Raw genomic sequence first — 56862 nt, 5'->3', positions numbered from 1 at the left:
GGCTGCGACACGGTGCTCGTGACGGTGGTCGACGCAGGGGCGCAGCACTGGGTCGCCCTCCCCGGCGCGCGAGCCGTCGCGAACGACTGAACCCCCCGGCCGACCGGCCGAGGGGTTCACGTGTCCTGCTGTTCCGAGCGGATGACGAGATTCGAACTCGCGACCCTCACCTTGGCAAGGTGATGCGCTACCACTGCGCCACATCCGCACGCTGCCCACCGGGGTGGCCAACGTCGACAACTGTACCCGACCGGCGGGGTGATCCGGGCCTCCCGTCCGCGTGTCGGGCGTGCCGGACCTCGGAACGGCCGGTCGGGCTAGGGTCGGACGGGTGACGACGACGTTCCGACGCAGTTCCCCGTCCGCCCTCGGCATCGACGCCGCGGGCATCGACCAGCTCGTCTCCGCGCTCGAGGCCGCGCCCGGAGTGGAGCCGCACAGCCTGATGGTCCTGCGGCACGGCGAGCTCGCCGCCGGAGGGTGGTGGGCCCCCTTCGCGCCGGACCGGGTGCACCTGCTGTACTCGCTCAGCAAGAGCTTCACCGCGGCCGCCGTCGGGATCGCCGTCCGCGCCGGACTGGTCGACCTCGACGCGCCCGTGGTCGGTCACTTCCCGGAGCTCGACGCCGAGGTCACCGACGAACGGACCCGGCGGATGCGCGTGCGGCACCTGCTCGCGATGGCGAGCGGCCACCGGAGCGAGACGATCGACCGCGCCGAGGCGATCGACCCGACGAACACCGTCCGTGGGTTCCTGCTCCTGCCGCCCGACGAGGAACCCGGCAGCGTCTTCGCCTACAACCAGCCGTGCACGTACACGCTCGCCGAGATCGTCCGGCGGGCCAGTGGGACGTCCCTGCTCGAGTACCTGCGGCCGCGGCTCTTCGCCCCCCTCGGCATCGACGACTTCTCGTGGCGCCGCGACGACACCGGCGCGGAACTCGGTTACAGCGGCGGCTACACGACGACGGACGCGATCGCCGCACTCGGTCAGCTGTACCTGCAGCGCGGCGTGTGGGACGGCGAACGCATCCTCGACGAGGACTGGATCGAGCAGGCCACGAGCGTGCAGGTGGTGAACCCGGACGAGGCGGACCCGGACTGGTCGCAGGGGTACGGCTTCCAGTTCTGGATGGCCCGGCACGGCTTCCGCGGTGACGGTGCCTACGGCCAGTTCTGCGTCGTGCTCCCCGAGTCGGACGTGGTCGTCGCGATGACCGGTCAGAGCACCGACATGCAGGCCGTCCTGGACGCGGTGTGGGAGCACCTTCTGCCCGCGGTCGACCGCGCGGGTGCAGTGGACTCGGACGACCGCCTGCGCGCCCGACTCGCCGGGCTCGCGCTGCCGCCGCTCGTCGGCGAGCCGCTCGGCACCCTGCCCGCCACCCCGCCGTCCTCGCCGGCACCGGTGGACGGCGACTCCGGACTGGAGGCCGTGCACCTGTCCCAGGACCCGTCCGGCCACTGGGTGCTCACCCTGGTCGACCCGTCCGGCGAGGTGACGGCTCCTGTCGGCGACGGCGAGTGGCTGGTCGCGGGTGCGACCGCCACGAGCGGGGCACGTTCCGGGGACGTCGTGTCGGTGGACGTGCGGTTCGTCGAGACACCGCACCTGCTGCACGTCCGCGTCGACCTGGCCGACGGGGCCGTCACGGCTGCGTGGGAGACACAGCCGTTGCACGACGGCGTCGCGACGCTGCGTCGGCCGGACTGACCGGCTCCCCGACTAGCTCGTTGCCCCGCGGACGAAGGCACGGGCGAAGGTCCACGGTGCGTCGGTCACGCCCGAGCACATGTACGTGGGGATCGACGGGGTGCACGGCTGGTCGCGCGTGACCTCCCACCAGGCGAGCACCTCGATCCCGTGCGCGACGGACCAGCGGGCGAGGTCCTCGGCGTCCGTCCGTGTGAACACCTCCCCGGTGTCGTTGCGGCCGATCATCGGGGTGATGCCGATCGCCGACAGCCGCTCCTGGGCCGTCCACCCCGCGTACGCGGGCACCGTGGCGAGCTGCGCGGCGGTCGACGTCGCAGCGTCCTGCGCCGCCGTCGCCATGCGCTGCGGACCGGTGCCGTAGTCCATCGCCATGACGTTCACCGCCGCGATCCGGACCCCCGCAGCCGACAGCCCGGCGACCGCGGCGAGGCCCTCGCGGGTGAGTCCGGTCGGCATCACGGGGAGGGTCAGCGACACCTCGAGACTGCGGCCCTTCGCCGCCTGGGCCCGGACGACACCGGCGACCGCCACGGCGCGACGCTCGTTCGCAGCCGTGTCGGACAGCGCAGCGCCCTCGATGTCCAGGTCGATGCGGTCGACGCCGAACCGGTCGACCACCTGCTGGTAGGCCGCCTGCAGCTCCGCCGGGTCCGTGCACCGCAGCGCGAGCTCCTCGTTGACCGCGCCGCCGAACGACACGACCACCCGACCGCCGGTCTGCTGGAACGCGGCGATGTTCCCCGCGAAGTCCTGCGGGCCGCCGATCCGGTAGGCGTCGAAGCCGGCCCATGCGGGTGTGCAGTGGCTGCCGCCGTTGTCCGAGACGATGAAGGCGAGCGTGAACGCGCGGACGCCGGTCGCGGCCGCGGAGCTCCGGAGATCGGCGGTCGGCCAGAGGCCCATGTCGACGTACGGTGCGACCAGCGTGTCACCGACGTGCGGCGCGGGGAGCGGCACGGGAGCCGGCGCCACCGGGGTCGGGACCGGGACCTCCGTCGGGGATGGTGCCGGTGCGGTCGGGCTCGGTGTCGGTGTCGGTGTCAGGGTCGGGGTCGGGGTCGGCGCGGACCCGAGCCCTGCCGTCGGGTCGGACTCGCTCTCGACCGTGCAGGCGACGTCCCGGCCCGCGGGGAGTCCCACGATGCTGCAGCCCGTCGGCACCCGGCCCCCGCCGGGGGTCGAGACCGAGGTCAACCCGAAGGACGTCGCGGCGCTCGGGTCGAGGCCCCTGGCCCAGGCCGGAGCGGTCGCGGTGAAGCCGTCGCTCGTGGTCGTCGCGGTGGCGTCCCAGATCTCGGCGACGCGCGCGGTGTACACGAACCGCACCTGCCAGGGGTCGAGGCGGACGGACGACCGGTTCGTGACGGTCACCGAGGACTGGGAGCCGGACGGCCACGCGTTGACGGTGCGCCAGCCGACGACGACGGAGCCGTCCTTGTCCGCGACGGGCGGTCCCGCGGTCGGCGTCGGAGTCGTCGAGGGTGTCGGGACCGGTGCCGCCGTCGGCACCGGGGTCGGGCCTCCCGTGCCGGGTGTCGCGGGACCGCCGTTCACCGAGCAGGGCACCGACGCCCCGACGACGGTGCACGCCGTGGGGACGCGCTTCGCACCGGACACCTTGCGCGAGTCGACCCGGAACGTCGCCCGACCACCCGCGGCGAGGTCAACGCGTCGGGTGGGACCGGCGACGGTGAACGACCGGCTCGTGCTCGCGACCTTGCGGGCGTCGCGGATCACCACGGCCTTCGACTCGTACGACAGCAGGACACGCCACCCGCGCAGCTTCGTGGAGCCGCCGTTCGCGACCGTGACCGCGGAGCGGAAGCCGGTGCGCCAGCTCGACGTGTTCTCCCACGTGACGTCGACCCGGGCGGCGGTGCCGGCGGCAGCCGCCGTCACGCCGGGCACGGCGACGATCGCCGTGCTCACCACCGCGAGGAGGAGCGCTGCGGGCAGCACCTTCCGGAACCCTGAGCGCAGACGCATCGCGGTCGCCTTCCGTCGGAGCGTGTCGGTCCCCCTGCGGGCCGACGTCCTCACCCGGGGGTATCGGCGGCTCGTCGCGGCTCGTCAGTGTCGGGGACGGTCCTCCACCGGAACCGGGGTGTCAGAGCGACTCGAGCACGTCGAGCGCCCGCTGCACCCCGTGCTCCCGCCGCATGATCCGGCCCACGTCGGTCGCCCGCTCCCGGCGGGACGAGGCGTCGCGCATCGCCCGCACGAGGGTGCTCGCGGACAGGCGGCGCAGTGGGATCGGAGCGGCGGCCAGCCCCTGTCGATGCAGCTGGGCAGCCCAGAACGGCTGGTCGGCGGTGACGGGGACGACGACGGCGGGGACGCCAGCTCGGGCGACGGCGTGTGAGGTGCCCGCTCCGCCGTGGTGCACGGCGAGCGACGCGCCCGGCAGCACGGCGTCGAACGGTGCCGACCGCACCGCCAGCACATCCGGGCCGTGGCACTCGGGAGGCAGCGCCAGTCCACCCCACCCGGTGACGAGCAGCACCCGCAGCCCGTGGGCGCGGGCCGCCGAGACGACCGCGCCTCCCCGAGCAGCCGCGTCCCCCCTCGCCATCGAGCCGAACGAGGCGACGACGTAGGGACCGCCCGTCAGGAAGGCGCTGACGACGCGGTCCGGGCTCGCGGTCCCGGCCTCGTCGTACCAGGCCCCCGTCTGGTGCACCCGTTCCGGCCAGTCGTCGGGCCGCGGCAGCAACTCCGGGCTCACGGCCATGAGGGTCGCACGTGACGGCGACCGTCGGGCGGGACGACGACCGTCCGGCAGCTCGGCAGCGGCGCGCGCCACGTCGGCGTCGAAGAACCGTGCGACGGTGCGCGGTACGGCGTAGGTGGACCGGTTGTGAGCGCCGAGGTCGCGCGTGGCCGTCGGGCCACCGGCGGCGGGGAAGCGCTCACTCGGGGTGGCCACCGGCGCGAACTCCACCAGCACGCGGGGCACGGCGAGCGAGTCCGCCACCATCGGCGCGCTGAGGACGAGCGGGTGGTGCACCACCACGTCGGGGCCGAAGGCGACCGTCTCCCGCACCGCGGCCGCGAACATCCGACGCATCGCGGGCCGCACCTCCGCACGCAGGTGGTGCGCGAGAGCCCACGGCGTCCGACCAGCCGGGCGGAGCACCCGCTGGACGTCCAGACCGAGGGCCACGGTCTCCACCCCCTCGGGCGCGGGCGCGTCGTCGGGCAGGGCGAGCCGGACCTCGTGACCGCGGGACGCGGCGAGTCGTGCCAGGGCTGCGAACGGCTCCACGTCGCCCCGGGTGCCGGCGGTCAGCAGCATCATGCGCATCCACCCAGTCTGGCCGGGACGCCGCTGACCGAGGTCGAGGCGGGCCGGGTACGCTCGGTCGCGTGACTGACGGCAGTGAGCGGGTGTCGCGCACAGCACCGTCGGGGATCGGCGTGGCCGTGCGCCGACTGGTCCACATCTCGCGCCCCGTGCTCTGGATCAACACCATCGGCTCCGGGCTCGTCGCCGTGTGGCTCACCGGCGCGCTGTTCGACGTGCGGGCACTGCCGGTCATCCTGTGGCTCACCCTGCCGTTCAACCTGCTCATCTACGGCGTCAACGACATCTACGACCAGGACACGGACGCGGCCAACCCCCGCAAGGGCTCCATCGAGGGTGCCAGGATCCGACAGTCCGAGGTGCGACTCATCGCTTGGGCGGTCGCGGTCGTCAACGTCCCGTTCCTCGTCGGCTTCCTCCTGACGCTGCCGCTCCTCGCGAACGCGGCGATCCTGCTCTACGTCGGCGTGTTCGTCTTCTACTCGGCGCCGCCGCTGCGCTTCAAGGCGCGGCCGTTCCTCGACTCGCTGAGCAACGCCGCCTACGCACTGCCACTGGTCATCGTGCCCGCGGCCCTCGCGGTGACGCCGGTCTGGCCCGCGGCCATCGGTCTGATGGCCTGGAGCGTGGCGAAGCACGCCTTCGATGCGGTCCAGGACATCGTCGAGGACCGTGACGCGGGCATCGCCACCACCGCAGTGCGGCTCGGTGCGCGCGGGACGGCTCTCTGGAGCGGGGCCTGGTGGATCGTCTCGACGGCGCTGTTCGCCGTGGTGAGCGTGCCGGTGGCCGCCGTCAACCTCCTGATCGCCGGCATCCTCGTGGTGCGCCTGTTCCGGGACCCGACGCCGGAGACCGGTCACCGCCTCTACCGTCTGTCGGTCGCCTTCCCGTACATCGCCGGGTCGTTCGCCGGCGTACTGCTCATGGTCTGGATCGTGCTGGGAGGTGCCTCGTGAGCCGCATGGTCGTCGTCGGCGGCGGGATCGGCGGCCTCACCGCCGCCGCGCTGCTCGCGCACGCCGGCCACCGCGTCACCCTGCTCGAGGCCTCCACCGAGCTCGGCGGCAAGAGCCGACGCATCCAGCTGGGCGAAGACCGCATCGACACCGGACCGTCGTTGATGACGTTCCCGGCGGTGTGGGACGAGCTACTGCGACGGCTCGGCGACGGCGGGCCCGCCGCCGACCGCGCCCGCGACGACGGCCACCTCGACCTGGTGCGGATGCCGGAGGTGGGCCGCTACTTCTACAACGACGATGAGACCTCCCTGCCGGTGGCCCCCGGTCACCCCTGGTACGCCGCCTGGCGACGGTTCTCCGACCTGCACGCACCCCTCGCGGACGACGTGACCGAGTTGCTGCTCGCCGACCCCCTCGACCGAGCCGCCCTCCCCGCTCTCCGGAGACTGTTGGCCGTCTACGGCTCCCGCCTCACCACGCGCGCGTACCTCGACGGCCTCCCCTGGCTGCCCGACGGGCTGCGCGAGGTGATCGCGATCCACACCCTCAACGCTGGCGTGTCGCCCGCACGCACGCCGGCCCTCTACGCGAGCATGCCGGCGATCATGGCGGAGACCGGGGCATGGGTGCCGCGCGGTGGCGTCTACGAGATCGTGCTCGCGCTGGGTCGGCTGGCCGAGGCGGCCGGGGTCGACGTCCGCACCGGCGAGGCCGTCACCCGCATCGAGCGTGGATCGGTCACGACCGATGTGGGTCGTCACCCCGCCGACCTCGTCGTCAGCGCCCTGGACGCCGATCGGCTCACCACGCTGATGGGTCCGTCGCGGGTCCCCACGCTCCCCCGTCTGCGCCCCCGCGCCCTCTCCTGCTCGGCCATCGCCCTGTACGGCGTGCTGCGGGAGGAACTGCCGGCGGACCTCGCCACGCACAGCGTGGTGCTGCCGACGAAGCCCGCCGCGCTCCACCGCAGCCTCGAGGCGGGTGACGAGCCAGCGGACACCATGGTGTTCGTCAACCAGTACCGCGCGGGCGAGGTCTACCCGAACCCGCGCAGCACCGTCGGCATCCTGCTCACCGCCCCCGCCGACGGCGGTCACTACACGGCCGAGCACCCGTTCGTGCGGCGCGAGGTCGACCGCGTCTCACGTGCGATGGGGCTCGACCGGCCGATCACCGACCAGATCGACGAGCAGACGGTGCTCGATCCGCAGTACTACGGCGGCGGCGGCGAACCACACGGCGCGCTCTACGGCGCGGCGCGTCCGCCGTGGCTCAGCGGGCCGTTCCACCGTCCCTCGTACAACGACCCCTGGCGCCCGTGGCTGTGGCGCGTCGGCGCGTCGGTGCACCCTGGCGGCGGTGTCCCCGCCGTGGTGGGCGGCGCGATGATCGCGGTGAACCGGCTGCTGAAGTCGACCCCGGTCTGACACGGGGGCGCCAGACGGGCCCTACGGCTCCACGCCGACGACCGCCTGCGTGATCGCGAGCGGCATGCGCGGTCCGAGGTACCGCTTCGCCGTCGCGACGCTCGGGTGCACGCCGTCGCCCTTCCCGGTGCCGGCGACCCAGCCGTTGTCGATGCGGCGCACGGACGCAAACGGGTCCACCCATCCCCGTCCACGACCAGGCGTTCGACGCCTGTGTGACGCTGTCGTCGGCGAACGTGTACGACACCGGAGCGGCGGCACGGGCGGCTGCGGGCGTGGCGTCGGGTGCGGTCCCGTTCGGCAGGACCGCCACCGTCGCGACCGTGGCGCTGACGAGGACGGCGGAGAGGAGCCCGAGGAGACGGGGCGGAACCGATCGGGGCACGGTGGAGAACCCAGCGGATGCCGCGATGGCACCGGTCTGGGACGATCAGAGCATGCCCACCGACGGACGACCCCTCGCACGCCTCGGCTTCCTGACCATCGGGACCTTCGACCCGGCCCGCCCCGCGGCCGGCCACGAGGACACGCTCCGCGTCATCGAACGCGCCGAGGCGCTCGGCCTCGACAGCGCGTGGCTCCGGCATCGGCACCTGCAGCACGGCGTCTCCTCCCCCGTCGCGGTGATGGCGGCCGCGTCGCAGCGCACCAGCCGCATCGCGCTCGGGACGGCCGTCACCCCGATCGGCGCGGAGAACCCGTTCCGTCTCGCCGAGGACCTCGCCACCGTGGACGTGCTCCTCGGCGGACGACTCAACCCGGGCTTTTCCGTCGGGACCCCGATGAACTTCGACCTCTACCGCGAGGCGATCTACCCGGACTCCGCCGAGCACGAGGACCTCGGCAACGCCCGGCTCCTGCGCTTCCGGGACCTCGTGCGCGGCGACGCGGTCGTCCCCGTCGCCGAGCGGCGCGGGTTCGAGGAGTTCGCCACCGGAGTCCAGCCGCACAGTCCGGGGCTCGTCGACCGGCTCTGGTACGGCACGGGCAGCACGGCGTCCGCGGTCTGGGCGGCCCGCAACAGGTTCCACCTGCTCACCTCGAGCGTCACGCGGAGTGAGATCGGGACCGACTTCGCCGCGAACCAGCGCGCCCAGGTCGACGCCTACCTCGACGCACACCCCGACCCGAGCACCGCGCGCGTCTCCCAGGGCCTCGTGGTGATCCCGACGGACACGGCCACCCGGGAGCAGGAGGCGCGGTACCGGGCCTACGCCGAACGCCGCGCCGGCCGTGTCGGTGTCCCGACGGGTCCGGCGGGACTGTTGTTCGCCGCGGACCTCGTCGGCTCGTCGGTCGAGATCGCGGACCGGCTGCGCGCCGACGCGGGGTACCAGGTCGCCACCGAGGTCGCGTTCGCACTGCCGTTCTCGTTCGAACCCGACGAGTACGCGCAGATCGTCTCGGACATCGCCGAGCGACTCGGGCCGGAACTCGGGTGGGCGCCGCACGACAGGGAGTCCAGCCAGTCCTGAGAACGACGAAGAGTCCCGTTTCCTGGGGACTCGTTGACGGCCTCGACCAGTGCTTTCTCTGACGTCAGCCCACGGTCGGCATGCGTTCCGGTTCGACGGATTCCACCCGCTCATCTGTCCAGTACGACGACGACGGGTCACCAGTCGGCCCAACAGACGTCAGCGGCGCCGGAGTCACCGTCTGTCCTCCACTGTCACCAGCGGACGTGCCGTTGCCGCACCCGCTGAGCAAGACAGCAGCAGCGGAAACCACTCCCACCGTGAGCAGCCGTCGCAGCATCATCAGCCGATCTCGTTGTCCATGCTCGGCACGTCGTTTCCGTCCGGAGTCATGTTCGGAGCCGACGTCCCACTCACAGTACGCCTCGACGTCATCCCGGCGGGGCGAGCAGGCCGGAATCGAACTCCAGGGTTCTGCTTGACTGGGCAGCATCGAGCGGGATTCCGGACGTCGTGCCGCATCTGCCGCCCGACGAGCACGCCACGAAGCACAGGGGGACCACCGATGGCCACACTCACCACCCGGGAACGAGACCGCCGCGCCAACCGGTACCTCCTCGGGACCATCGCCGTCGTCGCAGTCATCACCTCGGCCGTCCTGCACCGGCCGGTGCTGAGCAGCGATCCAGTGGCGTTCTGGTTGCCGACGGCGGCCGGGCTCGCGTACGGATCCGGGTTGTGGTTCCTCGGCGCGCGGCGAGACTCCAAGTGGCTGTCGAACCTGACCTGGGCCGGATGGCTCGTCGTCTTCTGGGTCCTGCTCTGGACGAAGGTCGTCTCCGGCCCGGCGTGGTTCCTGGCCGTCATTGCCGGCGGCCTCGCGGTGACGGCTGCGTTCCCCCGGAAGACCAAGCCGTCGAAGGTGGACAAGGTGCCGCTGGCGGCAGCGAAGCCGTGGTCAGGGTCCGATGTCACCGCAGAGCCAACCATCCACACGTTCGGACGCCGCACCGTGCCCGCAGTCACCATCACCACCCGGGACGGCGCCACCCGCTTCCGTGTCTCCGAACTCGCGGGTTTCTTCGACAAGGAGACGGACACGGTGGAGTCCATCCCGGGAGAGCGGCTGACGTTCCTCACCCGGGTCGGCGTCGCAGCGCCCGATTCCGTCATCGGCGAGGCGACAGCTGGTCTGCCAGATGACACCCTCGTGCTCATCGACGAGAAGGACGATTCCCGCCCGGCCGCAGTGATCGTCGACGAGGACGCCGTGACGTTCGAACACTGGGTCCGCACGCTGCCGGAGGACTGACCGATGGCGCGCGGCGGTCGGTGCGCTTCGGTACGGTCGACTCGTGACGGGGGAAGCAACGAGTGTGGTGCGGGGTGAGCGCCCGGTGACGGTCCGCGGGAGCATGATCACGCCGATCGCGTGGACGGCCCTCTCTGCAGGCGTGTTCGCGATGGGGCTCTGGCTGGCGTGGAGCCGCGACGTGTTCGGGGCAGCTGTGTCCACCCGTGTGTGGACGAGCGGGATGCTGCTCCTCGTCGGCACGTTGGCGCTCGTGTTGTCTGTCAGCGCGCTGTTCGCCGGGGTGCGGGTGTTCCCGGACCGGCTCGAGGTGACCCGTGGGATCTTCCGGACGCAGGTGATCAGGCCCGGTGAGCTCGTCCACTTCCGCGCCTCGGGGAAGGGCAACACCGTCATCAGTGGTGTGACCGCTCGCGGGCGCGGATTCACGACGGACCGGTACCACCGTCACCACGACGTGCTCGTCGGATGGTTGGAACAGAACGCGGCCGAGCCGTGGGCGGAGTTCTCCGACTTCTTCAGCAAGCTCACCGTCCAGACACGACCTCGGCCGGTGTACCGCCTGTTCACGATGGTGCTCATCGTCGGCTTCTTCATCGTCTCGCTGCTGATGTTCCCCGGCTTGTGGGTCGCTGTCGCCTACGACGACGCACACAAACAGCAGGTGACGTGCACCATCACCGCGGCTGAAGCCGTGACGGTGTCGAACCGCTCGACGAGAGGCATCGGCTCGTCCCACCCGGCTGTCGCAATCGACACGTCCGAATGCGGTCCGCTGACACTGTCCCGCGGCGTCGACTCCGAGAATCAGGACGCCGTCGCCCGCACGCTGAACCGGACGGAGGGCCCGCACGTCTTCACGGTCGGCGGCGGCTCGTTCTGGTTCCGAACGCACACCCCGTGGCTCCGCTTCGTGCCGGCACCGACGATCTACAGCGTCGACGGGGTCGGCTGAGTTCGGGGAGCGTGACCGTCCTGCACCTGCACCTGCTCCGAAGCCGGCTCGGACGACGTCCGCAGGAGCGGATGGCGGGCCATCATCACCAGCCCCGTGCGTGCTCCGTGCCGAGCACCGAGCATGCGCCGGCTGCCGAGAACGACGAAAGCCCCCGGTCTCCCGGGGGCTTTCGTTCTGGTGGGCGATACTGGGATCGAACCAGTGACCTCTTCCGTGTCAGGGAAGCGCGCTACCGCTGCGCCAATCGCCCAGATGAGTTCCGCCGGAGCGGACTGGAGGTGGGGACGGGATTCGAACCCGCGTGGACGGCTTTGCAGGCCGCTGCCTCGCCTCTCGGCCACCCCACCATCAAGGTCCACGTCTGGCGTAGTACCCGATCGGTGGGATACCTCTTCTGGAGAGTTGCTGTCTTCCGGAGAAGACAGGCACCTCGAGCGGATGACGAGATTCGAACTCGCGACCCTCACCTTGGCAAGGTGATGCGCTACCACTGCGCCACATCCGCATGGTCTGACCTGAGTCACACCGGTGTTGTCCGACCCGCTCTCGCGGCGACTCGTAAACTGTACCCAGATCACGCTGTTTCTCCAAACCGGTTCCGTCCACCGGGCGTGTCCCCCGGAGCGGTGCGGATCGGCGGGGTCTCCACGGGCCTCCCGGCCGGTCTGGCCGTGAGCGACGCGCGCGACCGGCGACGCGTGTTCGGAGCACGGCCCGACATCCGCTACTATCGATCCGCACGCAAGTGCAGGGGGCGATTGGCGCAGTTGGTAGCGCGCTTCGTTCACACCGAAGAGGTCATCAGTTCGAGTCTGGTATCGCCCACGTGCCCGTCCAGGGCCGGAAGAACACCCCGAAGAGCCCGACGCAACCGCGTCGGGCTCTTCGCATCCCACGACCTCTTCGCATCCCGCGACCCGTCCGACCACCAGGGGCACCATGACCGACGTCGACCTCGAGTTCGCAAGGGTCAGACAGGTGCTCGACCGGCCGACGCTCCGACTGATGTCGCGTCCGACGAGCGCGGCCGTGGTCTCGGTCTTCCGCACGGTGTTCGACCGTGACGTTCAGTACGTCCCTGCCGAGCGGATGCACCTGCAGGTCGAGGAGCACGTCGCGCGCCTGCAGGCGACCGGTGCGCGGGTGCCGGCGAGCGACTCCCCCGAGGGCGAGGTGTCCCGGCCCAACGGTCGGTCCCTCTGCCGCGAGTGGGTGGCCGCACAGTGGCTGGTGCGCTCGAACTCCTCGGACGGCGACGAGCAGTACAGCCTGACGAGCCACGCCCTCGAGGCGCTCAGCCTGATCGACGCCCTGTCCGCCGAGCGGGCCCTCATCAGCGAGAGCCGTCTCGCGATGATCGTCGACGCCGTGCACCGCTGGGCGGACCGGGCCGAACCGGACCGGGACGCCCAGGTGCGACGCCTGGACGCGCAGATCGCCGAACTCCAGGCCGAGCGTGACCGTCTCGCCCGCGGCGACGAGGTCGTCACGGTCGACGAGGACCGGATGCGTGACGGCTACGCGAACATCACCGACCTCATCCGGCAGCTGCCGAGCGACTTCAAGCGGGTCGAGGAGGCGGTGGCGACCATGCACCGCGAGATCGTCGAGGACTTCCGGCAGGAGGTCCGCCCGATCGGCGAGATCCTCGACGACTACCTCGCGCGCACGGACAACCTGATGGAGTCGACGCCGGAGGGCCGGGCGTTCCAGGGCGCGTTCGAGCTCCTCCGCGACGACGCCCTGCTCCTGCGGCTCCGCGACGACATCACCACGATCCTCGAGCACCCGTTCGCCGCCTCGCTCAGTCCGACCGAGCGCCGGACCTTCCGCGGCACGGTCGGCATCCTCCGGCAGGGCATCGAGGACGTCCTCGCCCAGCGTCGGATGCTCACCGCGACGCTCCGTGACCAGATCGTCGCCCACGACGTGGTGCGGGACCGCGAGCTCGACGCGGTGCTCCGTTCGGTGAACCGCGGCCTGGCGGCGTGGATGGACGTCAGCTCCGCCCGGGACCGCGTCCCGCTCGGCCTGCTGCCCCCGTCCGCCGCCGTCGGCACGCTGCGCGAGAAGTTCTACGACCCGGACGCCGAGTCGGTGCCGCCGCCGATCGAGGAGCCGGACGACGACGTCTTCGAGGAGATCGACGTCGAGTCGCTGCGCCGCCACGGCGGCCCACTCCTCGCCGAACTCCGGTCGGTCCTCGACGCCTCCACCGCCGGATCGAGCGTCGAGGCGTTCCACGAGCTGCCCCCCGACCAGCGTCGTCCCGTCGAGCTCTTCGGGCTCGCGCACCTGCTCACCGGACACGACGACTTCGAGGCCGGCACCGAGACCGCACCGCACCGCACGGTCCGGCCGGACGGCGGACCGGTCACCTTCCACATGCCGACCGCCGCGCTGCCCCACCAGGGCCGGACGGCACACCCCGACGACGAACCCGGCCAGGAGGCACGGTGACCGACACGACACCAGCACCCGTCGACGACGAGGTCGCGTTCGAGGACGCCTCCGGCGTGTTCGTCGACGAGCTCGCCGAGCGCGACGAGAGCACGTTCGCCCTCTTCGAGGGTGACGAGGGCCGACTCGACGAACCGCAGCGTCGGGCCCTGGTCGCGCTGCTCCGGCACCCGTACGTGAGCGCCCGGACGCACGTCGACGAGTGGCGTGCGGTCCTCGACGCGGAGCACCAGCTCCGCTCCCGCCTCAACGACCTGTTCCTCGAACTCCACGTCGACCGTGACCGCGAGGTGGCCTTCAAGCGGCAGGCCCGATCGGAGAGCACCCGTCGTGGCTTCCCGACCCTGCTCCGCGACGCCCCGTACACGCGCGAGGAGACGATCGTCCTCGTCTACCTGCGGATGCGTCTGCGCGCCGACGCCCGTCCTGGGCCCGACCAGGTCGTCGTCGACCGGTCCGAGATCCTCGGGCACGTGTCCGGCTTCCGCCCGGCGACCGCGACCGACCGCACCCGTGACGAGGCCCGCGTCGCCAAGGCCATCGAGCGCCTGGTCACGGCTCGGGTGTTGTTGAAGACCACCGACCCGGACCGCTTCCGGGTCGCGAGCGTCGTCGAGGTGTTGCTCCCGCTGGAGCGTCTCGTCGAGCTCGACACCTGGCTGCGGACCGCGGCCACCGGCAGCGGTGAGCCGACCGACGGGGCCGGGACGAGCCTCCCGGCCGGTCCGACGGGGGCGGACGTCACCGGCGACGGCGACGTCGAGACCGACGCCGGCACGGACGCCGACGACAACGAGGAGGACCGCGCGTGAGCACCGTCGACGTCGACACCACCGGGATCCCCGCGCTGTTCGACACCGTCGCCCAGTGGCGGGCCGAGTCCATGCAGGTCGTCAACTGGGGCGGCTTCCAGGGCCACCGTCACGTCGAACTGTCCGGCACGGCGACGCTCATCTCCGGCGCGTCCGGGACCGGCAAGTCGACGCTCATGGACGCGTACCTGGCGGTGATGATGCCGTCCGACGTGCCGTTCAACGGCGCCTCGAACGACGCGACGACGGGACGCGCCCGCAGCGCCGACCAGCGCAACCTGCTGACGTACCTGCGCGGGAAGGTCGACACCCGCCGCGACCCGGAGACGGGTGCGCTGCAGGACGTCACCCTGCGCGGCGAGGAGCAGACCACGTGGGGCGCGGTCGCGGTCACGTTCCGGAACGACGACGAGCGCCGCTTCACGGTCATGCGCGCGTACATCGTGCCGCGTCGTGCCCGGGGCGTCGCGGACATCCAGATGACCATGGCGACGGTCGACGACGTGTTCGACCTGCGGCGGCTCGAGGACTTCGTGCCCTCCCGGTTCGCGCACCTGGAACTCACCGGGCGGATCCCGGGGCTCGTCATCCGCGACACGTACCAGGAGCTCGCGTACACGCTGCAGACGCGCCTGGGCATCGGTGACTCCGGTGGCGGCAACCGGGCGATGCGCCTCCTCGCCCGGATCCAGGCCGGGCAGCACATGCCGACCGTCGACGCGCTCTACAAGTCCCTGGTGCTCGAGACGCCCGGCACCTACGAGGCAGCCGACCGTGCCCTCGCCCACTTCGCGGCGCTCGACGAGGCCTACGAGGCGATGGACACCGAGGAGCGCAAGGTCCGCATCCTCTCCCCCATCACCGACCTGCACGACGAGATCGAGCGGTCCCGGGCCGCGGCCGCAGCGCTCGACGGCATCGCCACCGGCGCCGACGTCTCGCCGTTCGCGCACTGGACGGCGTCGCGGAAGCGCGAACTGCTCGACCTCGAGGTCGAGCGGAACGCCCGCGAGCGCACCGCCACACGCGCCGAGGTCGAGGCGGCGTCCGCCCGGCACGCCGCCGTGGAGGTCGAGCTCCGCGACGCCGAGGCGCGGCTCCGGGACTCCGGCGGCAACGCACTCGCACAGCTCGAGGACCGCATCGACCGCGGGACCCGCGAGCGTGCCGCCGTCGCCCGCTCCCGTGAGGTGTTCGACGAGCGCACCGCACCCCTCGACGAACCGGTCACCACCGAGTCGGCGTTCACCGAGGCGCAGCGGGCGAGCCACGAGTTCCTCGGCACCTACGCCGCACGACGTGACGAGCTCGACGCCCGGCGTGACGCCCTGACCCGTGAGGAGTACCCGCTCCTCGACCGCGAACGGACCCTGCGCCAGGAGCGCCGGTCGCTCGAGCACCGCCAGGGCGCCATGCCGCTGCCGATGCACGAGGCGCGGGTCGCGATGGCCCGGGCCGCCGGACTCGACCCGGCGGACGTACCGTTCGTCGCCGAGCTCCTCGACGTGCTGCCGGCCGAGGAGCAGTGGCGCACCGCCATCGAGTCCGTGCTCGCCCCGGTCGCCCGGACCCTGCTCGTCGACGAGGACCGTCTGGACGACTTCAGCGCCGCCATCGACGGCCTCCGTCTGCCCGTGCGTGTGCAGTTCGAGGGCGTGCCGCTCGGCCCGCACCTGGACCTGCCCGGCGACCGCGCCATGGTGTCCGGGAAGCTCGCGATCAAGGCCTCGCCGTTCAGCACCTGGGTGCGGGAGCGCATCGAGTCCGACCGGATCGACGCCCGCTGCGTCGCCGACGCCGCCGAGCTCGGCGGCGGCGGCCGTCGGGTGACCGTGTCCGGCCAGCTCCGCGACGGCCGTCGCGGTGCGCACGGCGACCGACGCCAGGCGAACGTCATCGGGTTCACGAACGAGTCGCGGGTCCGGGCCGTGGAGACCGAGCTCGCCGAGATCGCGGCGGACCTGACCGCCCTGGAGGCCCGGCGCACCGACGTCGCGCAGGACCTCGCCGCACTCGACGTGCTCCGGGCAGCGCACCAGCACCGCGTCGACGTCACGTGGGACGCCGTCGACGTCGCCGGTGCCGACGCCGCGCTCGCCCGCCTCGAGGAGGAGCGCCACGCGCTGCTCGCCGCCGACGACGGCCTGCGGACGCTCCGCGAGTCCGTCGCCCGCCTGCGCGCCGCGCTCGACGAGGCAGCCGACCGACGGTCCGCCGCGCGGCTCGGCGTCAAGCGCCTGGAGGAACGGCACGCCGTGCTCGTGGACGGTCAGGACGCGGCCGCCGAGATCCTCGAACGGTTCGCCGACGCACCGGACCGGCTGCCGGACGAACAGCAGGAACGCCTGCTCGCCGAGGCGTTCGACGAGGTCGGCGCCCCCGACGGGGTGGACGGGTTCGACGACGCGACCAGACGTCTCCGCCGTCGCCTCGAGGAGCGACTCGCACAGGCGCTCGACGGCGCCGCGACGGCGTCGGTGGCGCTCACCACGACGTTCGAGCGGTACCAGGACGCCTGGCCGGACCCGAACCTGGGGACCGGGGTCACCTCGTACCCGGACTACCGCGCGATCCTCGACCAGATCGTCGCCACGGGCCTCCACGCCCGGCGGAGCGAGTGGCGCCGTCGGCTGTCACAGTGGAGCGGCGAGGACCTCGTCCCGCTCTCCGGCGCGTTCGACCGCGCCGTCGTGGAGATCGAGGAGCGGCTCGAACCCGTGAACGAGATCCTCCGCGACCTGCCGTTCGGGGCGAACCGCGACCGGCTGAAGATCGTCATCCGCCGCGTCACCCGCGAGGACGTGACGCAGTTCCGCAAGGAGCTCCGCGCGCTGTCGGCCTCGGTCGACGCCGAACTGACCGACGACGTGCTCGAGACCCGCTTCCGGCGACTGCGGCGGTTCATGGGCGTCATCCGCCGCGACCCGGAAGCACCCCGGGGCCGGACGACGCAACGCGACGCCGTGCTCGACGTCCGGCGGCACATGGAGATCACCGCGGTGCGGTACGACGTCGACGGCAACGACCTGGGCGTGTACTCGTCCCTCGGTGACAAGTCCGGCGGTGAGACGCAGGAGCTCGTCGCGTTCATCGTCGGCGCCGCCCTGCGCTACCAGCTCGGCGACGAGACGCGGCCCCGGCCCCGGTTCGCGCCGGTGTTCCTCGACGAGGCGTTCATCAAGGCGGACTCGGAGTTCGCCGGTCGTGCGGTGACGGCATGGCTCCGGCTCGGCTTCCAGCTCGTCGTCAGCGCGCCGCTCGACAAGGTCACGGCGCTCGAGCCGTCCATGGAGCGCCTGCTCTCGATGCGGAAGCACCCGGACACCGGGTACTCGTCCGTGACCGAGATCCGGCGGGCCTGACCGAGGTCCGGCGGGGTCGGCGCAGGTCCGGCGGGCTCCTCCGGGGCACGCGGCGGTAGGGTCGTCGCGTGTTCGGACGTCGTGACCCCCGCCCCGCTGCCCCTGACGCGTCCGGCGTGCCGGACCTGCCCGTGCTCGGCATCGGAGCCGTCGTGCGGATCGTGCCGTCTGACCGGGGCGAGCAGTGGGCGGACGAGCCGATCGGGCTCATCGTCGCGCCGGGCGGCGCCCAGCTCGCCGGGTACGCGGGCGCAGGGGTCCGGGTGGCGTGGGTCGTCGAGTTCGACGAGCCCGCGTACACGACGGACGGCCGCGGCCCCTTCGAGCGCGCGACCGTCCAGAGTCGTCAGTTGGTCCCGGTCCCGATGGACCCGGTGACCGAGCCGGTGGACGCCGGAGCGTCCTGACCGGTCAGCAGGATCAGTACTCCTCGGAGCCGGCCTTCATCATCGCGGCGGCCGCCATGCAGGTGCCCACACCACCGATGACGCCGATGCCGATGATGATGCCTGCGATGAGCTCGAGCATGGGGTGACTCCTCGTGGTCCGGGGCCGGTGTGGCTGCGTCAAGGCTACCGGACGCCGGACGCCGGGCGTTGGAGGGTTCCCACCATCGGGACGAGGCGACGCCGGGTGGTGTTTGTGGGGCGGCACGGCGGCCATGTCATGCGCAACACGGGTGCCTACGCTGGTGGGGTCGGACCGCCGTGGCAGTGGCGCGGTCCGGAACCGCGCAGTCCAGGAGGCACCCGATGGTCGACACCGCACCGAGCCGCACCAGCAGCACCACCGCCGGCAGCACGATCCGCACCAGCACCGGTGGGGTCAGCGCGCCGAAGGCCGACGCGACCGGGGACACCGCAGCCGGGACGCCCACGGGCGGCACCGACACCGACGTCCGCATCGACGTCGACCTGCTCGCCGAGCACCTGCTGGGCCGCTGGGCCGAGGACCGCCGCATCTCCCGCCGTCTCGTCCGCGACCCCGCGCTGCACAAGATCGAGGGGCAGCCCCTCGCCGAGCACCGTGCGCGCACGCTCGAGCAGCTGCGGATCCTCGTCGACGCCGGCGCGATCCAGCGTCCGTACCCGCCGGAGTTCGGCGGCCAGGACAACCACGGCGGGAACCTGGCGGCGTTCGAGGAGCTCACCGTCGCGGACCCGTCGCTGCAGATCAAGGCCGGGGTGCAGTGGGGTCTGTTCGGCTCCGCGGTGCACCACCTCGGCACCGAGCGCAACCACCGCGAGTTCCTGCCCGGCATCATCGAGTTCGACGTGCCCGGGTGCTTCGCGATGACCGAGACCGGCCACGGTTCGGACGTCCAGAACATCGCCACGAGCGCGACCTACGACCCGGAGACGCAGGAGTTCGTCGTGCACACGCCGTTCCGCGGTGCATGGAAGGACTACATCGGCAACGCCGCCCTGCACGGCAAGGCCGCCGTCGTGTTCGCCAAGCTCGTCACCCAGGGCGTCGACCACGGCGTGCACGCCTTCTACGTCCCCCTGCGCGACGACGAGGGTGCCTTCCTGCCCGGCGTCGGCGGCGAGGACGACGGCGTCAAGGGCGGCCTGAACGGGATCGACAACGGCCGGCTCTGGTTCGACCACGTCCGGGTCCCGCGCACGAACCTGCTCAACCGCTACGGCGACGTCGCCGAGGACGGCACGTACTCCTCCCCGATCGACTCCCCCGGGCGCCGCTTCTTCACGATGCTCGGCACCCTGGTGCAGGGACGTGTCTCCCTCGACGGCGCCGCGGTCGTGGCGCAGAAGATCGGGCTGCAGATCGCCCTGACCTACGCCATGGAGCGCCGTCAGTTCCCGACCGGCGACGGCCAGGAGGGGGTCCTGCTCGACTACGGCCGCCACCAGCGCCGGCTCATCCCCCGCCTGGCGACGGTGTTCGCCCAGTCGTTCGCCCACGAGAAGCTGCTGCAGACGTTCGACGACGTCTTCAGCGGCCGGCAGGACACCCCGGAGCGCCGGGAGGACCTCGAGACGCAGGCTGCGGCCTTCAAGGCCATGTCGACCTGGTCCGCCCTCGACACGCTGCAGGAGTGCCGGGAGGCGACCGGCGGTGCGGGCTTCCTCGCCGAGAACCGGATCACGGGCCTCCGTGCCGACCTCGACGTCTACGTGACGTTCGAGGGCGACAACACGGTGCTCCTCCAGCTCGTCGGCAAGCGTCTGCTCACCGACTTCCGCAAGGCCGCGCCGCGCGACGCGGCGTCGACGGCGAAGTTCGTCGCCGCGCAGGTCGGGTCGAAGCTGGCGGACGCGACCGGTCTGCGCCGACTCGGGCAGACGGTGTCCGACCGAGGGTCCCTCGCGGCCTCGGTCGCGGACCTGCAGGACCCGGAGACCCAGCGCGCCCTGCTCGTCGGTCGGGTCGAGACGATGGTCACCGAGATCGGCATGCGGCTCCGCACCGCCGGCAAGGACCGCGCCCGCGCCGCCGTGCTGCTGAACCGCTCGCAGCACGAGTTGATCGAGGCGTCGAAGGCGCACGCGGAACTCATGCAGTGGGAGGCGTTCACCGAGGCGATCGACGACGTCCCGCCGGGTGACACCCGCACGGTGCTCGTCTGGCTCCGCGACCTGTTCGCGCTCGGGCTCGTCGAGCAGCACCTGGACTGGCACCTGCTGCACGGGCGGATCTCGGCGCAGCGGGCCCGGGCCGTGTCGGCGTACGTGGACCGGCTGGTCGCTCGACTCCGTCCGGTGGTGCCGCAGCTCATCGCGTCCTTCGGGTACGAGCCGTCGCACGTGCGCTCCCCCATCGCGAGCGGTGCGGAGCAGGCACGACAGGACGAGGCCCGCGCGTGGTACGAGGCCGAGCGCGCCGCCGGACGACTGCCGGAGCAGGAGAAGAAGCCCCGCCCCTGATCGGCGGACCCGGCCGGAGGTCGCGGATCAAGCCGCTCGGCTCGATGCCGAGCAGGTCGAGCCGCTGGGCTTGATCCGGAGGGTCTGACCGACCCCGTCGCCCGTCAGCCGGCGGGCGGACGGGGGGCGCCGAGCGCTGCGCGCAGCCGCGCCTCGGCGTCGTCGTCGGCTCCGGCAGCGGCGGCGACGTTCGCCTCGGCCACGGCACGGACGACCTCTTCGCGCTGGATCTTCACACCGCGGGGCGCGTCGATGCCGATGCGGACGCCGTCGCCGCGGGAGTCGAGCACCGTGATGACGATGTCGTCACCGATGAGGATCCGCTCGCCGACCTTGCGCGTGAGTACCAGCACCCGGCAAGCCTAGCGACTCCGCGTCGCCGCCCCCGTCCGGGACACGGCCCGGTGCCGTCGGCGGCCCGAGGACGGGCGGTCAGAGCGTCCGGACGGGCAGACCGAGCAGGTACACGCTGTCCGGCGTCGCGGTCTCCTCGGTGCCGATCGCGAGCACACCGGCGAGCGGCACCGGAGCGTCCGCCACCGCGGCGATCATCGCGAGGGCGTCCTCGTGCTTGCGCCCGGCGTCGACCACGACCCAGACCTGGTCGGGTGCGAGCGAGGTGGTCGTCGCCACGTCGGTCCACGCCGCGACCGCGAGCAGCGCCACGCCGTCCCGCACCGCGTCGGCGCGCGCGAGGATCCCGCTGCGTCGGTCAGACGCCGGTGTCGCCCGCAGACCGTGCCTGCTGGCGAAGACCCCGGCGGCGGCGTCGACGTCGGCCGCCCGACCGACGAGGAGCACGAGGTCGCCGTCGGCCGAGCAGACCGCGGGTGCGGGGGTCCGGACGGGCGCGGGAGCCGCGGGGGCGGGCAGCTCGGCACGCAGGTCGGCCCACGGGTCCGCGGCCCTCGGGTCCGCGTCCGGGCCTCCCGTCACGGCGGACGCGACCGAGGTGGTCGACGCACCGGGCGCGGCGGACGCCGCCCCGGACGGGACGCCCTGGAGGCCCGGCTCGGCCGGCACGGGACCGGCGACGGCCCGGCGCGGCGGGGCCAGTCCGTCGGCCGCGAAGCCGTCGAGCACCGAGGCGAAGGCGTCGGCCCGGGTGGTGGAGGTCCCGTCGGCGTCCGCGATCCGGGCCTCGGCCGCCTCCGCGTCGGCGAGGAGCGCTGCGATGCCGATCCGCCTGGCGGGTGACGCGGCGATCGTGACGCGGGCCGTCGGCGGGTCGAGGGGGTCCGGGAACTCGACCGTCGCCTCGACGTGCGCCCGGCGGAACAGTCCGGCGACCCCACCGGTCGTCACCCGCTCGGCGGCGACGATGCGGGCCGCGGGTCCGAACTCGGCGAGGACCGCGGCACGGACCTCGTCGAGCGTGGCGCCGCTACGCTGCGATCGGATCGGCGGCACGGACCACTCCCACGGTCTCGATGGTGGACCCCGCTGCCGTGGCCTCCTGGTACGAGAGCACGGGCAGGCCGTTCGCCTGCGCGGACACCATGCGGTGCACGGCCGGGCGGAGTTGCGGGGCACAGACCAGGACGGCGGAGAGCCCCTGCTCCTCGACGGCGCGGACCGAGTCCCGCACGGAACCGAGCACCTGCTCGATCCGGTGCGCGTCGAGGAGGATCTGGGTCCCCTGCTCGGAGGGACGGAGCCCCTCGAGCATCGCCTGTTCGAGCACCGGGTCGATCATGATCACACGGAGCACGGCGCCGTCCAGGTGGCGGGCGGCGAGGGCCGGACCGAGCGCGGCCCGCGCGGACTCGACGAGACCCTCCGGGTCGGTGGAGACCTTCGCACGGAGGGTCAGCGCCTCGCAGATGCGCCCGAGGTCGTTGATCGGCACGCGCTCGGCGAGCAGGCCCTGCAGCACGCGCTGGAGTTCGGCCATCGAGAGCATGCCGGGGACGAGTTCCTCGACCGCAGCGGGGTTCACCTGTTTGACGCCCTCCGCGAGCACCTTGACGTCCTCGCGGGTGAGCAGACGAGCGGCGTTGTCGCCGATCACGGCCTGCAGGTGCGTGACGAGCACGGAGACCCGGTCGATCACGGTCGCGCCGGTCATCTCGGCGGCGTGCCGGAGTTCCGCGGGCACCCACTTGCCGGCCAGTCCGAACACCGGCTCGACGGTGGGGTCGCCCGGCAGGCCGTCGAGCTGCTCGCCGAGGGCCAGCACGCTCCGCGCGGGGGCGGTGCCGCGGCCGGCCTCGACGCCGGCGATGCGGATCGCGTAGGTCGACGGCGGCAGGTCGATGCTGTCCCGGGTGCGGACCGGCGGCACGACGATGCCCATGTCGACGGCGATCTTCCGTCGGAGTGCCCGGACCCGGCCGAGCAGGTCGTCGGACGCGCCGGAGACCATGTCGACGAGGTCCGGCGCCAGGAGGATCTCGAGTGCGTGCACGCGCATCTGCTCGAGCAGGTCCTCGGGGGTGTCGCTCGGGGGTGCTGCGGCCGCGATGGCCTGCTGCTCGGCTGCCGTCGCTGCGGCACGCTTGGCGTTCTGGCCGATCCGCCACCCGGTGAAGAGGAGGGCCGCGCCGATCAGCAGGAAGGGCAGGATCGGCATGCCGGGGATGAACCCCATCGCGATCGCCGCCGCACCGGCGATCATCAGCGCGGTGCGGGACTGCGAGAGCTGGTCGGACGCCGACGTGCCGATGTCGGACTCGGCGCCCGAGCGGGTGACGATCATGCCGGTCGACACGGCCATGAGGAGCGCCGGGATCTGGGACACGAGGCCGTCGCCGATGGTGAGGATGCCGTAGTGCGACAGCGCGTCGGTGATCGACATGCCGTTCTGCAGCATGCCGATGGCGATCCCGCCGACCAGGTTGATGACGAGGATCAGGATGCCGGCGATCGCGTCGCCCTTGACGAACTTCGACGCACCGTCCATCGCGCCGTAGAAGTCGGCCTCGGCGGACACCGCCGCGCGGCGCTCCTTCGCCTGGACGTCCGTGATGAGCCCGGCGTTGAGGTCCGCGTCGATCGCCATCTGCTTGCCCGGCATGGCGTCGAGGGTGAAGCGGGCGCCGACCTCGGCGACGCGCTCGGCGCCCTTCGTGACGACGACGAACTGGATCACCACGAGGATGAGGAAGATCACCGCGCCGATGATGACCGAGCCGGCGACGGCGACGTGCCCGAAGGCCTGGATGACGTCGCCCGCGAACCCCTGGGCGAGCACGAGGCGGGTCGAGGCGACGTTGAGCCCGAGCCGGAACAGCGTCGCGACGAGCAGCAGCGACGGGAACACCGAGAAGTCGAGCGGCTTCTTCACGAAGAGCGTCGTGAGCAGGATCACCAGCGCCAGCAGGATGTTGCAGATGATGAGGACGTCCAGCAGGAACGGCGGCACCGGCAGGATCAGCAGCAGGATGATGCCGACGATGAGCACCGGGACGGCGAACTTCGGCAGGTCGGCGCGCTTCATGCGGGGAGGGCCTCTCCGGGAGTGTGGTCGGTGGCGGGACGCGGTGTCCGGAGCTTGCGGGGTCGGACGTCGCCGCTGAGCGTGGTCGGGTCGAGCACGGTGGCGACCTCCTCTGGGGTGGTGGGGCGGGGCGGGGTGTGCGTGCCGCTCGCGGCGCCGTGCGTGGCGAGCGTCATGACGAAGGACAGGACGCGGGCGACCGGGGTGTAGAGGTCGACCGGGATCTCCTGGCCGAGCTCGCACGCCGCGTGCAGCGCACGGGTGAGCGGGACGTCCCGCACCATCGGCACGCGCTCCTCCTCGGCCTTCTGCCGGATGGCGTCGGCGACCGGGCCGGCCCCCTTCGCGACGACCTTGGGTGCCGACTTGCCGGCCTCGTACTTGATCGCCACGGCGTAGTGCGTGGGGTTCGTCATCACGACGTCGGCGGTGCCGATGGCCGCGATCATCCGGTTGCGGCTGGCGGCGAGCTGTCGGGACCGGCGCTGCGACTTCACGAGCGGGTCGCCCTCGGCCTGCTTGTTCTCGTCCTTGACCTCGCGCTTCGTCATCATCGTGCGCTTGCGGTTCCGGCGGATGACGACGAACACGTCGAGGGCGGCGAGCACGAGTCCGGCGGCGACGGCGGCCTGCAGGAGGGTGCCCGCGCCGGCACCGGCCGCCTCGAGGACACTGGTCAGCGGCAGGGACCCGCTCGACATGAGGACGGGCACGAGTCCCTGCACCGCGAACCAGAGCACGAGGCCGACCACCGCGGTCTTCAGCAGTGCCTTGACGCCGTTCCACAGCGCCTGCGTCCCGAACACCCGCTTGAGGCCGGCGACGGGGTCGAAGTGGTCGGGCTCCGGCGTGAGCTTCTTGACGTGCACCCCGCCCTGCGCGACCGAGGTGGCGAGCACGGCGACCGCGACGACCCCGAGCATCGGACCGAGCGTCGCGCCGATCGAGCCGAGGGCCTCGTCGAACACGTGCCGCATGGTGCCGACGGTGGGGTCGGCGATGACGAGCGCGACGGCGCGCATCTGCTGCTGTCCGGCGGCCGACGCGTGCCCGATGAGCGAGGGGAACATCAGCGCGGCGGCGGCGATGCCGATCCAGGCGCTGAGGTCCTGCGACCGGCCGAGCTGCCCCTTCCGGCGCACCTCGCGCATCCGCTTCGCGGTCGCCTGTTCGGAGCGTTCTCCGCTGTCCGACATGCCGTCACCCCCTGCCCGTGATGGCCTGCACGGCGTCGCCGGTGAGGGACGACACGACACTCGGCAGCGCCATGAACAGCGCGCCGGCGAACAGGACGGTGAGCCCGATCTTGATCGGGAAGCCCATCTGGAACGCGTTGAGCGCGGGGGCGACACGCGTGAGCAGCCCGAGGCCGACGTCGGCCAGGAAGAGCACGACCACGAGCGGCCCGGCGATCTGCAGCGCGGCGAGGAACATCTGCCCGAAGGCCGCGACGAGCATCGGGGCGACGCCGTCGATCGGGAACCGTCCGTCCACGAGCGGGACCCCGTCGAACGAACGGACGAGTCCCCCGATGATGAGCTGGTACCCGCCGGAGGCGAACAGCAGTGCGAGGGACGCCATCTGGAACAGGCGGGTGAACTGCGCGCCGTTCACCTGTGACTGCGGGTCGAACGCCTGCGCCAGCGTGAAGCCGCCGAACAGGTCGATGAGCGCTCCGGCGGACTGCACCGCGGCGAAGACGAGGTACACCATGAAACCGAGGACGAGGCCGACGAGCAGCTGCGTCACGAGCGCGACGAGGAAGGTCGCGGTGTCGAGCTGCTCGTAGCCGGCGGTCACCTTCGGAGCGAAGCCGATCGCGAGCCCCAGGCCGAGGATGACCTTCACCACGCCGGGGAACGCACGGTAGGAGAACGGCGGGGCCACGACGAAGAACGCGACGAGCCGGACGCCGGCGAGCATCGTGCCCTCGAGCCGGGCCGCGTCGAACAGCAGCTCCATCAGCCGCTCCCGAGCAGCTTCGGGATCATGTCGAACGCCACGTGCGTGAACGCGACCATCTCGGAGATCATCCAGTTGCCGCAGACGACGAGCGCGACGGCGACGGCGAGGGCCTTCGGCACGAACGAGAGCGTGACCTCCTGGATCTGCGTCACGGACTGGAACAGCGAGATCGCGAACCCGACCACGAGCGAGGTGACGAGGACGGGCGCGGCGAGCTTCCCCGCGACGAGGAGCGCCTGGAGGGTGAGGTCGATGACCGCCTGCTGGTTCACGGGTGCCTCCCGGGCCGGACCGCGCTAGACAACGTGGTAGCTCTCGATGAGCGACGTGATGATGAGACCCCATCCGTCGACGAGGACGAACAGCAGGATCTTGAACGGCAGCGAGATCATCACCGGCGGGAGCATCATCATGCCCATCGACATGAGGGCCGCGGAGACGACGAGGTCGATGACGAGGAACGGGATGAAGATGACGAACCCGATGATGAACGCGCTGCGCAGCTCGGAGATGACGAACGCCGGGATGACCGTGGTCATCGGCACGTCGGCCATCCGCGCGGGGTTGTCCCGACCGGCCGCGCGGGTGATGAGGGCGACGTCCTCGTCCCGGGTCTGGTGCAGCATGAAGGTGCGCAGCGGTGCGGTCCCGGCGTCGACGGCCTGCTGGAAGTCGATCTTCCCGGCGAGGTAGGGCTGCAGGGCGTCGTCGTTCACGTGGCCGATCACCGGTGCCATCACGAAGAGGGACAGGAACAGCGCGAGTCCGGCGATCACCTGGTTCGGCGGGATCGACTGCAGGCCGAGGGCGTTCCGGGTCATCGCGAGGACGACGAAGATCTTCGTGAACGACGTCATCATGAGCAGCAGCGCCGGGGCGACGCTGAGCAACGTGATCCCGATGAGCGTGACGACGGCGGACGACGGGGTGCCGTCCGGCCCGTTCACGTCGACGCTGAAGCCACCCGTCGACGGGGTCGCGGGCGCGGACGGCGCCGCGGGGGCGGTGGGCTCGACGACGCCGGCGGCGTGCGCTCCGGTGGTCGTGAGCATGAGGAAGCCGGCGACCACCGTCAGCCCGAGGAGGACGAACAGCAGGAGCCTGCCCGTGCGGGCGGCGCTCACCCGGTCCACCGCGAGCGGAGGACCGACGCCGCCTGGCGCCAGGTGTCCGCCGAGAGGATCGACCCCTGCAGCTGCGCCGCGGTCGGGACGACCCGCGTGTCCGCCGCACGGACCGTCCGGTGGGCACGGCGCCCGCGCGGCCGGAGCGGCAGTGGGTCGGTGACGCGTCCCTCAGCGTCGGCCGGGGCGGTCGCGACGGCCGGGAGGCCCGGTGCGGCCTGGTCCTGCCGGTCGAGTTCCGCGCCGAACGCGTCGGCCGTCGGCAGCGCGACCGGACCCGTCACGATCGTCAGCTCCGGTGCGGGCGCCTGCCCGCTCGTGAGGAGCGTCACGCCCTGCTCGGCGACGCCGAGGACGAGCCGCTCACCGTCGACGTCGACCACGACGACGCTCGCCTTGCCGCCGATCGCCTGACGACCGACGACCTCGACCGAGGCCGATCGACGCCCGCGCGCGCGGGCGGCGCCGAACTGCCCCTTCTGCATGCGTCGGTGCAGCACCCACATGAGGGCGAGCACGACGCCGAGGGAGAGCGCGACGCGGAGCGCGATGACGAGCGTGTCCACCGGGGTCAGACCGTCTCGGCGACGTCGAGGATCTTGGTGATGCGGACCGCGTAGTCCTGGTCGACGACGACGACCTCGCCGTGGGCGATGAGGCGGCCGTTGAGCAGGACGTCGGCGGGCGCCCCGGCCGAGCGGTCGAGTTCGACGACCGCGCCGGGCTCCATGCCGAGCACGTCGCGGACGGACATCCGGGTGCGACCGATCTCGACGGTCAGGGTCATCTCGACGCTGTTGATGCGGCCCAGGTTGCCCGCGGGCAGGGTCGGCGCCGCGCTGACGGTCTCGGCGACGGTGCCGTTCTCGCGGATCCGGACGGCGACCCAGCCGGCCGGGGCCCCGGCACCGCTGAGGGCGAAGACGACGGTCTCCGGGTCGGCGACGAGCGCGGCGGCGGACTCGCGGCGGCCCTCGCCGAGCACGCCGGCGCCGAGCGGTGCGACCGCGGCCTCGAGCGACGGGCGGAGCACGTCGGCCACCGAGACGAGCCCGGAGTCGACGCCGCCGGCGGCGGTGATGCCGCCCAGGTCGAGCAGGACCACCGCGAGGTCCGCGGACACGCCGCCGACGAACGAGGCGACCACGGCGTCGACCGCGCGCGCCTGCAGGTCGGGGGTGGGGCCTCCCGGCTGGACGGTCGCGACGAGCGGGACGGGGGTGGGCAACGCGCTCGCGAGCGCCTCGGCGGCGGTCGTGTGCAGCGTGGAGGTGACGACGGTCATGCGGACGGCTCCGATGCGGTGGTGGTGACGACGACGCCCGCGAGCCGCGAGCCGTTCGCGCCGACGGCGGCGGTGCCGACGGGTTCACCGTCGACGGAGATGGTGAGCGGGCGGTGCTGCGGGTGCGGCAGGGGCAGGACGTCGCCGACGGCGAGGCCGAGCACCTGGGCCGGCAGCACGGTCGCGGGGGCGAAGCGCAGGGCGACGCCCACCGGCACGGCGGCGAGCTGGGCGTCGATGAGGGCCTTCGCGTCGGCCGTCGAGACGTCGGCGGGCCGGTCGACGAGCTGCGGGAGGACGGCCTCGGCCGGGAGGGCGAGGGTGCCGTCGGCGATGCGGTCGCCGACGCGGATCTCGAAGGACGCGACGATCATCAGGTCGGACTTCTGCGCGGCCTGGGCGAACTGGCTGTTGAACTGGAAGGCGCCGGCGGACACCGGGCGCTCGAGCAGCCCACCGAGCGAGTAGCGGAGGTCGTCCAGCGCGTCCTCGACGAGGCGGCGGACGAGTGCCTGTTCGATCGGTGTGAAGGTGCGTTCCGGCGTCGGCAGCGGCTTCGAGGCACCGAGCGAGTGCGACACCCAGGTCAGGGCGGCGTCGAGCGGCACCTGCAGGACGCCCTTCGCGGCGACGTCCTCGATCGGCAGCAGCACCATGCCGGTGAGCGCGGGGAGCGACGCGGCGTACTCGTCGTAGGTCATCATCGCGACCTGCTCGCACGTGACCTGGCTGAGGACGCGCACCTTCGCGGTCAGCTGCGTGCCCCACTGGCGGGCGAAGGTCTCGAAGGCGAGCTCGAGGACCCGGGCGTGCTCACGCGCGAGCGTCGACGGGCGCGCGAAGTCGTACACCTCGGGCGCGGTCAGGGTCTCGGTCACGAAGCGCACTCTCGGCCACCGGCGGGCGGCCGTCAGCTCTGGCCCCTCTTCTGGGGCGCCGTGGCGCTACCCGGTGCGGGCCCCGTCCTGCGCAGAGGCGAGCGCCGGCATGAGGGCGCTGACGTCCTGGTCGGCGTTCGACAGGACGACGATGTCGACGCGGCGGTTCAGGGCGAGGTCCTGCTCCCGGGTCCCCTTGGCCAGGGGGCGGCTCGACCCGAAGCCGACGGACTGGATGCGCTCGGCCGGCATCTGACCGCGTTCGACGAGGTCCCGCAGCACCCCGGTCGCGCGGGCCGAGCTGAGCTCCCAGTTCGTGGCGTACGGGGCGGTGGAGTTCCGGCTGTCGGCGTGCCCCTCGACGCTGACGTCGTGGTCGGCACCGCGCAACACCGGCGCGATGGCGTCCATGATCTGCTTCGCCTGGTCGGAGAGGTCGGCGCTGTTCGTGCCGAAGTACGTGTCGCTGCCGACGAGCCGGACGGTGAGGCCGCGGGAGTCGAGGCGGAACTGGACGTTGGCGTCCTGCCCGGCCTTCTCGAGGTTCCCCGAGATGGCCCGCTCGATGGCCTGCAGGTCGTCGAGCTCCTCCTTCGCCGCCGCGAGGTCGGCCTTCGTCGCCGATGCCGGCACGACGGCGGCCGCTGGGTCGGCGTTCGTGTCCTCGGCACCGGACGCCGCCGTGGAGTGGTCGGCCTGTGCTTTGTCCACCGAGTAGCCCGTGCCGTCCTCGACCTCGTCCTTCGTGACGATGGTCCCCGAGGCGGTGTCGATCTTCTGCGACTCGACCTCGCCGAACCCGGTAGCGAGCGACTCCTTGAGGGCCATGTACTTGTCCTGGTCCACGGAGGACATCGCGAACAGCACGAGGAACATGCACATGAGCACCGTGATCATGTCCATGTACGAGGCCATCCAGCGCTCGTCGGGGTGCTCGGCCTCGTCGTGGCCGCCGTTCTTCCGACCTCGTCCGCGACCGCGGGGGTTCGCGCTCACGGTCAGGCCGCCAGCTGCTGGTCGTCGGCGCCGGACTTGTTCTTCCCGCCCTTGCCCGATGCGCCACGGGCGCTCGGCGGCACCATCGCGGTGAGGCGCTCCCCGAGGAGCCGAGGCTGGCTGCCGGCCTGCACGGCGAGGAGGCCCTCCATGAGGAGCGTCTGCCGGTCGGACTCGAGCTGCGCGAGCTTGCGGAGCTTGCCGCCGAAGGGCAGCCAGAGGAAGTTCGCGGTGAGCAGGCCCCAGAGCGTGGCGACGAACGCACTCGCGATGAGCGGCCCGAGCTCGTCCGGCTTGCCGAGGTTCGCGAGGACGTGGGTGAGCGAGACGACGGTGCCGATGATGCCGACCGTCGGGGCGAAGCCGCCGAGGCCCATGAAGAACGCGCTCGCGCTCCGCATCGGCGCCGCGTTCGACTCGATCTCGTCCTCGAGCAGGATCCGGAGCTCGTCGCCGTCCGTGCCGTCGGCGATGTTCTGCAGGGCCTTCTTCATGAACGGGTCGTCGTGCTTGTCGGCCTCCTGCTCGAGGGCGAGCAGGCCGTTCGCGCGGGCCGTCTCGGCGAGCCCGACGACGTCGTCGATGACGGTCTGCGGCGGCGTCACCTTGCCCGTGAACGCCTTGGGCACGGTCTTGAAGGCGGCGAGGGCGTCCTTGAGGGTCGTGCTCGCGACGCCGCAGCCGATGGTGGCGACGAACACGAGGAGCATCGGTGCGGGCAGGAAGAGCCCCGCCATCTCGACGTGCTCCATCTGCGCCATGCCGAACAGGGCGCCGAAGGCCAGGAGGATCCCGATGATGGTCGCGATGTCCATCTCAGCGCCCCCCGTCCTGCGAGCGGAGGGTCGCCACGGGGGCGAGCGTGGGCTGCGGCCCGGTGGTGGTCAGGTCCCGCGCCGACGGCAGGTCCGTCCCGTAGGCCATGCTGACGATCCGGGCGCGGTACGCGGCGATCCGCTCGATGACCTCGGCCAGGGACTCGCGGACGATGTACTTCGCCCCGTCGACCATGATGAGCGTCGTGTCCGGCGTCTCCTGGATGCGCTCCACGAGATCGGGGTTGACAGCGAATCCGCTGCCGTTGAGTCGTGTGACGACGATCATGGCCCGTCCTGGTTCTCGATCGACCCGCCGCCGTCCGTGGGGCAGGTGTTCGACCGCCCGTCCGTGGGTGGTCAGTTCGCACTATCGGCTCCCGGCGCGTCCCCGTAAGTGCGGACGGAGCCGAGGCGCGTTCGCCCGGGGCGACCGGACGACGGACGGGAGGCTCGTCACCGGCTGGTGGCGAGCCTCCCGTCCGTCGGGTCGCGGCGGACCGGTCAGACGACCGCGATCTCGTTCGGGACGCCCGGCAGGCGGTCGCTGGTGGCGATGACGTCACCGCTGGTGAGGTCGACCGCCGTGACGGTGCGCTCGGCCGGGTCGGTGACGTACGCGACGTCGTCGAGGACCTTCAGCGCCGGGTGGGCGTCCTGCCACTCGGCGGGGCCCTCCCACTCGTCGATGACGGGGAAGCTGTCGAGCTCCTCGCCGGTCTCCTCGTCGAACACGTGCAGGGCGCCGTCGCTGCCGAGCGCCACCGCGGAGTCCTCCGGCCCGCGAGCCAGGTCACGGAAGGTGAAGCCGACGCCGTCCGGCATGTCGGCGACACGGTAGTCGCCCGTCGCGGCGTCGATCAGGGCGATCTGGTCGAGGAGGTAGCCCTCGGAGTCGGGGTCGTCGTTGAAGTCGCCGACCGCGATGCTCGACGACTCGGTCGTGAACAGGTTCCCGCTGCGGCCGTACTCGGTCGGGGCGTCGACCTTCTCGAACACGCCGTCCCGGTACACGAGCGCGCCGTCGGAGCACCCGAAGACGGCGACCTCGTCGGCCACCGTGCCCTCGCCGTGCACGTCGGGGCACTCCTCGGAGCGGGCGGTCTCCTGACCGTCGGCGTCGAGGGCACGGACGCCGGAGCGCGACTCCTCGGTGCCGATGGTGGTGAGGAGGGTGCCGTCCTCGAGCTCGATCGCGACGCCGTGGTGTGCGGCCTCCGACTCGGTCGTGTCGACCTCCGGCAGTCCGCCGCCCTCGACGGCGCTCGCCAGGTCGGCGGTGTCGAACGTCGTGACGTCGCCGGAACCGTCCGCGAAGAGCGCGGTGCGGTCGCCGTGGACGACGACGTGCCCACCGGTGTCGGCGGGGAACGTGACGTCGGTCAGGGCGGAGTCCGCGCTGGTGCCGGCCGCGGTGTCGAGCACGCGGAAGCCGTCGGGGACGGTCACCATCACGTGGCGGTCGTCGCCGGCCGGGTTGACGCGGGTGAAGCCGTCGACGGTGTGGTCACCGACGACCTGCAGGTCGCGGTCGAGGACGAGCAGGCCGCCGTCGTAGGTGAGGGCGATGCGGTGGCCGGTGTCGGCGCCCGCTGCGTCCGGACCGGGCGACGCGCTGTCGCTGGCGGCGGGGGTCCCGGAGCCGGCGCACCCGGTCAGGAGGAGGGCGGACGCGCCGAGCAGCACGGCCGGGGCGAGGAGGGTCTTCTTCGTCATGACCAACACTGTATTGATTCTCATTCTCATCCGCCAACCGACAGGCCGTCGACGATGGCGTCGGTGTTCGAGCGCATCATCTCCAGGTACGACGCCGCGCCCTCACCCTCGGCGGTGAGGGACTCGGTGGCGAGGGACCGGATCGCGACGTGCACGTCCACCTCGTCCGCGAGCACCTCGGCGAGACGGGCGGGCTGGGACGCGTCGACGAAGATCGTCGGCACGTCGGCGTCCTCGATCGCCGCGGCGAGGTCGCGGAGATCCGCGGCGCTCGGCGAGGCGAGGCTGGTGCCGCTCGGGATCACGGCCCCGACCACGCGGAAGCCGAACCGGTCGGCGAGGTACCCGAACACGTGGTGGTTCGTCACGAGGGCACGGCGGTCCTCCGGCAGCGCGGCGAACGCGGCGGTCATGTCCCCGTCGAGCGCCTCGAGGTCGTCCCGGTAGCCCTCGAGTGCCCTGTCGAGCGCGCCGTCGTCCAGCCCGGGGACCTCGTGGAGCTCCTCGCCGAGCGCGTCCACGACGGCGGTCATGCGGGCCGGGTCGGTCCAGAAGTGCGGATCGGGGCCGCTGGCGTCCTCGCTCGTCCACTCGAGCACGTCGACCGCCTCCCCCGCGGTGAACACCCGGACCCCGTCGGACGCGGCTGCCGCGACGTGGCGTGCGACGCCCTCCTCGAGCCCGAGGCCGTTCTCCACGACCAGGTCCGCGGTCCGCAGCCGGGCGGCCTCCTGCGCCGAGACCTCGAACGAGTGCGGGTCGGCACCGCGTGGCATGAGCACCATGACGTCGGCACTGTCCCCGACCACACGCTCGACGACGTCGCCGAGGATGTTCGTCGTGACCGCGACGAGTGGTCGGTCGTCACGCACCGCCGCGGAGCACCCGGTCGTGCCGAGCGCAACGACCGCGACGGCCGCCACGACCGCGAGCCGCCGGACGCCGGTCACCGGCCGACCTCGGCGAGCACGTCGGGCCGGACCGGCACGTCGATGGAGCGGGCAACCCGGGCGTCGTCGGCGAAGTCCACCTCGTGCACGACGGACTCCTCCGGGTCGGAGAGGTAGGCGCGCTGCGCGTCGAGCTGCAGGGTCGCACCGGCAGCGGACGACACGAGGGGCTCGGTCGTCACGGGAGCGGAGTCCCCCTCGGACCACACGAGGACCCGTCCGTCGGCATCGAGCGCGACGACGTGCTGGTCGGTGTCGTCGACCGCGACGACTTGGCGCAGGGGGCGGTCGGTCGGGACGTGCTGCCAGGAGCGCTCCCGGGTGTCGAGCAACCAGTAGCCGGCGTCCCCGGCGAGGGCGGCCACGGTCGGCCGACCGGTGCGGTTGGCGAAGTCGGTCGCGCGCGGCAGCGTCGACCCGGCAGGGACGCCGACCGTCTCGACGACCGGGTCGCCGCCGTCCGGGTCCTCGGTGACGAGCACCGCGCCGTCCGCGCACCCGACGACCGCGCCGACACGGGTGACGATGCCGCCGGCCGGGTCGACGCAGGCGGCGTCGACGCCGGTCGGCTCCCCCTCGGCGTCGAGCACCCGGACGCGGTCCCCGGCGGCGTCACCGGAGACGAGGAGCGCCCCGAGCGGCAGGAGCACGCCGGCGTCGTCGACCGTCGCGGTCTCCCGCACCTCGCCCTGGCCGAGGGCGTCGCGGTCGAGGGCGACCGCCCGGCCGGATGCCGACCAGGCGAGGGTCGTGGTCGACTCCGAGGAGGCGATCGCGACCGGCCCTGCGCCGTCGACGCTGCCGACGACCCGGGCAGCGGCGTCGTAGTAGTGCGTGTGGTCGCCGTGGTCGACGGTCCAGGCGCCGCCGTCGACGATCGTCGTCCGCTCCCCGTCGCTCGTGGCGAGGAACCGGCCGTCCGTCGCCGCGTGCTCGGGCGCCGGGACGTCGTCGAGCGACTCGGTCTCGGCGGCGAGCAGGTCGTGGACGGCGACGCTCCCGTCGGCGTCGGCGAGCAGCAGCCGGAGCTGGGGCTCGGACGCCTCGGACGCGCCCTCGACGAACCCGTGCGGCTTCGCCGAGGCGGACGACGGTCCACCGGAGGCGCCGGGCGGGTCGGCGTCCGGCGCGGAGCAGGAGGTCAGGAGGAGCGCGGCAGCGATACCGAGCGCTGCCGGGACGGCGACCGGGGCTGGTCGGGTGCGGAGGTGGTGCATGGTTCCTTCCGGGGACGGTGGACGAGGAGACGGGTCGCACGGCGGAGACCGTGCGAGACGACGACGGCGACGATCGCGACGAGGGCGATGCTCGCGCCGGCGGCGGTGCCGGCGTGCCAGGAGACGAGGAGGCCGATCGCGACCGCGGCCACCCCGAGCACCGCGCCGAGCGCCATGGTCGGGCCGGTGCCGCGGGTCCACGCACGGGCGGCCGCGGCGGGGGCCAGGAGCAGCCCGACGACGAGCAGCGTCCCGACGGCCCGGTAGGAGGCGACGACGGCGAGGGTCACGAGCGCCACGAGGACGACCTCGGCCAGGCGCGGCCGCAAGCCGAGCGTCGCGGCCTTGCGCGGGTCGAACGCCGCGGCCGTGAAGGGTCGGTGGAACACCGCGGCGACGGCGAGGGCGGCACCGGCTGCGACCGCGAGCGTGCCGAGGTCGGCGGTGGTGACCGCGAGCACGTCGCCGAACAGGATCGCGGTGACGTCGGTGGCGAAGGACCGGGACCCGGAGACGATGATGACCCCGAGCGCGAGCATGCCGACGAAGAGCAGACCGATCGCCGTGTCGTACGACAGGCCGCCACGGCGACGGAGCGCCTGCACGCCGACGACCATCACGCTGGCACTCACGGCGGCGCCGAGCACGGCCGGGACGCCGGTCAGGGTGGCGACCGCGACGCCGGGCAGCATGCCGTGCGCGAGCGCCTCGCCGAGGAACGCCATCCCCCGGACGAGCACCCAGGTCCCGACGACGGCACAGAGCACCGCGGCCGTGGCTCCGGCGACGAGGGCACGGAGCATGAAGTCGACGGAGAACGGGTCGGTCAGCCAGGTCACGGGCAACCACGCTACATGGGAATGATTCTCCTTACTGCTAATCTGCTCAGGTGTCGCCCCGATCCGTCCAACTCCGTTCCGTGACCGTCCGACGAGGTGAGCGGGCGGTCCTGCACCGAGCCGACGCGGTCTTCGAGCCCGGTGCCGTGACGGTCGTCGCCGGCGCGAACGGCTCCGGCAAGTCCACCCTGCTCGAGACGGTCGCCGGGGTCTCCCGCGCGGCCGAGGGCACGGTCAGCGGCGTGTCGCCGCGCTCGGTCGCGCACGTCGCGCAGTCGGTGTCGACCCCGGGCCCGCCGCTCACCGTGCGTGCCGCCGTGGCGATGGGCCGGTGGGCATCCGTGCCGTGGTGGCGCCCCCTGCGGCCCCGCGACCGCGCGGTCGTCGACGAGCAACTGGCGCGCCTCGACCTCGTCGGGCTGGCCGACCGCCCGCTCGACACACTGTCCGGTGGGCAGCGCCAGCGCGCACTCGTCGCGATGGGACTCGCGCAGCAGGCCGCGGTGCTGCTCGTCGACGAACCGACCGCCGGCGTCGACGCGCGCTCGCTCCGGCTGGTCCTCGACGCCCTCGCCGCCGAAGCCGGCCGGGGTGCGGTCGTCGTGCACGCGGCCCACGACCCCGAGGCGCTCGCCGCAGCCGACCGGGTGCTCACCCTCGAGCGCGGCACCCTCACCTGACGCGAGCGACCGCGCAGTCACCGGACCGTCCGCGTGGCCGGTCGGTCGCGCTGGTCGAGCCGGTCAGCCGCGCTGGTCCAGGCGGAGCAGCCGGGTCTCCTCGGCGTCGTACTCGGCACGGACCTGTCGGAGCACGAGGTCGTCGATCTCCCCCTCGTCCCGTAGCCGCAGCACCGTGGCCGCCTTGAGTCGCACGAGCGCCAGTTCGAGCTCCACCGCCGTCCCGCGCTGCTGCAGCAACGGGTGGTCGTCGTCGTCGCTCTCCTCGGCCTTCACGAGCGCGAGGTGGCCCTCGTAGTCTTCGCGGATCCTGTCGACGATCTCGGCGTCGGCGCCGACGCGGCGCGCCAGCTTCGGCAGGGCGTCGAGCGCCGCCTCGATCGCGACGCGCTCCGCGGACCGACGCTCCTCGACCACCTCGTTGCTGCCGTCGAACGCCGCCCAGCGGACGACCGCCGGCAGCACGAGCGACTGGCCGACGATCGTCACCACGACGACGCCGGCGGTGACGAAGACGATGAGGTCCCGGTCCGGGAACGCGCCGCCGCTCTCCACCATCCGGGGGACGGCGACCGCAGCCGCGAGCGAGACCGCGCCGCGGAACCCGGTCAGCCCGCTCACCAACCGGTCGCGGTGTCCTTCGCGGGGCGAGCCTCCCGTCCGGAGGGTCACGAGCCGCACCGTGCCCCAGGTGAGGTTGAGGAACGCGAAGCGGAGCACGACGACGGCCACCGACACGGCGCCGATCAGCCCGAGGCCGACCGCGATCTCCCCGCCCGTCAGGGCCCGGACCGAGATCGTCGCCTCGATGCCGACGAGCACGAAGAGCGCGCCGTTGAGCAGGAACGTGGCGAACGACCAGAACGACCGCACCTGCTGCCGGGTCTCCGCCCGGTCGAGCTTCGGAGCGACCTGGCTGACGACCAGGCCCGCCACGACGACCGCCAGCACACCGGAGGCGTGCACCGCCTCGGCGACCAGGAACGCGGCGAACGGCACGAGCAGCGTCAGCAGGTTCTCGAGCACGACCGCGTGCACCCGACGGAGGACGAGCATCCCGAGCCACGAGGTCAGCAGCCCCGCGGCGATCCCGCCGACGTAGGACAGCAGCAGCATCCCGGACACGTTCCAGAAGGTGAGCTCCTGCTCCCCCGCCGTCACCGCGACCGCGATGCCGTAGATCACCAGCGTGGTGCCGTCGTTGACGAGCGACTCGGCCCGGAGGACCGTCGTGTTGCGCCGCGGCAGGGACCGCGTGAGCGCACCGACGGCGGTCGCATCGGTCGGGGCGACCGCGGCACCGAGCACCCAGGCCGGACCCCACGGCATGCCGAGCAGGTGCAGGAGCGTCGCGACCCCGCCGGCCGTCAGCACGACGAGGAGGGTCCCCATCAGGACGATGCCGCGCAGGTTCGCACGGATCTCCCGGAGCGAGATCGTCAGGCTCTCCCAGTACAGCAGTGCCGGCAGGAACAGCAGCAGCACGGCGTCCGCGGGCAGCTCGACCTCGCGGAACACCGGGATGAACGCGATCCCCGCACCGAAGGCGAGCAGCAGGACCGGGGGCGCGACACGCAGCCGGTTCGAGACGGCGGTGGCGACGGCGATCGCGACCACGAGCACGACGACGAGTTCGGGTGCGATGAGTTCCATGAGGAGCACAGCTTGCCAGGGCGGTGGTGTGCGCGCTCACGCCTGGTCCGCGCAGCGAACCGCGCCCCAGAGCAGCGGCGCGGAGCAACGGCGCGGAGCAGCGGCGCGGAGCAACGGCACGGAGCAGCGGCGCGGAGCAACGGCACGGAGCAGCGGCGCGGCCACAGCGCGTCCGGAGCGGCTCAGCGCCCCCGCTCAGCCCGCTTCGTGAGGACCAGGAACGTCACGTGGCCGAGCAGGGCGATCCCGAAGAACACGAGCGCGACCGCGTAGACCCGGTCGAGCGTCCCGTCGCCGGTCAGGAGCAGCACGATGCACCCGACCACCGCAGCGGTGAGGACCCCGACCTGCACCATCGACCACGTCGTCCGCCAGCGCGGCTGCTGTCCCTGTCCGTCCACGTCCCCATCCTCCCGCATCGACGGACGGGAGGCGCTGGAAACGTCGTGCGCCGGGCCTCCCGTCCGCCTCGGGCCACGTCCGGCCCGGGCCGCGTCCGGCCCCGGGCGGTGCCGCCCGCGGCCGGTCAGCCGAGCTGGTCGGTCAGCGCCGTCGGGTCGGCCGCGAGGGACGCCTTGACCATGCGGCTCCAGTCGTCGACGAGGACCTCGGCCGCGCCGGCCTGCACACCGTCCAGTGACGCGCGGGCGACGTCGGCCGGATCGGTCATGGGGCCGTCGTAGCCGGCCATCATGTCGGTGTCCGCGGCGCCGAGGTGGAGGCCCTGCACCGTCACGCCGCGACTCGCGAGCTCCAGGCGGACGGCGTTCGTCATGTTCCACTCGGCGGCCTTCGCGACGGAGTAGCCGCCGGCGCCGGGGGCGGCGAACCAGGACAGCGCCGACAGGACGTTGACGATCGCACCGCCGCCGTTCCGCTCGATCACGGGGGCGAACGCCCGCACCACCTCGAGGGTGCCCCACAGGTGCGTGTCCACCGCGCGGCGGGCGTCGGCGAGGTCGTCGGTGAGGAGCGATCCGGAGGAGGAGATGCCCGCGTTGTTCACCAGCAGCGTGACGTCGGGCGCTGCGACTGCTGCCGCCGCGACCGACGCGGGGTCGGTGATGTCGAGGGGCAGGACCGTCACGCCGGGGACGTCGACGAGTTCGGGACGGCGTGCGGTCGCGTAGACCTTCGTGGCGCCGCGCTCCAGGAGCTGCTCGACGAAGCGGCGTCCGATGCCGCGGTTCGAGCCGGTGACGAGCGCGACCGATCCGGTGATGTCCATGGTGTCCTTCCGCCGGACGGGTCCATCCCGCTCCGGCTCGGTTACGGTAGGACCTCACATCAGTGTCAGGGGCAAACCCGGGACGGAGACGACATGCGCATCGGGGACCTCGCTGCCGAGACCGGGGTGAGCGTCCGCTCGCTCCGCTACTACGAGGAGCAGGGGATGCTCGCCGCCACCCGCACCCCGAGCGGGCAGCGGACCTACGGCTCGGACGCCGTCGACCGGGTCCGGCTGGTCCAGCAGCTGTTCGCCGCCGGGTTGCCGAGCCGGACCATCGTCCGACTGCTGCCGTGCGTCGACGCCGGGCAGGCCACGCCCGAGAGCTTCGCCCTGCTCGTGCAGGAGCGCGACCGGATCACGGCCCAGCTCGCCGAGCTGACGGCGGCGCGGGACCGGCTCGACGAGGTCATCGACATCAGCGAGCACCCGACACCCGAGCACTGCCCGGCGCTCCGGATGGAGCCGTCGACGGTCGGCGCGGCGGCGGCCTGACGGGCGTTCCGCTGCCGGTGGGCAGTCCGCCGCCGGGCCGGTGGTCCGGCTCGACCGGTGACGGCGTGCTGCTTCAGATCCCGGTGACGAGCCGGACCCCTGCACCGACCTCGCGGAGCAGGTAGGTCGGCAGACGGCCCGCCGGGTACGGGTCGAGGTACTCGCGGCTCACCGGACCGATCTGGGACACGACCGCCACCGAGTCCTTCTCCGACCCGGACGTCTCACGTGGGACGAACACGTTGCCGGGGAACGCCTCCAGGGCGGTGTCCGACGTGAGCGGCACCACGAGGACGGTCGCGATGTCGCTCGCCAGGAGCCAGTCCTGCTGCAACCGGTCATACCGGCGCCCGTCCGGACTGCTGCCCCGTCGTTCGTCTGGTGTCGGGTGCAGTCGGTATCGTCGTCGGGTGCAGATGCCGGAACGCCCAGAGGACACCGTCGGACGACGCCACGGCCGGGTCTCGGCATGACGGCGGAGGCCACGGTCATCGAGCGGGAAGCGGAGCGCCGCCGCACGGTCGCCGTCATCGCCCACCCGGACGCCGGCAAGTCGACCCTGACCGAGTCGCTGACCCTCGCCGCTGACGCCATCGACGAAGCCGGTGCGGTCAAGGGGAAGGCGACCCGCCGAGCGACCGTCTCCGACTGGATGGAGATCGAGCGCAGTCGCGGGATCTCCATCAGCTCCGCCGTCGTGCAGCTCGACGCGGGCGGCACGCTCATCAACGTCGTCGACACCCCCGGTCACGCCGACTTCTCCGAGGACACCTACCGCGCACTGGCCGCCGTCGACTGTGCCGTCATGCTCATCGACGCCGCCAAGGGCATGGAAGCGCAGACGATCCGCCTGTTCGAGGTCTGCCGCACGCGGGACATCCCCGTCATCGCGGTCGTCAACAAGTGGGACCGGCCCGGACGCGAGGCGCTCGACCTGCTCGACGAACTCGAGGAGCGCACCGGTCGGACCCCGACGCCCGTGACCTGGCCCGTCGGCGAGGCCGGGCACCTGCAGGGCCTCGTCGACACCGCGACGGGGACGCTGACGACCTTCGAGTCGAGCGGCGGCGGGCATCTGCCGGTCACGACCGAGCGGTCGGCGGACGAGGCGGCCGAGCTGCTCGGTGCCGCCTGGCGGACCGCCGTCGAGGAGGTCGAGCTCACCCGCGAGGTCCGCGGCCTGCCCGACCAGGGCGACTTCCACGACCGGATGAGCATGCCGGTGTTCTTCGGCGTCGCCACCAAGCACGTCGGCACCGTCGACCTGCTCCGCTTCCTCCGCGACGCCGCACCCGCCGCCCTGCCCCGCCGAACCGCGGACGGTGCCGCCCGGCCGGTCACCGAGCCGTTCGCCGCGCAGGTGTTCAAGGTGCAGGCGAACATGGACCCGGCCCACCACGACCAGGTCGCCTTCGTCCGGATCTGCTCCGGGCGGTTCGACCGCGGCATGATGCTGACGCACGCCCAGTCCGGTCGGCGGTTCAACACGAAGCACGCGCTGAGTGTGTTCGGACGCGAGCGCGACACCGTCGACCTCGCCTGGCCCGGCGACGTCGTCGGCCTGGTCAACGCGACGATGCTGCACCCCGGGGACACGCTCTTCAGCGAGGAACCGGTCGAGTTCGAGCCGCTCCCCCGCTTCGCACCCGAGATGTTCGCGACGGTCGCCCCTACCGACCCGAGCACGGCGAAGAAGTTCCGGAAGGGCATGCAGCAGCTCGCCGGGGAGGGCGTGGTCCAGCTGCTGCACTCCGAGCGCCGGACCGCGCAGGCGCCGATGGTCGGTGTCATCGGGTCCCTGCAGCTCGAGGTCCTCACCTCACGCCTGATGGCCGAGTTCGGCACCGCCGTCCGGGTCGAGCCACTGCCGTGGACGATGGTCCGCACCGTCACGGACGCGGACTTCGCGATCCTCGAGAAGCGGCGCGACCTCGAGATCGTCACCACCGACCGCGACCGGTACGGGCTGTTCCGCGACCAGTGGCACCTCAACTCGGTGATGCGCGAGCTGTCGGGTCTGGAGCTGCCGGCTCCCGTCTGACCAGCGGTGCGCGTGCCCCTCGATCTGGGGCCGCACGAAGCGGAGGGCGTCCCGTGTCCGCACTTCTGGGGACCGGTACGGTCGGGGCATCCACCGACCCGACCCGAACGGGCTCCCATGCACAAGATCGTCACCGGTGTCGTCGCCAGCGCCAGCGGCCTCACTCTCCTCCTCGGCGGCGCGGGCACCTTCGCGCTCTGGAACGCCGAGGCCTCCACCCGTCCGGCGACGGTCTCCTCCGGCACGCTCGCGCTGTCCGCGAACCCGGACGGCGTGTGGACGGACATCACGAACGGTCGGTCGGACGTGGTCGACATCACGACGGTGCGGATGGTCCCCGGCAACGCGTACCAGTTCCACCAGACGCTGGACGTGACGGCGACCGGCGACGACCTGACGGCGGACCTGACCTGGGTGCCGCAGAGCATCACGGGCGACGCGGAACTCATCGCCGCGTCGACGCAGTCCCTGTCGCTCGCCTCCACCAGCTCGAGCCTCGCGCCCGCGGGCCGCACCTCGTGGACCGTGACACCGACGCACGGTACCTCGGTCCTCGACGTCACCTTCACGATCGGGCTCTCGTCGGAGGTCACGACGGGCAAGGGGCAGTCCATCGACCTCAGTGGCATCGCGTTCACGCTCACCCAGAAGCCGATCGGACCCTGAGCCCGGTCGTCCGGCACACGTCCTCCCCGTGCGCGGACGCCGGGCCGGGTGGCAGGCTGGGGGTGTGCACACCACCCTGCAGTCCGCGACCGACGTCGTCACCGGTATCCGCTTCCCCGAGGGGAACCGCTGGTACCGCGGGCGGCTCTGGTACTCCGACATGCACACGGGCGAGGTCTTCTCGATCGACCCCGGCACGGAGGACGGGCCGCGTCTGGAGACCACCGTGGACGGCCAGTCGTCCGGGCTCGGGTGGTTGCCCGACGGACGGCTCGTCGTCAGCGCGATGGAGTCCCGCACGGTCGTGGCGGTGGACGCCGTGGGGGCGACGAGCGTCTTCGCGGACTTGTCCGCCACCGAGCCGTCGCTCCTGAACGACCTGGTCGTCGACCCGGAGAGCGGCCGCACGTACATCGGCGCGTTCGGGTACGACCTGTACGGCGGCGAGGAGCTGCGCCCCGGCCCGCTGTACGTGATCGACCGGGACGGCTCCTCCCGGCTCGCCGCGGACGGACTGGTGTTCCCGAACAGTGCGAACGTGCTGCCCGGGACGCGGACCTTGGTGGTCAGCGAGACCTGGGGCGGCCGTCTGACCGCGTTCGACATCGAGCCGGACGGCAGCCTGACCGGACGACGCGAGTGGGCGGCGCTGCCGGACGGGGTCACACCGGACGGGAGCACGGTGGACAGCGAGGGGGCGATCTGGGTCTGCTCGGTCGACACGGGCGAGTTCCTGCGCGTCGTCGAGGGCGGCGAGGTCACGGACCGCATCGACGCTCCCGGCCTCTGCGCGATCGACTGCGCGCTCGGCGGACCCGACGGCCGGACGCTGTACCTCGCCACCGCGGACAGCTACGACCCGGCCACCACCGCGCAGACACGCGCGGGTCGGATCAGTGCCGTGCAGGTCGCCGTCCCCGGGCCCGTGACCGGCGCGCCGGACGGCGCCTGACCGGCAGTCCCCGGGACGGCAGTCCCCCGGGACGATCCGACACACTCCCAGGAGACCGTACCCGGCAGCGGTCCCCGGGCCGCTAGGTTGTCCGTACCGGACATCGTCCGGGAAGGGGGGAACACCGTGATCGTCGTCCTGACACTCACCGCCGTGGCCGTGCTCGTCGTGTCCGCACTCGTCGTCCTCGAGCTGCAGGACCGCCGCCGACGGAGAGTCCTCGGCCACCTGGGACGTCCGGACCGGGCCGTCGGGGACCGCGCGGTCGCCGACATGGACGCAGCACGGTCGACCGCCGAGGGCATCTCGAGGGCAGCGCACCCCGGGACCTCCGGTGCCGCAGGGATGTCCTCCGTCGCCTGACGAGCCGTCCGCGCACGACCCCGCCTCGGCGGCACCACGCGCACGAGTTCCGTCAGTCCGGAGAGCGACCATGTCCCGTCCCGTCCCGTCCGACACACCCGAGACGAGCGTCGGCATCCGTCTCGGTGTCATCGTCCCCGCCTGGAACGAGGCGCGCCTCGTCCCCGGTCTGCTCGACGCGCTCCGCGACCAGGTCGACCCGGACTTCACCGTCGTCGTCTGCGACAACGGGTCGACCGACGGCACGGAGCGGATCGTCGCCGACCACGTCCGTCGGCACGACCTGTCCTGGCAGGTCGTCGTCGAGCGGCAGAAGGGCACCGGTGCCGCATCGGACACCGCCGCCCGCGCCGCGATCGCCGCCGGGTGCACGCACCTCGTCCGGACGGATGCGGACTGCCTCCCGGCCCCGGACTGGACCGCCACCGTCAAGCGTCTGTTCGCCGAGACGGACCACCTGTTCTTCGGCGGCCTGACGCTGCCACGGCGCGACGACCTCCCGGTCGGGCCGCTCCGCTACCGGTTCCTGTGCGTCGTCAACGAGGTCGCGATCTGGTGTGGGCGCCTCCTGCCGGAGAACCGCGGCAGGCAGTACCAGGGCCCCTACGTGATGGTCGCCGGGAACAACCTCGCCATCACCAGCGAGCTGTACGAGCGCGTCGGCGGGTTCCCGCGGACCGCCATCGAGGACACGCACGAGGACCGTGACCTCACCAACGCCGTCCGGCGGGTGACGGACCGGTACGGCCTGCACCGCGAGATGGTCGTCACGATGTCCGTCCGCCGGATCGCCGTGTGGGGCATCGTCCGGTCGCTCGCCTGGTACGCCGGCCACCGGTACCGCCCGCGGTCCACGAGCACGGTGGACGTCCGACCGTGACCGGCATCGACGCGCGTGCCGCGCGACGAGCCACGCGGGAGGACCGCCGCGTCGTCCTGCACGCCCACCGTGCCGGCTACCTGGCGCTCCGCGGGATCACCCGGCTCGGCCGGGTCGTGCGGGTCCCCGGTCTCGGGGTCGTCGTGAGCGACGCGGCGCGGATGCGACAGATCCTCCTCGACCCGGTCACTTACTCGAAGGTCGGGCCGGGAGGCTCGGACCGGCTCTGGACGCCCATCATCGGTCCGAGGGGCCTGCTCAACATGGACGGGGAGGAGCACGCGCACCTGCGCCGGAAGCTCACCCCCCTGTTCTCCCAGCGGTTCCTCCGCAGCATCGTCGACGAGGTGCTCACCCCGGAGATGGACCGGTTCGAGGACGCGGTGGGCCGACGCGAGGACGTCGACGTCGTGGCCGTCATCGAACGCGCGGCCGCGCTCATCATCTGTCGCTTGACCGGGTACCCGGAGGACGACGCCGCGGCGCAGCTCGCCCGGGCCCGGGAGATCCTCGGCTTCGTCACCCTGACGACGAAGGAGTTCTCGGACGCGCAACTCGCGGTGGTCCACGAGAAGCTCGCCGTCCTCAACGCGAGCACCCGCGCCGCCTACCGAGCGGCCGCTCCCGGGACGGTCCCCGCGCTCATGCGAGCCGAGGGGATCACCGAGGAGGACACCGTGTCGGTCGTCACCGCGATGATCGTGGCCGGGACCGAGACGATCGTCAGCTTCGTCCCGCGCTTCACGAACCTGGTCATCGAGTCCGGCCACCTCGACCACCTGGCCCGACACCCCGAGGACGTCCCCGCGGCCGTCGCGGAGGCGATGCGCGTCACCGTGCCCTCACCCGTCATGATCCGCAGCGTGCTCCGCGACCACCGCGTCGACGGCGTCCGTGTCCGTGCCGGGGAGCGGATCATCCTCGCGAACATCTTCGCCTGTGCCCGGGCCGGCGACTTCGACCCCTCCCGCCCCGTGCCGAAGGAGATGCGGCAGCTGTGGTTCGGCGCCGGAGCGCACTTCTGCATCGGGATGCCGCTCGCCACGCTCGAGGCGGAGGTGTTCGCGGCGGCGCTCGCCCGTGCGGCCGCGGCGGCCGGTCCGGTCCGGGTCCGGTCGCGGGTGCGGAAGCAGCGCACGATGGCCGCCTCCTACAGCCGGCTCGTCGTCCGTGCGGAGCGCACGACGTGACGAGCACCGTCGCCGTCACCGGCGGGAGCGGGTTCGTCGGGGGCCGGGTCATCTCGGCCCTGAAGCGGGAGGGGCACCACGTCGTCGACCTCGGGCGCCGTCCCGGTCGGGGCGGCGCCGACGAGCACGCCCACGTCGACCTCGCCGCCGGTCGCGCCCGGGTGCCGCGGCTCGGGGACGTGCCGCTCGTCCACTGCGCAGCGGAGGTCCGGGACGGGTTCGACCGGGGCATGTTCGACCGGAACTCCCGGATCATGGAATCCGCGCTCGCCCTCACGACGGGCAGGGTCGTCCACGTCAGCTCGTCCTCGGTGTACGACCTCGCTCGCCCGTCCGTCCGCGCCCAGCCGGCCGAGGCGACGGGCCGCTACCGCTGGTTCGGCACCTACGGTGAGTCGAAGTTCGCGAACGAAGGGCAGCTCGTGGCGGCCCGCCGCGCGTCGGCGGTCATCCTCCGCCCACACGCCGTCTACGGCTCCGGCGACACCACGCTGCTCCCCCGCGTGCTGCGTGCGTCGCGGTACGGGGTGCTGCCGCTCCCGCTCGGCGGACGCGCGCCCCACGCGCTCACCTGGGTCGACAACCTCGCCGCCGCCGTCCTCGCCGCACTCCGTGCCGACGTCGACGGCACGCACGCGGTGAACGTGACGGACGACGACCCGGTCCCCATCGGGGACGCGTTCCGGGCCGTCGTCGGCCGGCCGCTGCGGGTCGTGCACGTGCCGATGCGCACCGCTCGGCACGTCGCCGCGGTCGCCCGGGGCCGGTCGGGCATCTCCCCGTACTCGGTCCGGCAGCTCGGTCTCGAGCGCACCTACGACGTGGGCGGGACGGAGGAACTCCTCGGGTGGGCGCCCGAGCCCGGGACCCTCGCACGGCTCGCGGCCCTGCGTCCGAGCTGAGCAGGTCCGGGCGGGCCACGTCGTGCTGACCGGCCCGGTCGAGCGCACGACGATCAGGTCAGGTCAGGTCGACCTGCGCGTGCACGAGGACGTCGTGCAGGTCCGGGCGGAGCGCCTCCTGCGAGGACGTCCGCACCTTCACGATGAGCGCCGCTCCGGGCTTCGCGAACGCGCGCGCCACCGTCGCGGACCACGACCCGTCGCTGCCCTGCCCCGCGATCGACAGGAACTGAGCCGTGCCACCGGTCATCGTCGGCAGGAGCTGTTCCTCGAGCTGCTCGGCCGGCAGGCCCGCCGCGGTGAACATCTGCACCGTGGCCGCCCGGTCGCCCATGGCCGGGTCGAGGTCGGTGATGCGCTGCTGCGTGATCGTGGCGACCGAACCGTCCGCGTTCGTGTACTCCCGCGACCCGGCGGTCGGGTCCTCGCCGGTCTGCTCCCACCCGTCGAGTCCCGAGACCTCGAGGCTGAACGCGGGCAGGGTGCTGGCGGAGAGGCCGGCGCCGTCCTCGAAGGTCAGGTCGGTGGGCGGTGCCGCCTCCGCCGTCGGTGTGCGCGTCGGCGACACCGGTGTCGGTGTCGTCGACGCCGGAGTCGTCGGGGCGGACCGCTCGGCACGCGGCGCTGTGCCCCCGTTCCCGGCACAGCCGGACAGTGCGACGGCGACGAGCACGGCGGCCGCTGCTGCGGTGGTGATCCTGGACGTGACGGACATGTGGTTCCCCCTTGCCTCCCGCCGTGCGCCCCGTGCACCGGCGGATCCACCACCGAGCCTACGGGTCCCGGGCGGAGACGGCCCGGGACCGTCCTCCCCCCGACGAGGGGGCGCGCCCGCCCGGGTCCCGTCAGGCGGTGGTCCCCAGGAGGCGTCCGGTCCACTCCCGCAGGGCACGGACGGATCGCTGCGACAGGACCGCCTCCGGCACCATGCTCGTCGACCCGTGGAACGCTCCCGGCCACACGTGCAACTCCGCCGGTACGCCCGCCGCCCAGAGTGCGCTCGCGTAGGCCACGGTCTCGTCCCGGAACACCTCGGCGCTGCCGCAGTCGACGTACGCCGGCGGCAGCCCGGCGAGGTCGGTCGCGCGGCCGGGGGCGGCGGAGACGGACACGTCGTCGCCACCGCGTCGGTCGCCGAGGTACGCGTCCCAGCCGAACCCGGTCATCTCCCGGTCGGCGACACCCACGCCGTCGAACTGTCGTGCCGACACGGTGGCGTCCCGGTCGTCGAGCATCGGACTGACGAGCACCTGCCCGATCACGCCCGGCCCCTGCCGGTCACGAGCGAGGATCGCGGTGCCGGCGGCGAGCCCGGCGCCGGCGCTCTGTCCGACGAGGACGATGCGCTCCGCGTCGATGCCGAGGTCGTCGGCGTGCTCGGCGGTCCAGACGAGGCCGGCGTAGCAGTCCTCGACCGGGTAGGGGTCGGGGTGCTCGGGAGCGAGACGGTAGTCGGGGCTGACGAGGACGACGTCGTGCACGAGCAGCCATTCGTCGTAGGAGTCGAGGTTGCCGAGGTGGTGGCCGAACACCATGCCGCCGCCGTGGATCGCGTAGGCGCACGCGGCTGGTCCGGTCCGGCCGATCCGTTGGACGACGGCGAGGGCGATCGGGTCGCCGAGGTGTCCGGGGACCGTGATGCTGCGCCGTTCGAGGCCGCGGGCGCGCAGTCCTTCGTCGAGCTGCGCCTCCGTCATGTCGAGCTGTCGCATCTGCGGGAGCATCGCGGTGGTGAGGTGGAACCGCCCGCGTTCGTCCATTCCCGTCAGGAACGGGACGAACTCGGGGTCGAACGGCGGGCGGGGCAGGGCGGTGGTCTCAGGCACGGGTGATCTCCTCGGTGTGGGTGGTCGAACGGGTCGGGGCGGTCTGGGCGGTCGGGGCGGTCCGGCTGGACGGGGTGGTCTGGGCGGACGGGGCGGTCTGGGCGGACGGGGCGGTGCCGTCGTCCGGAGTGTCCACGCCGCCGGCGTCCTCCGGTCGGTCGCCGATCCGTGTCCGGAGCATCCCGACGACGACGAGCAGGGCGGCGACGGCGGCGAGCCCGAGCCCTGCGACGGCGAGGCCGTCCTGGAACGCGCCCGAGCGGACGGCCGTCCACCCGGACGTGGTGATGCTCCCGGTGACGAAGGCGGCGACGACGGTCCCCGCCACGGCGACCGCGGCGCCCCCGGCGAGTTCACTCGAGGTGTCGACGAACGCGGCACCGACCGAGGTGCGGTCCGCAGGCAGACCCGAGAGCACCGAAGCGCCGGCGACGACGCCGACGACCCGCATACCGGCGGCGACGAGCACGAGCGCGATGAGCACCCACACGTAGCCGAGGCGGCTCAGGGCGCCGAAGACGGCGAGGCCCGACACGACCGCGGCTGCGCTCGTCCACGCAGCCCGGCCGAGGCCGACCCGGTGGACGATCGGCCCGACGAACCTGCCGCCGGCCAGCAGGACGACGACCTGCGGCAGGGTCCCCAGCGCAGCCAGTGCCGGCGGCCACCCCCAGGCGAACTGCAGCTGCAGCGTCACGAGGTACGACAACCCGGCCACGGCGAGTCCTGACGCGGCCTTGAACGCGAGACCGCTGGACACCAGCGGTCGGGCGAGCAGGTGCAGGTCGATCAGCGGGTGCGGCGCCGTCCGTTCGCGGACGACGAAGCCCGCCGCTGCCACCGCGGCCAGGGCGAGGGTGGTCCACCCCCACGGGGAGGTGCTCCCCGGGTGGACGAGGAGGGTGGGCGTCACGAGCGCTGCCGTCACGGTGGCGGTACCCAGCAGCCCGCCGATGACGTCGACCGGGTCGCGCCGGAGGGCTGACGCTTCGTCACGGGCGACCCCGAGTCGGATGCCGACGAGGGCGAGCAGCGCGATCGGCACGTCGGCCAGCAGCAGCACCTGCCACGGGGCGACGGCGAGGACGAACCCGCCCACCGTCGGGCCGACGGCCAGTCCGACGAGCCCCGCGGTCGAGATGACGGTGAGCGCCCGCACGCGGAGCCCCTCGTCGTCGAAGAGCCGGAACGCCAACGCCATCGACCCGGGGGTGGTCATCGCCGCGGCGATGCCCATCACGACCCGCACGGCGATGAGCTGCCCGGTCGTCGTGACCGCTGCGGTGGCGAAGCTCGCCACCGCGAGCAGGACGAGGCCGGACAGCATCACCCGGCGACGGCCGACACGGTCGGCCACGGCGCCGAAGAGCAGCATGAGCCCGCCGAACGCCACCGAGTAGGCGCCCGACACCCACTGCAAGCCCGTCGTCGACGACCCCAGGTCGCGGCCGATGCTCGGCAGGGCGACGTTGAGCACGGAGTTGTCGAGCATCTCGAACAGGAACACCGACGAGAGACCCGCCAGGGCAACCCAGGCATCGGAGAGACGAGAGGGGCTGAGCGACACGGGGCACACTCCTTCGCGAGAAGAAGTGGCGACTCGTTCGATGCCGCGTGCTGGTGCGCCACACAGAGCAGCGCCTTTTACCTCAGTGATCGTGACCGTACACCGACGGAACGTCGGAGCGCCAGCCGGAGATGATCCACGTTGCCGCCCGCGACGAGTGCAGCGCAGAGCGCCGGGTCTGGTGGCGGATGGACGGCGGCGTGCCCTGCGATGGCACTGGCATGGTCCCGTACAGGGGCCGCGACGTGTACCGGCAGGGTGTGCCTGCCCGGTTGCCGATCGCCTATCGTGCTTCGACATGGACGACCACGCTGACGCTGCACAGTTCCTCTCCTCGCGCCGGGCCCGCATCAGCCCGGAGCAGGCCGGCATCCAGGTGTCCGGTGTGCGTCGCGTCCAGGGTCTCCGACGCGGTGAGGTCGCGACCATCGCCGGGGTCAGCCCTGAGTACTACGCCAAACTCGAGCGCGGTGCACTCGCCGGCGTCTCCGCGTCGGTGCTCGACGCCCTGGCTCGTGCGTTGCAGTTGGACGACGCCGAGCGTGCGCACCTGTTCCACCTCGCTCAGGCCGCCGACGGCACCGCCGCCGCCATGCGGCCTCGGCGGCGTCCCGCGAAGCAGTGGAAGCCACGCCCGGCGCTGCAGTGGGTGCTCGACAGCATCACGGCCCCGGCCATCATCCGGAACGGTCGCATGGACTTGCTCGCAGCGAACCACTTGGGTCAGGCCATGCACGCCGCCCTCTACGACGCCTACCCGGGGGAGACGCCGAACTTCGTCCGCTACACCTTCCTGCACGACGACAGCCATGGCTTCTATCCGAACTGGGACGTCGCCGCGGACACCGCCGTCGCGATCCTGCGGACGGAGGCCGGTCGCGACCCGCACGACAAGGCGTTGCAGGACCTCGTCGGGGAGCTCTCCACGCGGAGTGCCGATTTCCGGCAGCGGTGGGGCCGCCAAGACGTACGCCTCCACGGCGCGGGCAGCAAGCTGTTCCACCACACCGTCGTCGGGGACCTCGACCTCGCGTACGAGAGCGTCGACATGCTCTCCGATCCCGGCCTGTCGATGACCATCTACGCAGCCGAACCCGGGTCCCCGACCGCGCACGCCCTCGAGCTGCTCGCGTCGTGGACCGCGGCCTCGGCGACGCGCACCGATTGATCCTTCCCGTCCCCGATCCGTCCTCGGCGGTGTGGGGTCCTCTGTCCGTACGCCCCACACCAGGAACTCCCTCTTCCGCGCAGCCACCGCTTGAGTGGAGGACATGGCACCCCGCCCGGTGCCGTGTCCCCGAACAAGGAGCAGTCCCATGCGTGGAGTGGTCATGAACGCGCCCGGCGACGTCACCGTCGAAGAGCGTGAAGACCCGACGATCATCGAGCCCACCGACGCCGTCATCCGGCTGGCAGCGACGTGCATCTGTGGTTCCGACCTGTGGCCGTACCGAGGCGCTGAGCCAGTGGACCACGCGCCGATGGGCCACGAATACGTCGGCGTGGTCGAGGAGATCGGTGCCGACGTCACGACCGTGCAGCCCGGCGACTTCGTCGTCGGGTCGTTCTGGGCCTCCGACAACACGTGCGAGATCTGTCAGGCCGGGTACCAGTCCTTCTGCACGCACCGGGTCCTGATGCGTACGATCGGCACGCAGTCCACGAAGGCACGCATCCCGCTCGCCGACGGCACCCTGGTGAAGACGCCCGGGCTGCCCGACGCTGACCTGATCCCGTCGCTGATGGCTGCGTCGGACGTGCTCGGCACCGGTTGGTTCGCCGCCGTCGCGGCGGGGGCCGGCCCCGGCAAGACCGTCGCGGTCGTCGGCGACGGCGCGGTCGGACTCTGCGCGGTGATCGCGGCGAAGCAGCTGGGCGCTGACCGGATCATCGTCTCCAGCCGCCACGCGCACCGGCAGGCGCTGGCCCGCGACTTCGGCGCCACCGACGTGCTCGAGGAGCGCGGCGACGACTTCATCGCCATGGTGAAGGAACTGACCGACGGACTCGGCGCGCACAGCACGGTCGAAGCCGTCGGCACGCAGGGCGCCATGGACCAGGCCATCGGCGCCACCCGCCCCGGTGGGCACCTCGGCTTCGTCGGCGTCTCCCACGACCTGACCATCACGGGCGACACCTTGTTCGGGTGCGGTGTGAACATCCACGGTGGCCCCGCGCCGGTGCGCCGCTTCCTGCCTGAGCTGATCCAGCTCATCTGGGACCGGGAGATCGATCCGGGCAAGGTCTTCGACCTCACCCTCCCGCTCGACCAGGCCGCCGAGGGCTACAAGGCCATGGACGAGCGTCGCGCCACGAAGGTGCTCCTCACCCTCTGACCGGCCACCAGCATCCCGAAGGAATCATCATGGAACACAGATCAGTGACGCCCACGGCGCACGGCCCCGGCGCCACCTTCACCGGTGACGTGTGGGTGACCCCCATCACCGGGCCGACCGCACCCTCCCGACTCACTGCCGCGCTGGTGCGCTTCACGCCCGGAGCTCGCTCCAACTGGCACTCCCACGACGTCGGACAGACGTTGCACGGCGTCGAGGGCAGCGGCTTCGTCGGCACCCGCGACGGGCGAGTGGTCCGGATCCGCGCGGGCGAGACCGTGTGGACCCCGCCTGGGGAAGAACACTGGCACGGTGCTGCCGACGACACCCTGATGGCGCACCTCGCCCTGCTGGACGTGAACGAGGACGGCTCCGACCCCACGCGTTGGCTCGAGCCCGTCACCGACGAGCAGTACCAGGCCGCGCACACGTCCGCAGGTACCACCCGATGAGCAACCAGCCCCGCCAGGTCGGCGGTGGTCGCCGCGCCATCGGCGACATCGCCCCGAAGCTCGCCGCCCTCACCGATGACGTGCTGTTCGACGACGTCTGGAACCGGCCCGGCCTCGCTGCCAGGGACCGCAGGCTCGTCACCGTGGCGGCGCTCATCGCCGGCGGCCACGCCGCACAGCGCATCGTCGGCGCGACGAAGGAGCACCACCTCTCCGACGCCGCAGCGGCCGTGCACATCGAGCTCACCGACGACGAGGTGCACGCCCTCGAGCGGCACGACGCCCTGCGCCGACCGAGCTACTACCGCTGATCCCAGCGGCCCGGCGGGACCACTCCCACCGGGCCGCCTCTTCCCCCGATCGAGAGGAACGACATGACGAACGACGCGATGACGGCGGCGCCTGCTGGGACTGCCGCACCGGAACGCATGCCATGGCTCAGCCTGTTCCTCCTCACCGCCATGGGGTTCGTGCTCGTCACCATGGAGACGATGCCGGCCGGGCTGCTCTCCGCGATCGCCAGCGGCCTCAGCACCAGCGAGAGCACCATCGGGCTGATGATCAGCGCCTACGCCCTCGGCACGATCGTCGTCACGGTCCCCGCGATCACCCTCACCCGCGGATTCCGCCGGAAGCCCCTGCTCCTCACCGCGATCACCGTGCTGGTGCTGGCGAACACCCTCACCGCGCTGTCCGGGGTCGTGGCGCTCTCGCTCGCATCCCGACTGCTCGCAGGAGCCGCCTCCGGGGTGGTCTGGGGCATGTTCGCCGCGTACGCCCGGAAGATCAGCCCACCGAGCCGTGCTGGCCTCTCGCTCGCCGTCGTGTCCGTGGGTGCGCCGCTCGGGTTCGCCCTCGGAACACCGCTCGGGTCCGCACTCGGCACCGCCTTCGGCTGGCGGTGGTCATTCGGCGGCCTGAGTGCCATCGGCGTGATCGTGCTGGTGCTGATCGTGGTCGTCGTCCCCGACGTCGAGGGACGATCAGCCGCCTCGCGCCTTCCCGTCCGACGCGTCATCAGCAAGCCCGGCGTCGCGGTCGTGCTCGCCGTCATCGCCGCCTGGATGCTCGGCCACAACACCATCTACACGTACATCGAGCCGTACCTGCGCGTCGCGGGGAACGGCATCGGGGTCGACGTGCTGCTGCTGCTCTACGGCATCGCCTCCGTCGTCGGTGTCGCGATCACCGGAGCCGTCATCGACCGCCACCCCCGGACCCTCCTCCACGCGAGCGTCCTCGTCTTCATCGCAGCCGCCGTCACCCTGCTCGCCGTGCACGCATCGGCCCCGGCGGTCGTCGTCGCCGCGGTGCTCTGGGGACTCGGTTTCGGAGGAGCGTCGACGCAACTGCAGACCGCCCTCACCGTCGCCGGCGGCGACGACGCGGACGTCGCCAGCGCGTTCCTGCCCGTCGCCTTCAACGTCGCGATCTTCGCCGCGGGCATCGTCGGCGCCCTGCTCCTGACGGCGTTCGACGGGCTCGTGCTCCCCGCCACGATGACCGTCCTCGGCGTCGTCGCGTTCGTGCTCACGCTCGTCGGCCGACGCACCGCCTTCCCCGCCCGCTGGCCCGCCAGCGACGACGCGTAGGCCGCACCACAGGGACAGGGGTGCTCCCGCAGGACTGCGGGAGCACCCCTGGACAGGAGCTGGCGGAGTCCCCCGTGGACTCAGCGCTTCAGGTTCGTGAGCTCCTGCAGCACCTCGTCCGAGGTGGTGATGATGCGCGCGTTCGCCTGGAAGCCGCGCTGCGCCACGATGAGGTTCGTGAACTCCTGCGACAGGTCGACGTTCGACATCTCGAGCGTGCCCGCCGCGAGGGAGCCCACGCCCGCGGACCCCGGGACGCCGACGGCCGCCTGGCCGGAGTTCGCCGTCGCGCGGTAGCCCGACGCCCCGGTCTTCTCGAGGCCGGCCGGGTTGGCGAACGTGGCGAGGGCGATCCGTCCGACGGCCAGCGACGAACCGTTCGAGAACGTCCCCATCACGGTGCCGTCCTTCGAGATGGAGTAGCTCTGCAGCGACCCCGCCTCGTGGCCGTTCTGCGACGAGATCGACGCGGTGTTCAGCGCCGCGAAGCCGGTGAGCTGCGTCATGTCGACCGCGATGCCACCGACCTGCAGGGTGGCGCCGCGGGAGATCTTGCCGTCGGTGCCGAAGGCGATCGTCCCGGTGGCCGAGGTGCCCTGCCCGTTCGAGGCCGCGACGGACCAGCCGGTCGCGGTCTTCGTGTAGGCGAGCGAGAGGGTGTGCTTCGTCCCGTACTGGTCGAAGACGGTGGCGTCGCGGTTCAGGGTCTCCCCCACCGCGGTGTCGGACGGCAGGTTGCCGGACACGGTGGCGGCACTCGTCGCGGTGGCGGGCGCGGCGGCCTGCAGCGGCAGGGTGATGTCGGTGAGCTGCCCGCCGTCGTTCACGACGCCGTTGGTGGCGGAGTAGCCCTGCACGATCTTGCCGTCGGCGGTGACGAGGCGACCGTCGGCGTCGAAGTCGAACGCGCCGGCGCGGCTGTAGACGGTGTCGTTGCCGAGGCGGGTGACGAAGAAGCCATCACCGGAGATCATCAGGTCGGTCGCCTTGCCGGTGGCCTGCGCCGAGCCCTGGGCGAAGTTGGTCGAGACACCGGCGACCTGCACGCCGAGACCGATCTGCGCGGGGTTCGTGCCGCCGATGCCGGTCTGCGGGCCACCGGCACCCTGGGTCATCTGGGAGAGGGTGTCCTGGAACACGGTGGTCGAGGTCTTGAACCCGACGGTGTTCACGTTGGCGATGTTGTTGCCGGTGACGTCGAGCATCTGCTGGTGCGAGCGGAGGCCGGAGATGCCGGAGTAGAGCGAGCGGAGCATGGTGCGTCCCTTCGTGGACGAGGAAGCGGAGGAAGAGGGAGGGTCAGGAGCCGGAGGCGGTGGAGATACCGGAGATCACGTCGAGATCGACCTCCTTCCCGTTCACGGTCACGGTCGGCACGCTCTCGGCGTAGGACACCGCGGTCGCGGTCCCGGTGACGGCCTTGCCCGAGGTGGCGTCGGTGTAGCTGACCTGCTTCCCGACGAGGTTCGCGGCGGCCATGCGCATCTGCAACGAGAAGCCCTCGTTGGCCGTCGTGGTCTGGTTGGTGATCTGCTCCATCATCGCGAGCTGCGTCTGCTGGCTGATCATCTGGTTCGTGTCCATCGGCGACGACGGGTCCTGGTTGCGGAGCTGCGTCACGAGGAGCTTCATGAAGACCTCGGAGTCCATCGTCTGCGACCGCGAGGACGCCGTGTCGGCCGCGAGGGCGGCGGCCTGCGTGGCGGTGTCCACGGAGCCGGTGATCCCGTCGAGTGGCATGTCGTGTTCCTTGTCGTGGTGGCCGGTCAGGCGAGGACGTCGAGTCCCGCGGTGCGGACGGTGGTCGAGGCGGAGGGGCGGTCGGAGGCAGCGGTGAGGCGGGCCTCCCGGCCGGCCAGGCGGGGGTCGGTGCGGACCGTGTCCGGACCTGCTCCCCGGCGGCCGTCGCGGGCTCCGGCGTCGGCCGGGTCACCGCCCGGCCGGTTCTGGGCGGACAGGTCGAGGGTCGTGCCGCCCGCGGCCTCGCGGCGCAGGTCGGGCAGGATCTGGCGGACGGCATCGCGCCCGGCGTCGGAGGCGGCGAACAGCTCGACGTGCATGCCGTGCCCCGTGACGTGGGCACGGACCGTGACCGGGCCGAGCGCGTCGGGCGTCAGCTGCACGGTCACGACGTGCTGACCGGGACCGGCGGCCGCGAGCGAGAACAGCGGTCGCGCGACCTGCTGGGTGAGGGGCTG

56 protein-coding genes and 5 tRNA genes (2 of these 61 only partly in view) are annotated in these 56862 nt (G+C 72.4%); 27 read left to right on the top strand and 34 right to left on the bottom strand.

Annotated elements, in window-relative coordinates; translation table 11 throughout:
• Window positions 1–90: the final stretch of a DUF6510 family protein gene (locus DEI84_RS04195; protein WP_110824908.1), read on the top strand. Its footprint begins 162 nt before the window's first position; 90 of the gene's 252 nt are visible here — the last part of the coding sequence; its start codon lies off the left edge, out of view; it ends in the stop codon at window positions 88–90.
• 46 nt (window positions 91–136) lie between these two features.
• On the opposite strand, the gene DEI84_RS04190 is transcribed toward DEI84_RS04195, so the two are convergent.
• A tRNA-Gly gene (locus tag DEI84_RS04190) sits at window positions 137–208 on the bottom strand.
• 123 nt (window positions 209–331) lie between these two features.
• Between DEI84_RS04190 and DEI84_RS04185 the strand changes: the two genes are divergently transcribed.
• Entirely contained in the window at window positions 332–1714 is a 1383-nt protein-coding gene (locus tag DEI84_RS04185; RefSeq protein WP_110889790.1) for a serine hydrolase, read from the top strand.
• 12 nt (window positions 1715–1726) lie between these two features.
• On the opposite strand, the gene DEI84_RS04180 is transcribed toward DEI84_RS04185, so the two are convergent.
• Both DEI84_RS04180 and DEI84_RS04175 read right to left on the bottom strand, forming a co-directional pair.
• Window positions 1727–3703 (bottom strand): cellulose binding domain-containing protein, encoded by a 1977-nt coding sequence (locus tag DEI84_RS04180; RefSeq protein WP_110889789.1) that lies wholly within the window; start codon window positions 3701–3703, stop codon window positions 1727–1729.
• Window positions 3704–3824: 121 nt separating this feature from the next.
• Window positions 3825–5021 carry a glycosyltransferase gene (locus DEI84_RS04175; RefSeq protein ID WP_110889788.1) on the bottom strand — a complete coding sequence of 399 codons (1197 nt, stop codon included), beginning with the start codon at window positions 5019–5021 and terminating at the stop codon, window positions 3825–3827.
• A 62-nt stretch (window positions 5022–5083) separates the two neighbouring features.
• Here DEI84_RS04175 and DEI84_RS04170 point away from each other — a divergent pair, with 62 nt between their 5' ends.
• A complete protein-coding gene (locus DEI84_RS04170) occupies window positions 5084–5980 on the top strand; it encodes a UbiA family prenyltransferase (protein WP_110889787.1) in 897 nt (298 codons plus the stop codon).
• Entirely contained in the window at window positions 5977–7410 is a 1434-nt protein-coding gene (locus DEI84_RS04165) for an NAD(P)/FAD-dependent oxidoreductase (RefSeq protein ID WP_110889786.1), read from the top strand. The genes DEI84_RS04170 and DEI84_RS04165 overlap by 4 nt, the downstream gene beginning before the upstream one ends.
• A gap of 21 nt (window positions 7411–7431) precedes the next feature.
• Here DEI84_RS04165 and DEI84_RS15590 read toward each other — a convergent pair whose 3' ends face one another.
• Window positions 7432–7572: a hypothetical protein gene (locus tag DEI84_RS15590; protein WP_181420344.1), complete on the bottom strand. Its 141-nt coding sequence runs from the start codon at window positions 7570–7572 to the stop codon at window positions 7432–7434.
• A 275-nt stretch (window positions 7573–7847) separates the two neighbouring features.
• Between DEI84_RS15590 and DEI84_RS04160 the strand changes: the two genes are divergently transcribed.
• The 3 genes from DEI84_RS04160 to DEI84_RS04150 all read left to right on the top strand — a co-directional run bounded on the left by DEI84_RS04160 (window position 7848) and on the right by DEI84_RS04150 (window position 11092).
• On the top strand, window positions 7848–8885 hold the full coding sequence (locus DEI84_RS04160; RefSeq protein ID WP_110889877.1) for an LLM class flavin-dependent oxidoreductase: 1038 nt from the start codon (window positions 7848–7850) through the stop codon (window positions 8883–8885).
• Between the two features lie 505 nt (window positions 8886–9390).
• Window positions 9391–10137, top strand: coding sequence for a hypothetical protein (locus DEI84_RS04155; RefSeq protein ID WP_110889785.1), 747 nt, complete (start codon window positions 9391–9393; stop codon window positions 10135–10137).
• Between the two features lie 43 nt (window positions 10138–10180).
• Window positions 10181–11092 carry a hypothetical protein gene (locus DEI84_RS04150; protein ID WP_146236305.1) on the top strand — a complete coding sequence of 304 codons (912 nt, stop codon included), beginning with the start codon at window positions 10181–10183 and terminating at the stop codon, window positions 11090–11092.
• Between the two features lie 178 nt (window positions 11093–11270).
• Here the strand turns inward: DEI84_RS04150 and DEI84_RS04145 are convergent.
• From DEI84_RS04145 to DEI84_RS04135, 3 genes are all read right to left on the bottom strand, one after another.
• A tRNA-Val gene (locus tag DEI84_RS04145) sits at window positions 11271–11345 on the bottom strand.
• A gap of 23 nt (window positions 11346–11368) precedes the next feature.
• Window positions 11369–11442 (bottom strand) — tRNA-Cys (locus DEI84_RS04140).
• Between the two features lie 86 nt (window positions 11443–11528).
• A tRNA-Gly gene (locus DEI84_RS04135) sits at window positions 11529–11600 on the bottom strand.
• 247 nt (window positions 11601–11847) lie between these two features.
• On the opposite strand from DEI84_RS04135, the gene DEI84_RS04130 reads away from it, so the two are divergent.
• The 6 genes from DEI84_RS04130 to DEI84_RS04105 all read left to right on the top strand — a co-directional run bounded on the left by DEI84_RS04130 (window position 11848) and on the right by DEI84_RS04105 (window position 20617).
• Window positions 11848–11920: transfer RNA gene (locus DEI84_RS04130), tRNA-Val, on the top strand.
• Window positions 11921–12034: 114 nt separating this feature from the next.
• Entirely contained in the window at window positions 12035–13555 is a 1521-nt protein-coding gene (locus DEI84_RS04125) for a DUF3375 family protein (protein ID WP_110889783.1), read from the top strand.
• Window positions 13552–14367, top strand: coding sequence for a DUF4194 domain-containing protein (locus DEI84_RS04120; protein ID WP_110889782.1), 816 nt, complete (start codon window positions 13552–13554; stop codon window positions 14365–14367). The genes DEI84_RS04125 and DEI84_RS04120 overlap by 4 nt, the downstream gene beginning before the upstream one ends.
• A complete protein-coding gene (locus tag DEI84_RS04115) occupies window positions 14364–17729 on the top strand; it encodes an ATP-binding protein (RefSeq protein WP_110889781.1) in 3366 nt (1121 codons plus the stop codon). The genes DEI84_RS04120 and DEI84_RS04115 overlap by 4 nt, the downstream gene beginning before the upstream one ends.
• Before the next feature lie 68 nt (window positions 17730–17797).
• Window positions 17798–18136, top strand: a complete 339-nt coding sequence (locus DEI84_RS04110) for a hypothetical protein (RefSeq protein ID WP_146236304.1) — start codon at window positions 17798–17800, stop codon at window positions 18134–18136.
• A 345-nt stretch (window positions 18137–18481) separates the two neighbouring features.
• Window positions 18482–20617: an acyl-CoA dehydrogenase gene (locus DEI84_RS04105; protein ID WP_110889779.1), complete on the top strand. Its 2136-nt coding sequence runs from the start codon at window positions 18482–18484 to the stop codon at window positions 20615–20617.
• Between the two features lie 104 nt (window positions 20618–20721).
• Here the strand turns inward: DEI84_RS04105 and csrA are convergent, their stop codons facing one another.
• The 17 genes from csrA to aztB form a co-directional block, all read right to left on the bottom strand.
• Window positions 20722–20970 carry a carbon storage regulator CsrA gene (gene csrA / locus DEI84_RS04100; RefSeq protein WP_110889778.1) on the bottom strand — a complete coding sequence of 83 codons (249 nt, stop codon included), beginning with the start codon at window positions 20968–20970 and terminating at the stop codon, window positions 20722–20724.
• 79 nt (window positions 20971–21049) lie between these two features.
• Window positions 21050–22027, bottom strand: coding sequence for a hypothetical protein (locus tag DEI84_RS04095; protein ID WP_110889777.1), 978 nt, complete (start codon window positions 22025–22027; stop codon window positions 21050–21052).
• On the bottom strand, window positions 22002–24056 hold the full coding sequence (locus DEI84_RS04090) for a flagellar biosynthesis protein FlhA (RefSeq protein ID WP_110824891.1): 2055 nt from the start codon (window positions 24054–24056) through the stop codon (window positions 22002–22004). The genes DEI84_RS04095 and DEI84_RS04090 overlap by 26 nt, the downstream gene beginning before the upstream one ends.
• Entirely contained in the window at window positions 24053–25252 is a 1200-nt protein-coding gene (locus tag DEI84_RS04085) for a flagellar biosynthesis protein FlhB (RefSeq protein ID WP_110889776.1), read from the bottom strand. Before DEI84_RS04085 ends, DEI84_RS04090 begins: the two co-directional genes overlap by 4 nt.
• 4 nt (window positions 25253–25256) lie before the next feature.
• A complete protein-coding gene (locus DEI84_RS04080; RefSeq protein ID WP_110889775.1) occupies window positions 25257–26018 on the bottom strand; it encodes a flagellar biosynthetic protein FliR in 762 nt (253 codons plus the stop codon).
• Window positions 26018–26293, bottom strand: coding sequence for a flagellar biosynthetic protein FliQ (locus DEI84_RS04075; RefSeq protein WP_110824888.1), 276 nt, complete (start codon window positions 26291–26293; stop codon window positions 26018–26020). Before DEI84_RS04075 ends, DEI84_RS04080 begins: the two co-directional genes overlap by 1 nt.
• A 24-nt stretch (window positions 26294–26317) precedes the next feature.
• Window positions 26318–27145, bottom strand: a complete 828-nt coding sequence (fliP, locus tag DEI84_RS04070) for a flagellar type III secretion system pore protein FliP (RefSeq protein ID WP_110900093.1) — start codon at window positions 27143–27145, stop codon at window positions 26318–26320.
• Window positions 27142–27711, bottom strand: coding sequence for a flagellar biosynthetic protein FliO (locus DEI84_RS04065; protein WP_110889773.1), 570 nt, complete (start codon window positions 27709–27711; stop codon window positions 27142–27144). The genes fliP and DEI84_RS04065 overlap by 4 nt, the downstream gene beginning before the upstream one ends.
• Before the next feature lie 5 nt (window positions 27712–27716).
• The gene (gene fliN, locus DEI84_RS04060; protein WP_110889772.1) at window positions 27717–28430 is read right to left on the bottom strand and encodes a flagellar motor switch protein FliN; all 714 of its coding nucleotides are present in this window, start codon (window positions 28428–28430) and stop codon (window positions 27717–27719) included.
• A complete protein-coding gene (locus DEI84_RS04055) occupies window positions 28427–29308 on the bottom strand; it encodes a flagellar motor switch protein FliM (RefSeq protein ID WP_110825195.1) in 882 nt (293 codons plus the stop codon). The genes fliN and DEI84_RS04055 overlap by 4 nt, the downstream gene beginning before the upstream one ends.
• Before the next feature lie 66 nt (window positions 29309–29374).
• Window positions 29375–30304, bottom strand: a complete 930-nt coding sequence (locus DEI84_RS04050; RefSeq protein ID WP_110889771.1) for a flagellar motor protein MotB — start codon at window positions 30302–30304, stop codon at window positions 29375–29377.
• A 2-nt stretch (window positions 30305–30306) separates the two neighbouring features.
• On the bottom strand, window positions 30307–31119 hold the full coding sequence (locus tag DEI84_RS04045; protein ID WP_110889770.1) for a motility protein A: 813 nt from the start codon (window positions 31117–31119) through the stop codon (window positions 30307–30309).
• 1 nt (window position 31120) lies between these two features.
• Entirely contained in the window at window positions 31121–31408 is a 288-nt protein-coding gene (locus DEI84_RS04040) for a flagellar FlbD family protein (RefSeq protein ID WP_110824882.1), read from the bottom strand.
• A gap of 215 nt (window positions 31409–31623) precedes the next feature.
• A complete protein-coding gene (locus DEI84_RS04035; protein ID WP_110889769.1) occupies window positions 31624–32835 on the bottom strand; it encodes a hypothetical protein in 1212 nt (403 codons plus the stop codon).
• A 26-nt stretch (window positions 32836–32861) separates the two neighbouring features.
• Window positions 32862–33785 carry a metal ABC transporter substrate-binding protein gene (locus DEI84_RS04030; protein WP_181420343.1) on the bottom strand — a complete coding sequence of 308 codons (924 nt, stop codon included), beginning with the start codon at window positions 33783–33785 and terminating at the stop codon, window positions 32862–32864.
• Window positions 33782–35002, bottom strand: coding sequence for an ABC transporter (locus DEI84_RS04025; RefSeq protein ID WP_110889768.1), 1221 nt, complete (start codon window positions 35000–35002; stop codon window positions 33782–33784). The genes DEI84_RS04030 and DEI84_RS04025 overlap by 4 nt, the downstream gene beginning before the upstream one ends.
• Entirely contained in the window at window positions 34927–35841 is a 915-nt protein-coding gene (gene aztB, locus DEI84_RS04020) for a zinc ABC transporter permease AztB (RefSeq protein ID WP_110889767.1), read from the bottom strand. Before aztB ends, DEI84_RS04025 begins: the two co-directional genes overlap by 76 nt.
• 50 nt (window positions 35842–35891) lie before the next feature.
• On the opposite strand from aztB, the gene DEI84_RS04015 reads away from it, so the two are divergent.
• Window positions 35892–36521 carry a metal ABC transporter ATP-binding protein gene (locus tag DEI84_RS04015; RefSeq protein ID WP_258371691.1) on the top strand — a complete coding sequence of 210 codons (630 nt, stop codon included), beginning with the start codon at window positions 35892–35894 and terminating at the stop codon, window positions 36519–36521.
• Window positions 36522–36584: 63 nt separating this feature from the next.
• Here DEI84_RS04015 and DEI84_RS04010 read toward each other — a convergent pair whose 3' ends face one another.
• From DEI84_RS04010 to DEI84_RS04000, 3 genes are all read right to left on the bottom strand, one after another.
• Window positions 36585–38174: a Na+/H+ antiporter gene (locus DEI84_RS04010; RefSeq protein WP_110889765.1), complete on the bottom strand. Its 1590-nt coding sequence runs from the start codon at window positions 38172–38174 to the stop codon at window positions 36585–36587.
• Window positions 38175–38356: 182 nt separating this feature from the next.
• A complete protein-coding gene (locus DEI84_RS04005) occupies window positions 38357–38575 on the bottom strand; it encodes a hypothetical protein (protein WP_110889764.1) in 219 nt (72 codons plus the stop codon).
• 125 nt (window positions 38576–38700) lie between these two features.
• Complete coding sequence (locus tag DEI84_RS04000) at window positions 38701–39402, bottom strand: SDR family oxidoreductase (protein WP_110889763.1); 702 nt, start codon at window positions 39400–39402, stop codon at window positions 38701–38703.
• Between the two features lie 93 nt (window positions 39403–39495).
• On the opposite strand from DEI84_RS04000, the gene DEI84_RS03995 reads away from it, so the two are divergent.
• On the top strand, window positions 39496–39897 hold the full coding sequence (locus DEI84_RS03995; protein WP_110889762.1) for a MerR family transcriptional regulator: 402 nt from the start codon (window positions 39496–39498) through the stop codon (window positions 39895–39897).
• Between the two features lie 73 nt (window positions 39898–39970).
• On the opposite strand, the gene DEI84_RS03990 is transcribed toward DEI84_RS03995, so the two are convergent.
• The gene (locus DEI84_RS03990; RefSeq protein WP_110889761.1) at window positions 39971–40231 is read right to left on the bottom strand and encodes a type II toxin-antitoxin system PemK/MazF family toxin; all 261 of its coding nucleotides are present in this window, start codon (window positions 40229–40231) and stop codon (window positions 39971–39973) included.
• 135 nt (window positions 40232–40366) lie between these two features.
• Between DEI84_RS03990 and DEI84_RS03985 the strand changes: the two genes are divergently transcribed.
• The 7 genes from DEI84_RS03985 to DEI84_RS03955 all read left to right on the top strand — a co-directional run bounded on the left by DEI84_RS03985 (window position 40367) and on the right by DEI84_RS03955 (window position 46891).
• A complete protein-coding gene (locus DEI84_RS03985) occupies window positions 40367–41938 on the top strand; it encodes a peptide chain release factor 3 (RefSeq protein WP_110889760.1) in 1572 nt (523 codons plus the stop codon).
• A 117-nt stretch (window positions 41939–42055) separates the two neighbouring features.
• Complete coding sequence (locus tag DEI84_RS03980) at window positions 42056–42604, top strand: alternate-type signal peptide domain-containing protein (RefSeq protein WP_110889759.1); 549 nt, start codon at window positions 42056–42058, stop codon at window positions 42602–42604.
• Between the two features lie 64 nt (window positions 42605–42668).
• Window positions 42669–43556, top strand: coding sequence for an SMP-30/gluconolactonase/LRE family protein (locus DEI84_RS03975; RefSeq protein WP_181420342.1), 888 nt, complete (start codon window positions 42669–42671; stop codon window positions 43554–43556).
• A 126-nt stretch (window positions 43557–43682) separates the two neighbouring features.
• Complete coding sequence (locus DEI84_RS03970) at window positions 43683–43919, top strand: hypothetical protein (RefSeq protein ID WP_110911277.1); 237 nt, start codon at window positions 43683–43685, stop codon at window positions 43917–43919.
• A gap of 70 nt (window positions 43920–43989) precedes the next feature.
• On the top strand, window positions 43990–44799 hold the full coding sequence (locus DEI84_RS03965) for a glycosyltransferase family A protein (RefSeq protein ID WP_110889756.1): 810 nt from the start codon (window positions 43990–43992) through the stop codon (window positions 44797–44799).
• Entirely contained in the window at window positions 44796–45989 is a 1194-nt protein-coding gene (locus DEI84_RS03960; protein ID WP_110889755.1) for a cytochrome P450, read from the top strand. Before DEI84_RS03965 ends, DEI84_RS03960 begins: the two co-directional genes overlap by 4 nt.
• A complete protein-coding gene (locus DEI84_RS03955; RefSeq protein ID WP_181420341.1) occupies window positions 45986–46891 on the top strand; it encodes an NAD(P)-dependent oxidoreductase in 906 nt (301 codons plus the stop codon). Before DEI84_RS03960 ends, DEI84_RS03955 begins: the two co-directional genes overlap by 4 nt.
• A gap of 58 nt (window positions 46892–46949) precedes the next feature.
• Here the strand turns inward: DEI84_RS03955 and DEI84_RS03950 are convergent, their stop codons facing one another.
• From DEI84_RS03950 to DEI84_RS03940, 3 genes are all read right to left on the bottom strand, one after another.
• Entirely contained in the window at window positions 46950–47606 is a 657-nt protein-coding gene (locus DEI84_RS03950) for a hypothetical protein (protein ID WP_181420340.1), read from the bottom strand.
• A gap of 130 nt (window positions 47607–47736) precedes the next feature.
• Window positions 47737–48717 (bottom strand): alpha/beta hydrolase, encoded by a 981-nt coding sequence (locus DEI84_RS03945; protein WP_110889752.1) that lies wholly within the window; start codon window positions 48715–48717, stop codon window positions 47737–47739.
• Window positions 48710–50284, bottom strand: a complete 1575-nt coding sequence (locus DEI84_RS03940) for an MFS transporter (RefSeq protein WP_258371690.1) — start codon at window positions 50282–50284, stop codon at window positions 48710–48712. The genes DEI84_RS03945 and DEI84_RS03940 overlap by 8 nt, the downstream gene beginning before the upstream one ends.
• A gap of 298 nt (window positions 50285–50582) precedes the next feature.
• Between DEI84_RS03940 and DEI84_RS03935 the strand changes: the two genes are divergently transcribed.
• The 5 genes from DEI84_RS03935 (at window position 50583) to DEI84_RS03915 (ending at window position 54664) form a co-directional block, all read left to right on the top strand.
• Entirely contained in the window at window positions 50583–51452 is an 870-nt protein-coding gene (locus DEI84_RS03935; protein ID WP_110889751.1) for a helix-turn-helix transcriptional regulator, read from the top strand.
• A 148-nt stretch (window positions 51453–51600) separates the two neighbouring features.
• Window positions 51601–52620, top strand: a complete 1020-nt coding sequence (locus DEI84_RS03930; protein WP_181420339.1) for a zinc-dependent alcohol dehydrogenase family protein — start codon at window positions 51601–51603, stop codon at window positions 52618–52620.
• A 29-nt stretch (window positions 52621–52649) separates the two neighbouring features.
• A complete protein-coding gene (locus DEI84_RS03925) occupies window positions 52650–53072 on the top strand; it encodes a cupin domain-containing protein (RefSeq protein ID WP_110889750.1) in 423 nt (140 codons plus the stop codon).
• Complete coding sequence (locus DEI84_RS03920; RefSeq protein ID WP_110889749.1) at window positions 53069–53383, top strand: carboxymuconolactone decarboxylase family protein; 315 nt, start codon at window positions 53069–53071, stop codon at window positions 53381–53383. Before DEI84_RS03925 ends, DEI84_RS03920 begins: the two co-directional genes overlap by 4 nt.
• Window positions 53384–53446: 63 nt before the next feature.
• The gene (locus tag DEI84_RS03915; protein ID WP_110889748.1) at window positions 53447–54664 is read left to right on the top strand and encodes an MFS transporter; all 1218 of its coding nucleotides are present in this window, start codon (window positions 53447–53449) and stop codon (window positions 54662–54664) included.
• Between the two features lie 80 nt (window positions 54665–54744).
• Here the strand turns inward: DEI84_RS03915 and DEI84_RS03910 are convergent, their stop codons facing one another.
• The 3 genes in view from DEI84_RS03910 to DEI84_RS15585 are tightly spaced (at most 43 nt apart) and all read right to left on the bottom strand, a layout consistent with a single transcriptional unit that may run on beyond the window.
• Window positions 54745–55920 (bottom strand): flagellar hook protein FlgE, encoded by a 1176-nt coding sequence (locus DEI84_RS03910; RefSeq protein WP_110825495.1) that lies wholly within the window; start codon window positions 55918–55920, stop codon window positions 54745–54747.
• A 43-nt stretch (window positions 55921–55963) separates the two neighbouring features.
• Complete coding sequence (locus DEI84_RS03905; RefSeq protein ID WP_110889747.1) at window positions 55964–56404, bottom strand: flagellar hook assembly protein FlgD; 441 nt, start codon at window positions 56402–56404, stop codon at window positions 55964–55966.
• Between the two features lie 26 nt (window positions 56405–56430).
• On the bottom strand, window positions 56431–56862 hold the end of the coding sequence (locus tag DEI84_RS15585) for a flagellar hook-length control protein FliK (protein ID WP_110889746.1). Its footprint extends 1191 nt past the window's final position; only the last 432 of its 1623 coding nucleotides appear in the window; its start codon lies beyond the right edge, outside the window; the stop codon is at window positions 56431–56433.

This window comes from Curtobacterium sp. MCBD17_023 (genome assembly GCF_003224415.1).
GTDB lineage: Bacteria > Actinomycetota > Actinomycetes > Actinomycetales > Microbacteriaceae > Curtobacterium.
This window is presented reverse-complemented; position numbering and strand designations above follow the sequence as displayed.

What these genes read in the sequence shown, in the direction of transcription:
- DEI84_RS04125 (WP_110889783.1), top strand. Translation starts at nt 12,035, where the DNA reads ATGACCGACGTCGACCTCGAGTTCGCAAGGGTCAGACAGGTGCTCGAC.
- DEI84_RS03910 (WP_110825495.1), bottom strand. Translation starts at nt 55,920, where the DNA reads ATGCTCCGCTCGCTCTACTCCGGCATCTCCGGCCTCCGCTCGCACCAG.
- DEI84_RS03985 (WP_110889760.1), top strand. Translation starts at nt 40,367, where the DNA reads ATGACGGCGGAGGCCACGGTCATCGAGCGGGAAGCGGAGCGCCGCCGC.
- DEI84_RS04000 (WP_110889763.1), bottom strand. Translation starts at nt 39,402, where the DNA reads ATGGACATCACCGGATCGGTCGCGCTCGTCACCGGCTCGAACCGCGGC.
- DEI84_RS04160 (WP_110889877.1), top strand. Translation starts at nt 7,848, where the DNA reads ATGCCCACCGACGGACGACCCCTCGCACGCCTCGGCTTCCTGACCATC.
- DEI84_RS04080 (WP_110889775.1), bottom strand. Translation starts at nt 26,018, where the DNA reads ATGGAGCTGCTGTTCGACGCGGCCCGGCTCGAGGGCACGATGCTCGCC.
- DEI84_RS03930 (WP_181420339.1), top strand. Translation starts at nt 51,601, where the DNA reads ATGCGTGGAGTGGTCATGAACGCGCCCGGCGACGTCACCGTCGAAGAG.
- DEI84_RS03995 (WP_110889762.1), top strand. Translation starts at nt 39,496, where the DNA reads ATGCGCATCGGGGACCTCGCTGCCGAGACCGGGGTGAGCGTCCGCTCG.
- DEI84_RS03905 (WP_110889747.1), bottom strand. Translation starts at nt 56,404, where the DNA reads ATGCCACTCGACGGGATCACCGGCTCCGTGGACACCGCCACGCAGGCC.
- DEI84_RS03980 (WP_110889759.1), top strand. Translation starts at nt 42,056, where the DNA reads ATGCACAAGATCGTCACCGGTGTCGTCGCCAGCGCCAGCGGCCTCACT.
- DEI84_RS04155 (WP_110889785.1), top strand. Translation starts at nt 9,391, where the DNA reads ATGGCCACACTCACCACCCGGGAACGAGACCGCCGCGCCAACCGGTAC.
- DEI84_RS04040 (WP_110824882.1), bottom strand. Translation starts at nt 31,408, where the DNA reads ATGATCGTCGTCACACGACTCAACGGCAGCGGATTCGCTGTCAACCCC.
- DEI84_RS04105 (WP_110889779.1), top strand. Translation starts at nt 18,482, where the DNA reads ATGGTCGACACCGCACCGAGCCGCACCAGCAGCACCACCGCCGGCAGC.
- DEI84_RS04025 (WP_110889768.1), bottom strand. Translation starts at nt 35,002, where the DNA reads ATGCACCACCTCCGCACCCGACCAGCCCCGGTCGCCGTCCCGGCAGCG.
- DEI84_RS04175 (WP_110889788.1), bottom strand. Translation starts at nt 5,021, where the DNA reads ATGCGCATGATGCTGCTGACCGCCGGCACCCGGGGCGACGTGGAGCCG.
- DEI84_RS04180 (WP_110889789.1), bottom strand. Translation starts at nt 3,703, where the DNA reads ATGCGTCTGCGCTCAGGGTTCCGGAAGGTGCTGCCCGCAGCGCTCCTC.
- DEI84_RS03920 (WP_110889749.1), top strand. Translation starts at nt 53,069, where the DNA reads ATGAGCAACCAGCCCCGCCAGGTCGGCGGTGGTCGCCGCGCCATCGGC.
- fliN (WP_110889772.1), bottom strand. Translation starts at nt 28,430, where the DNA reads ATGACCGTCGTCACCTCCACGCTGCACACGACCGCCGCCGAGGCGCTC.
- DEI84_RS03915 (WP_110889748.1), top strand. Translation starts at nt 53,447, where the DNA reads ATGACGAACGACGCGATGACGGCGGCGCCTGCTGGGACTGCCGCACCG.
- DEI84_RS03925 (WP_110889750.1), top strand. Translation starts at nt 52,650, where the DNA reads ATGGAACACAGATCAGTGACGCCCACGGCGCACGGCCCCGGCGCCACC.
- DEI84_RS04045 (WP_110889770.1), bottom strand. Translation starts at nt 31,119, where the DNA reads ATGGACATCGCGACCATCATCGGGATCCTCCTGGCCTTCGGCGCCCTG.
- DEI84_RS04090 (WP_110824891.1), bottom strand. Translation starts at nt 24,056, where the DNA reads ATGAAGCGCGCCGACCTGCCGAAGTTCGCCGTCCCGGTGCTCATCGTC.
- DEI84_RS03950 (WP_181420340.1), bottom strand. Translation starts at nt 47,606, where the DNA reads ATGTCCGTCACGTCCAGGATCACCACCGCAGCAGCGGCCGCCGTGCTC.
- DEI84_RS04010 (WP_110889765.1), bottom strand. Translation starts at nt 38,174, where the DNA reads ATGGAACTCATCGCACCCGAACTCGTCGTCGTGCTCGTGGTCGCGATC.
- DEI84_RS03935 (WP_110889751.1), top strand. Translation starts at nt 50,583, where the DNA reads ATGGACGACCACGCTGACGCTGCACAGTTCCTCTCCTCGCGCCGGGCC.
- DEI84_RS04035 (WP_110889769.1), bottom strand. Translation starts at nt 32,835, where the DNA reads ATGACGAAGAAGACCCTCCTCGCCCCGGCCGTGCTGCTCGGCGCGTCC.
- DEI84_RS03965 (WP_110889756.1), top strand. Translation starts at nt 43,990, where the DNA reads ATGTCCCGTCCCGTCCCGTCCGACACACCCGAGACGAGCGTCGGCATC.
- DEI84_RS04085 (WP_110889776.1), bottom strand. Translation starts at nt 25,252, where the DNA reads ATGTCGGACAGCGGAGAACGCTCCGAACAGGCGACCGCGAAGCGGATG.